The organism is Nocardia sp. FBN12 (assembly GCF_050320175.1).
In the GTDB taxonomy this organism is placed as follows: Bacteria; Actinomycetota; Actinomycetes; order Mycobacteriales; family Mycobacteriaceae; genus Nocardia.
The window spans coordinates 504077-560673 of sequence record NZ_CP190048.1 but is presented as its reverse complement, the minus strand read 5'-3'; the positions used below and the strand labels follow the sequence as shown (position 1 = coordinate 560673).

The 56597-nt window shown below is 63.2% G+C and carries 53 protein-coding genes and 2 pseudogenes (2 of these 55 running past the window's edge); 27 read left to right on the top strand and 28 right to left on the bottom strand.

Going from position 1 to position 56597, the window contains the following annotated elements; genetic code table 11:
• From ACQHI0_RS02945 to ACQHI0_RS02915, 7 genes are all read left to right on the top strand, one after another.
• Positions 1-417: the end of a sedoheptulose 7-phosphate cyclase gene (locus ACQHI0_RS02945; protein ID WP_427906391.1), read on the top strand. The gene continues 711 nt to the left of window position 1, outside the view; only the last 417 of its 1128 coding nucleotides appear in the window; its start codon lies beyond the left edge, outside the window; it ends in the stop codon at positions 415-417.
• Positions 414-1526, top strand: a complete 1113-nt coding sequence (locus ACQHI0_RS02940; RefSeq protein WP_427906390.1) for a hypothetical protein — start codon at positions 414-416, stop codon at positions 1524-1526. The genes ACQHI0_RS02945 and ACQHI0_RS02940 overlap by 4 nt, the downstream gene beginning before the upstream one ends.
• A complete protein-coding gene (locus tag ACQHI0_RS02935; protein WP_427906389.1) occupies positions 1523-2602 on the top strand; it encodes a hypothetical protein in 1080 nt (359 codons plus the stop codon). The genes ACQHI0_RS02940 and ACQHI0_RS02935 overlap by 4 nt, the downstream gene beginning before the upstream one ends.
• Positions 2599-3717, top strand: a complete 1119-nt coding sequence (locus tag ACQHI0_RS02930; protein WP_427906388.1) for a DegT/DnrJ/EryC1/StrS family aminotransferase — start codon at positions 2599-2601, stop codon at positions 3715-3717. The genes ACQHI0_RS02935 and ACQHI0_RS02930 overlap by 4 nt, the downstream gene beginning before the upstream one ends.
• Positions 3714-4397: a ribulose-phosphate 3-epimerase gene (locus ACQHI0_RS02925; protein WP_427906387.1), complete on the top strand. Its 684-nt coding sequence runs from the start codon at positions 3714-3716 to the stop codon at positions 4395-4397. Before ACQHI0_RS02930 ends, ACQHI0_RS02925 begins: the two co-directional genes overlap by 4 nt.
• Before the next feature lie 207 nt (positions 4398-4604).
• Positions 4605-5054: a GNAT family N-acetyltransferase gene (locus ACQHI0_RS02920; protein ID WP_427906386.1), complete on the top strand. Its 450-nt coding sequence runs from the start codon at positions 4605-4607 to the stop codon at positions 5052-5054.
• 51 nt (positions 5055-5105) lie between these two features.
• A complete protein-coding gene (locus tag ACQHI0_RS02915; RefSeq protein WP_427906385.1) occupies positions 5106-5750 on the top strand; it encodes an NUDIX hydrolase N-terminal domain-containing protein in 645 nt (214 codons plus the stop codon).
• 155 nt (positions 5751-5905) lie between these two features.
• On the opposite strand, the gene ACQHI0_RS02910 is transcribed toward ACQHI0_RS02915, so the two are convergent.
• Positions 5906-6379: a DUF6083 domain-containing protein gene (locus ACQHI0_RS02910; RefSeq protein ID WP_427909063.1), complete on the bottom strand. Its 474-nt coding sequence runs from the start codon at positions 6377-6379 to the stop codon at positions 5906-5908.
• Between the two features lie 350 nt (positions 6380-6729).
• Between ACQHI0_RS02910 and ACQHI0_RS02905 the strand changes: the two genes are divergently transcribed.
• Positions 6730-6954 (top strand): hypothetical protein, encoded by a 225-nt coding sequence (locus ACQHI0_RS02905; protein WP_427906384.1) that lies wholly within the window; start codon positions 6730-6732, stop codon positions 6952-6954.
• A gap of 479 nt (positions 6955-7433) precedes the next feature.
• On the opposite strand, the gene ACQHI0_RS02900 is transcribed toward ACQHI0_RS02905, so the two are convergent.
• From ACQHI0_RS02900 to ACQHI0_RS02885, 4 genes are read right to left on the bottom strand one after another with little or no spacing between them, the layout of a single operon-like run.
• Positions 7434-8399 (bottom strand): enoyl-CoA hydratase/isomerase family protein, encoded by a 966-nt coding sequence (locus tag ACQHI0_RS02900; protein WP_427906383.1) that lies wholly within the window; start codon positions 8397-8399, stop codon positions 7434-7436.
• Positions 8396-8833, bottom strand: coding sequence for a DUF6632 domain-containing protein (locus ACQHI0_RS02895; protein WP_427906382.1), 438 nt, complete (start codon positions 8831-8833; stop codon positions 8396-8398). Before ACQHI0_RS02895 ends, ACQHI0_RS02900 begins: the two co-directional genes overlap by 4 nt.
• Complete coding sequence (locus ACQHI0_RS02890; RefSeq protein WP_427906381.1) at positions 8830-10074, bottom strand: oxygenase MpaB family protein; 1245 nt, start codon at positions 10072-10074, stop codon at positions 8830-8832. Before ACQHI0_RS02890 ends, ACQHI0_RS02895 begins: the two co-directional genes overlap by 4 nt.
• Entirely contained in the window at positions 10071-11807 is a 1737-nt protein-coding gene (locus ACQHI0_RS02885) for a phytoene desaturase family protein (protein ID WP_427906380.1), read from the bottom strand. The genes ACQHI0_RS02890 and ACQHI0_RS02885 overlap by 4 nt, the downstream gene beginning before the upstream one ends.
• Positions 11808-11919: 112 nt before the next feature.
• On the opposite strand from ACQHI0_RS02885, the gene ACQHI0_RS02880 reads away from it, so the two are divergent.
• Positions 11920-12471: a TetR/AcrR family transcriptional regulator gene (locus ACQHI0_RS02880; RefSeq protein WP_427906379.1), complete on the top strand. Its 552-nt coding sequence runs from the start codon at positions 11920-11922 to the stop codon at positions 12469-12471.
• Between the two features lie 67 nt (positions 12472-12538).
• On the opposite strand, the gene ACQHI0_RS02875 is transcribed toward ACQHI0_RS02880, so the two are convergent.
• From ACQHI0_RS02875 to ACQHI0_RS02860, 4 genes and pseudogenes are all read right to left on the bottom strand, one after another.
• On the bottom strand, positions 12539-12733 hold the full coding sequence (locus tag ACQHI0_RS02875; RefSeq protein WP_427909062.1) for an aldehyde dehydrogenase family protein: 195 nt from the start codon (positions 12731-12733) through the stop codon (positions 12539-12541).
• A gap of 1 nt (position 12734) precedes the next feature.
• Positions 12735-13178, bottom strand: coding sequence for a PaaI family thioesterase (locus ACQHI0_RS02870; protein ID WP_427906378.1), 444 nt, complete (start codon positions 13176-13178; stop codon positions 12735-12737).
• A gap of 94 nt (positions 13179-13272) precedes the next feature.
• Positions 13273-14886, bottom strand: coding sequence for an MFS transporter (locus tag ACQHI0_RS02865; protein WP_427906377.1), 1614 nt, complete (start codon positions 14884-14886; stop codon positions 13273-13275).
• 226 nt (positions 14887-15112) lie between these two features.
• Positions 15113-15606, bottom strand: a pseudogene (locus tag ACQHI0_RS02860) (diiron oxygenase).
• Positions 15607-15874: 268 nt separating this feature from the next.
• Here ACQHI0_RS02860 and ACQHI0_RS02855 point away from each other — a divergent pair.
• Positions 15875-16447: a TetR/AcrR family transcriptional regulator gene (locus tag ACQHI0_RS02855; RefSeq protein ID WP_427906376.1), complete on the top strand. Its 573-nt coding sequence runs from the start codon at positions 15875-15877 to the stop codon at positions 16445-16447.
• Between the two features lie 394 nt (positions 16448-16841).
• Here ACQHI0_RS02855 and ACQHI0_RS02850 read toward each other — a convergent pair whose 3' ends face one another.
• A complete protein-coding gene (locus tag ACQHI0_RS02850; protein WP_427906375.1) occupies positions 16842-17117 on the bottom strand; it encodes a hypothetical protein in 276 nt (91 codons plus the stop codon).
• Positions 17118-17482: 365 nt separating this feature from the next.
• On the opposite strand from ACQHI0_RS02850, the gene ACQHI0_RS02845 reads away from it, so the two are divergent.
• Genes ACQHI0_RS02845 through ACQHI0_RS02835 form a run of 3 tightly spaced genes read left to right on the top strand, consistent with a single transcriptional unit; the run spans position 17483 to position 18682 of the window.
• Positions 17483-17974, top strand: coding sequence for a hypothetical protein (locus ACQHI0_RS02845; RefSeq protein WP_427906374.1), 492 nt, complete (start codon positions 17483-17485; stop codon positions 17972-17974).
• Between the two features lie 13 nt (positions 17975-17987).
• Positions 17988-18401, top strand: a complete 414-nt coding sequence (locus tag ACQHI0_RS02840) for a DUF6325 family protein (protein WP_427906373.1) — start codon at positions 17988-17990, stop codon at positions 18399-18401.
• The gene (locus tag ACQHI0_RS02835; protein WP_427906372.1) at positions 18401-18682 is read left to right on the top strand and encodes an SHOCT domain-containing protein; all 282 of its coding nucleotides are present in this window, start codon (positions 18401-18403) and stop codon (positions 18680-18682) included. The genes ACQHI0_RS02840 and ACQHI0_RS02835 overlap by 1 nt, the downstream gene beginning before the upstream one ends.
• Positions 18683-18741: 59 nt before the next feature.
• On the opposite strand, the gene ACQHI0_RS02830 is transcribed toward ACQHI0_RS02835, so the two are convergent.
• Both ACQHI0_RS02830 and nhaC read right to left on the bottom strand, forming a co-directional pair.
• Positions 18742-19071, bottom strand: a complete 330-nt coding sequence (locus tag ACQHI0_RS02830; RefSeq protein ID WP_427906371.1) for a hypothetical protein — start codon at positions 19069-19071, stop codon at positions 18742-18744.
• A 197-nt stretch (positions 19072-19268) separates the two neighbouring features.
• Positions 19269-20741, bottom strand: a complete 1473-nt coding sequence (gene nhaC, locus ACQHI0_RS02825) for a Na+/H+ antiporter NhaC (RefSeq protein ID WP_427906370.1) — start codon at positions 20739-20741, stop codon at positions 19269-19271.
• A 352-nt stretch (positions 20742-21093) separates the two neighbouring features.
• Between nhaC and ACQHI0_RS02820 the strand changes: the two genes are divergently transcribed.
• The 8 genes from ACQHI0_RS02820 (at position 21094) to ACQHI0_RS02785 (ending at position 32212) form a co-directional block, all read left to right on the top strand.
• Positions 21094-22533, top strand: a complete 1440-nt coding sequence (locus ACQHI0_RS02820; RefSeq protein WP_427906369.1) for a basic amino acid/polyamine antiporter — start codon at positions 21094-21096, stop codon at positions 22531-22533.
• Between the two features lie 34 nt (positions 22534-22567).
• On the top strand, positions 22568-23815 hold the full coding sequence (locus ACQHI0_RS02815) for an arginine deiminase (RefSeq protein WP_427906368.1): 1248 nt from the start codon (positions 22568-22570) through the stop codon (positions 23813-23815).
• A 221-nt stretch (positions 23816-24036) separates the two neighbouring features.
• Complete coding sequence (locus ACQHI0_RS02810; RefSeq protein WP_427906367.1) at positions 24037-26388, top strand: protein kinase domain-containing protein; 2352 nt, start codon at positions 24037-24039, stop codon at positions 26386-26388.
• Between the two features lie 831 nt (positions 26389-27219).
• Positions 27220-28038: an SDR family oxidoreductase gene (locus ACQHI0_RS02805; RefSeq protein WP_427906366.1), complete on the top strand. Its 819-nt coding sequence runs from the start codon at positions 27220-27222 to the stop codon at positions 28036-28038.
• A gap of 58 nt (positions 28039-28096) precedes the next feature.
• Positions 28097-28684: a hypothetical protein gene (locus ACQHI0_RS02800; RefSeq protein WP_427906365.1), complete on the top strand. Its 588-nt coding sequence runs from the start codon at positions 28097-28099 to the stop codon at positions 28682-28684.
• A gap of 19 nt (positions 28685-28703) precedes the next feature.
• Positions 28704-29813 (top strand): DUF4331 family protein, encoded by a 1110-nt coding sequence (locus ACQHI0_RS02795; protein WP_427906364.1) that lies wholly within the window; start codon positions 28704-28706, stop codon positions 29811-29813.
• Positions 29814-29852: 39 nt separating this feature from the next.
• Positions 29853-31169 (top strand): Dyp-type peroxidase, encoded by a 1317-nt coding sequence (locus ACQHI0_RS02790; RefSeq protein WP_427906363.1) that lies wholly within the window; start codon positions 29853-29855, stop codon positions 31167-31169.
• Between the two features lie 44 nt (positions 31170-31213).
• Positions 31214-32212: a tetratricopeptide repeat protein gene (locus ACQHI0_RS02785; RefSeq protein ID WP_427906362.1), complete on the top strand. Its 999-nt coding sequence runs from the start codon at positions 31214-31216 to the stop codon at positions 32210-32212.
• Between the two features lie 345 nt (positions 32213-32557).
• On the opposite strand, the gene ACQHI0_RS02780 is transcribed toward ACQHI0_RS02785, so the two are convergent.
• From ACQHI0_RS02780 to ACQHI0_RS02770, 3 genes are all read right to left on the bottom strand, one after another.
• Positions 32558-32926, bottom strand: coding sequence for a hypothetical protein (locus ACQHI0_RS02780; protein WP_427906361.1), 369 nt, complete (start codon positions 32924-32926; stop codon positions 32558-32560).
• 199 nt (positions 32927-33125) lie between these two features.
• On the bottom strand, positions 33126-33536 hold the full coding sequence (locus ACQHI0_RS02775) for a hypothetical protein (protein WP_427906360.1): 411 nt from the start codon (positions 33534-33536) through the stop codon (positions 33126-33128).
• A gap of 2147 nt (positions 33537-35683) precedes the next feature.
• Positions 35684-36619, bottom strand: coding sequence for a radical SAM protein (locus ACQHI0_RS02770; protein ID WP_427906359.1), 936 nt, complete (start codon positions 36617-36619; stop codon positions 35684-35686).
• Positions 36620-37139: 520 nt separating this feature from the next.
• On the opposite strand from ACQHI0_RS02770, the gene ACQHI0_RS02765 reads away from it, so the two are divergent.
• Positions 37140-38441: a hypothetical protein gene (locus ACQHI0_RS02765; RefSeq protein WP_427906358.1), complete on the top strand. Its 1302-nt coding sequence runs from the start codon at positions 37140-37142 to the stop codon at positions 38439-38441.
• Positions 38442-39029: 588 nt separating this feature from the next.
• On the opposite strand, the gene ACQHI0_RS02760 is transcribed toward ACQHI0_RS02765, so the two are convergent.
• The 7 genes from ACQHI0_RS02760 to ACQHI0_RS02730 form a co-directional block, all read right to left on the bottom strand.
• Positions 39030-39866: a tyrosine-type recombinase/integrase gene (locus ACQHI0_RS02760; protein WP_427906357.1), complete on the bottom strand. Its 837-nt coding sequence runs from the start codon at positions 39864-39866 to the stop codon at positions 39030-39032.
• A 197-nt stretch (positions 39867-40063) separates the two neighbouring features.
• Positions 40064-40426: a hypothetical protein gene (locus tag ACQHI0_RS02755; protein WP_427906356.1), complete on the bottom strand. Its 363-nt coding sequence runs from the start codon at positions 40424-40426 to the stop codon at positions 40064-40066.
• A 29-nt stretch (positions 40427-40455) separates the two neighbouring features.
• On the bottom strand, positions 40456-40968 hold the full coding sequence (locus ACQHI0_RS02750) for a hypothetical protein (RefSeq protein ID WP_427906355.1): 513 nt from the start codon (positions 40966-40968) through the stop codon (positions 40456-40458).
• A gap of 12 nt (positions 40969-40980) precedes the next feature.
• Positions 40981-44466 carry an RHS repeat-associated core domain-containing protein gene (locus ACQHI0_RS02745; RefSeq protein WP_427909061.1) on the bottom strand — a complete coding sequence of 1162 codons (3486 nt, stop codon included), beginning with the start codon at positions 44464-44466 and terminating at the stop codon, positions 40981-40983.
• Entirely contained in the window at positions 44439-46409 is a 1971-nt protein-coding gene (locus ACQHI0_RS02740; protein ID WP_427906354.1) for a putative T7SS-secreted protein, read from the bottom strand. The genes ACQHI0_RS02745 and ACQHI0_RS02740 overlap by 28 nt, the downstream gene beginning before the upstream one ends.
• Positions 46410-46412: 3 nt before the next feature.
• Positions 46413-47036, bottom strand: a complete 624-nt coding sequence (locus tag ACQHI0_RS02735) for a hypothetical protein (protein ID WP_427906353.1) — start codon at positions 47034-47036, stop codon at positions 46413-46415.
• Positions 47036-47437, bottom strand: a complete 402-nt coding sequence (locus tag ACQHI0_RS02730; RefSeq protein ID WP_427906352.1) for a hypothetical protein — start codon at positions 47435-47437, stop codon at positions 47036-47038. The genes ACQHI0_RS02735 and ACQHI0_RS02730 overlap by 1 nt, the downstream gene beginning before the upstream one ends.
• A gap of 270 nt (positions 47438-47707) precedes the next feature.
• On the opposite strand from ACQHI0_RS02730, the pseudogene ACQHI0_RS02725 reads away from it, so the two are divergent.
• A pseudogene (locus ACQHI0_RS02725) lies at positions 47708-47951 on the top strand (DDE-type integrase/transposase/recombinase); the annotation flags it as partial.
• A 15-nt stretch (positions 47952-47966) separates the two neighbouring features.
• Here ACQHI0_RS02725 and ACQHI0_RS02720 read toward each other — a convergent pair.
• The 3 genes from ACQHI0_RS02720 to ACQHI0_RS02710 form a co-directional block, all read right to left on the bottom strand.
• Positions 47967-48491: a hypothetical protein gene (locus tag ACQHI0_RS02720; protein WP_427909395.1), complete on the bottom strand. Its 525-nt coding sequence runs from the start codon at positions 48489-48491 to the stop codon at positions 47967-47969.
• A gap of 716 nt (positions 48492-49207) precedes the next feature.
• Positions 49208-49720 carry an AAA family ATPase gene (locus tag ACQHI0_RS02715; RefSeq protein WP_427906351.1) on the bottom strand — a complete coding sequence of 171 codons (513 nt, stop codon included), beginning with the start codon at positions 49718-49720 and terminating at the stop codon, positions 49208-49210.
• Complete coding sequence (locus tag ACQHI0_RS02710) at positions 49717-50292, bottom strand: NUDIX domain-containing protein (protein ID WP_427906350.1); 576 nt, start codon at positions 50290-50292, stop codon at positions 49717-49719. Before ACQHI0_RS02710 ends, ACQHI0_RS02715 begins: the two co-directional genes overlap by 4 nt.
• A 57-nt stretch (positions 50293-50349) precedes the next feature.
• Between ACQHI0_RS02710 and ACQHI0_RS02705 the strand changes: the two genes are divergently transcribed.
• Complete coding sequence (locus ACQHI0_RS02705) at positions 50350-50532, top strand: hypothetical protein (protein ID WP_427906349.1); 183 nt, start codon at positions 50350-50352, stop codon at positions 50530-50532.
• A gap of 592 nt (positions 50533-51124) precedes the next feature.
• Here the strand turns inward: ACQHI0_RS02705 and ACQHI0_RS02700 are convergent.
• The gene (locus ACQHI0_RS02700) at positions 51125-51562 is read right to left on the bottom strand and encodes a DUF6086 family protein (protein ID WP_427906348.1); all 438 of its coding nucleotides are present in this window, start codon (positions 51560-51562) and stop codon (positions 51125-51127) included.
• Between the two features lie 207 nt (positions 51563-51769).
• On the opposite strand from ACQHI0_RS02700, the gene ACQHI0_RS02695 reads away from it, so the two are divergent.
• On the top strand, positions 51770-52180 hold the full coding sequence (locus tag ACQHI0_RS02695; protein WP_427906347.1) for a DUF4189 domain-containing protein: 411 nt from the start codon (positions 51770-51772) through the stop codon (positions 52178-52180).
• Positions 52181-52301: 121 nt separating this feature from the next.
• Here the strand turns inward: ACQHI0_RS02695 and ACQHI0_RS02690 are convergent, their stop codons facing one another.
• The gene (locus ACQHI0_RS02690; protein ID WP_427906346.1) at positions 52302-52958 is read right to left on the bottom strand and encodes a helix-turn-helix domain-containing protein; all 657 of its coding nucleotides are present in this window, start codon (positions 52956-52958) and stop codon (positions 52302-52304) included.
• Positions 52959-53054: 96 nt separating this feature from the next.
• Positions 53055-54416, bottom strand: a complete 1362-nt coding sequence (locus ACQHI0_RS02685; RefSeq protein ID WP_427906345.1) for an ammonium transporter — start codon at positions 54414-54416, stop codon at positions 53055-53057.
• 292 nt (positions 54417-54708) lie between these two features.
• Here ACQHI0_RS02685 and ACQHI0_RS02680 point away from each other — a divergent pair, with 292 nt between their 5' ends.
• Together ACQHI0_RS02680 and glnT are read left to right on the top strand one after the other, a co-directional pair.
• Positions 54709-55899 carry an NAD(P)/FAD-dependent oxidoreductase gene (locus ACQHI0_RS02680; RefSeq protein WP_427906344.1) on the top strand — a complete coding sequence of 397 codons (1191 nt, stop codon included), beginning with the start codon at positions 54709-54711 and terminating at the stop codon, positions 55897-55899.
• A 42-nt stretch (positions 55900-55941) separates the two neighbouring features.
• On the top strand, positions 55942-56597 hold the beginning of the coding sequence (glnT, locus tag ACQHI0_RS02675; RefSeq protein ID WP_427906343.1) for a type III glutamate--ammonia ligase. 706 nt of this gene lie beyond the right edge of the window; 656 of the gene's 1362 nt are visible here — the first part of the coding sequence; it begins with the start codon at positions 55942-55944; the stop codon falls past the right edge of the window.

The window sequence follows — 56597 nt, the reverse complement described above, 5'->3', positions numbered from 1 at the left end:
CTGGAACCGAACCTGTGGGAGGACAACCTCGCCCGACTGCCCGACTTCGGCCACACCTTCAGCCCCTCGTTCGAGCTGGCAGCGAAACCGAAGCTATACCACGGTGAAGCGGTCGCCATCGACATCGCTCTGTCGTGTGTGCTCGCCCAACAGCGTGAACTGATCGACGACGAATGCCTGGGCCGAATCCTGACACTGATGGCCCGCGTCGGACTGCCGCTGAGCCACACCTGCATCACCGACGAAATGCTGCGAGCGGGCTTGTCGGACTCGATACGCCACCGCGACGGCAACCAGAACATCCCGCTGCTCACCAAAATCGGCACCGCGATCTTCGCCCAAGACATCACCTCGACCGAGCTGACCACAGCAGCCGAGACGGTGCGCCCGTTCCATACCGAACTGTGCACCGCATGAGCACCATAGACACCGCCGCCGTCAATCGAACCCTCGTCCGCAGCGGCGATGGGCTGCATCTTCAGCGCACGCCGGTGCCGGACGCGTCCGAACCGCCCACGGTCCGCCGCGTCCTGCGAGTAGGCGTGTGTGGCACAGACCTGCAGATCCAACGCGGCGCGCGGTCCGACCGCGCCACGATCCTGGGCCATGAAGGTCTCGCCGTCACCCCGGACAAACGAGGTTGCGAGATCTTCAATCCCGTCGACCCGGGCGACCAGGACGTGATCCTGGGCCACAGCTACGACGGCATCCTGCGCGACTACGTGCCCACCGCGCTCCCCTGCGGGGTTGTGCCCGCGCACGAGGGCCTCCCAGTCGATCTCGGTGCGCTGGTCGAACCCACCGCCACCGCTCTTTACGGGTGGGAGCTGATGGCCCCACATCTGCGCCCGGCCGCCACGGTCGCGGTGTTCGGCAGCGGTTCAGCGGCCCTGCTGGTGGCGATGCTGGGCGAGGACCTCGGGTACCGGATGCAGCTCGTTCACCCGCGCCGAGAGCGACTGCGCTACATCGACCAGCTCGGCGTGCTCCCCGCGAGCACCCTTACCGATCGGACACAACGGGCCAGCATCCAAGGCGCAGTCATCTGTCTGCCGCGTGAGGCGACATACACGGCCATCGGCGCGGCTACCGCCAGCCTCTGCGACAAGGGCGCGCTCGACCTGTTCGGCGGCATCCCCGCCGGACTTCGCCACCCAGCACTGCCTGGCATCGACTTGTCGGCAGTTCGACGCTCCAACATCTGCGGGCAATCCCCCAACACCCCCTACGTTCAAGTGTTCACCCCAGCTGGCAAGCGGGTGCGAGTAACCGGGCATCGCGGGACATCGCCAGCCCACCTCGACCGAGTCCAACAGCATCTCCTCGCGTCTCCCAGCCGATTCTGCAAAGTCATCAGCCACGTGATCTCGCTCGAGGAAGCCGCCCTGTATATCCCGTCGATGGCCCGGGGTGAACGCCCTCTCGGCGAACACGTCAAGGTCGTCGTCGACCTGACGATGTCGGGGCCCGCGCGCGAGGCCGACCTGTCGACCACCGTGGCCGATCACCTCGAGGTGATCCGATGACCACACCCCTCACGACGACATACCGGCGTATCGAGCACCGCGACCAAGCCGCCTTCCTCACCACCGCCACGGTGGCCGGTGCGCCCAGCGGACTTGCGACCGACCATGTGGTGCTGGCCCCCCGAGCGGTCGGTGTCTGCCGCTCGGACCTGCGCGAGATCAGTGGGGTCCGGTTCGGGCGCTGCGACTTCGGCCACGAGATCGTCGGCAGCGTCCTCGACAGCACCCCGGCCCTGGCAGACCTGCAAGGGCGCACAGTGGTATTCGATCCGCACCCCACGCTGGCTCACCGGACATCGGGATTCGGCGAACTGGTCGAACTCAGCGGTGACTCCCACCAGTTGCGTACCGCGCTGGTCCCGGTCCCGGAAGGGATTCCCGACAAGGTGGCCGTGTTCGCCGAACCGCTGGCGTGCGCGGTGCACTGCGCTACCCGGCTGCACGCCGTCACCGCCGACCTCGGCCTGGCACCAGAGACTGTGGTCGCGGTGTTCGGTGCGGGGATGGCCGGGACCTTGATCAGTGCCGTGCTCACCGCCACCGGCTACCAGTGTGTCCTGCTCAACCCCAGCTCACCGCGTCTCGGGTTCCTACGCCGCCGCCGTGCTCTGCCCTCGCGGGTCTTCGACTCCAACCGACACCGCCCACCGTTTCAGCGCATCGTCGTGGCCACCGCCGCCGCCACACCGCACGTGCTGGAGACCTGCTCGGACATGCTCGCCGACGACGGACTGCTGCTCGTCTTCGCAGGCACACAACCTGGTGACCAGCTCGCTGGCATCGACGTCGACCGACTGCGCCGGACCGAAGATGTCGGCGGATTCGCGTGGTCGAGCGGGCGGCGCTACCTCGCGGGCACCCACGAGGCCACCTCCGCCGACTTCCAGACCGCCCTGAACCTGTTGCGGCGCAGCGCCGATGCCGGGTGGTCACCCTCGTTGTGCGTCAAGCGACTCACCACACGCATCCTCGGATTCGACGCCGCTGCCGACTATCTCACCGCCAACGCGGCCCGCGGCGACCTCGGCAAAACGATCGTGCAGATCCGCCCCTTCCTTCCCTCGGAGTCGCGATGAAAATCCCCCGCTACAACCACCGCTCCCAGTTCACAGACCTGACCGCCACCACCGAGAAGATCAGGCACACGCTGGCCACCGGCGACTACATCCTCGGAGATACCGTCGCCCACTTCGAACGCCGATTCGCCGACTACCTCGGCGCTACCCACGCGATCGGTGTCAACACCGGCACCGACGCACTGACTTTCGCCTTGACCGCGCTCGGTATCGGAGCGGGCGACGAGGTCGTCACCGTCGCCAACACCTTCCACGCCACAGCCCTGGCGATCACCACTGTCGGGGCGAGGGTGGTGCTCGTCGACTGCGAACCCGATACCTATCTGATGGATCTCGACGCGCTCGACGCAGCGTGTGGGCCGCGCACCAAGGCCATCCTCGTAGTCCACCTGTTCGGTCGCAGCCTGGACATGGGCCGAGTCACCGCCATCGCCGCCCGCCACCAGATCCCCCTTGTCGAGGACTGCGCCCAAGCCGTCGGAGCCACCTGGAACAACCAGCGGGTCGGCACCTTCGGTGCTGCCGCCGCCTTCAGCTTCCATCCGAGCAAGAATCTCGCCGCGGCGGGCGACGCCGGAGCCCTCGTGACCAACAGCCCCGTAATCGCGCACACAGTCAGGACGTTGCGCGGCCTCGGACAGGACGGCCAGGACAACCACGTCACGCTCGGGGCGAACTCCAAACTCGACGCCATCCAGGCCATCGTCCTCGACGCCAAACTCGACCAGCTCGACACCTGGAACGCCGACCGCCGCACCATCGCGGCCCGCTACACCCACGCCCTCACACATCCCGACATAACAACGCCACCTCCATCGGAAGATCCCGGCGACCACGTTTACCACCTGTATCAGGTCGCGGTGCCTCATCGCGATGCCGTTCTCGCACAGCTGCGCTCGGACGGCATCGACGCCGTCGTCCGCTACCCCGTCCCCATCCACCACCAACCCGCCTTCGCGCGCCACGGGTTCGACGGGAAGTACCCACACGCCGAGAACCAGGCAACCAGAACCTTGTGCTTGCCGATCCGACCGGACTTGTCACCAGCAGAGGTCGACTTCGTCTGTGACCGCCTGACCACCGCAATCACCGACTCCGAGGAGGCCCTCGCATGAACGTGTCCATCGCCCCGGCACTGATCGGCGCCGACACACTCGCGCTGCGCGAGGCCATCGACGGTGTCACGGCCAGCACCGCCAAGTACCTGCACCTCGACATCATGGACGGTCACTACACCCCCGCGATCAGCTTCGGCCTGCGCACTGTCGCCGCCATCCGCCAGCACACAACCTTTCTCCTCGATGTCCACGTGCAGACTCTCGAACCCGAGCGCTACATCGACGACCTCATCACCATCGGAGCGGACCGGATCAGCTTCCACATCGACGCCGCCACCGACATCGGCACCACCCTCGACACACTCCACGAGGCCGGCATCCGCAAAGGGCTGGTCCTCAATCCCGACCTCGGCCTCGAACTCCTCGACCCCTACCTGGCACACCTGGACTTCGTCGTCCTCATGACCAGCCGTCCCGGCACCAGCACCTTCGATCCCACCGTTCCGAACAAGATCCGCACCCTGCGCACCACATTGCACAACCTGAAACTCGACACCGTCGAACTCGTCGCCGACGGTGGCATCACCACCATCACCGCACCACAGATCATCGACGCCGGAGCCGACACACTCGTCGCGGGCAGCGCGATCTTCAACTCCGCCGACACCGACCTGCCCACAGCGGTTCACCGACTCGCTCACCCAGTCCAGACCGCCGCCACCGTGCGGGAGCACTGACCGAATCAGGAGACAGTTGTGCAAACAAGCCGGGCGAATGAGCTCGTGTCCGCTACAGGTCCACCGCACACCACACGGGATACGCTGGTGCCGCTGCCACCGCCGCCACGTGCGGCCGATCCCGGTGGATAGGTCGAAAACTGTTCCAGCCCTTAACTTTTCGGCTGCTCAACACGTCGAATCCGTGACGCAACACAGGAGGAGCCCATGGTGTCGCAGACACCCGAGGCGGTTGTGATCGACATCGTGGACCAGGTAGACGACGAGACCCTGGCCTCGCTGACAGGACTTCTACCTCAACTATCCACCACCGCCGCGCCTTTGACCCGTGACCTCCTTGAGGCGGTCATCGATTCCCCGTCGACGCGGCTGCTCACCGCACGGGTCGACGGAGTGATCGTCGGTGCGCTGACACTGGTCATGTACACGATCCCCACCGGGCTGCGAGCACGTATCGAAGATGTCGTCGTCGACCGAGCCGCGCGCGGGCTCGGTGCCGGACGAGCCCTGACCACCGCTGCGCTCGCCATCGCGAAAGAACACGGAGCGCGCACAGTCGACCTCACGTCGACCCCGACGAAAACCGCAGCCAACCAGCTCTACCAGCGGCTCGGATTCGCCCCACGCCAGTCCACGACCTACCGCAGGACCCCCTGACCAAAGTCGAACAGCCACCGCGACAACGCCGACCAGACCGAAGGACCCCGAATGGACAACGCTCAACCGACAGCTGAGGCCCAGATCCGGCACCACGCCATCGCCCTGGCCGCCCTCGCACACAACGGCCTCGTCTTCGCCACCGACGTCTTCGACCGGCAACGCTACGAACAGGCCGAACAGATCGCCGCGGACCTGCTCGCCCTCATCAGCAGCAGCACCGTCGAGGACCTGCAGAAGAACGTGTTCCTCGAAAAGGGATACATGACACCCAAAGTCGACGTTCGAGGCGGCGTCTTCGATGACGAGGGCCGCATTCTGCTGATCCGCGACCGCAGCGACGAGAGGTGGACTTTGCCCGGCGGCTGGTGTGACGTCCTGGAACCACCCTCGCTCGCAGTCGAACGCGAAGTCGAGGAAGAATCCGGAATCACGGTGCGCGCCAGCAAGCTGGTGGCGCTGCACGATCGTGACGTGCAGGGCCACCAGCCCGCCTTCCCTTACCACGTGTACAAGCTGTTCTTCCTGTGCGAGACCATCTCCCACGGCCAACCCAGCCCCGTCGAGACCATGGAAATCGGCTGGTTCGACATCGACAACCTCCCCGAGCTGTCGACCACCCGTGTACTCGACACCCAAATCCGACTTCTCCACGAGCATTGGAACAAACCAGATCTGCCAACCATGTTCGACTGACTGCTCGTCACCATCACGAGGTCCGAGGGCACCGCTAGCCAAGTCTCGGGCTCGGGTTACTGACGACGGGGAGTTGGCAGCCGTTCCCAGCCGGTTGGGCGCTCGACGCTGCCGCCCGGCAGATACACGCACCCGCGCCCCTCACGTGTGGGTTGTCAGAGGTTCTGTCTGGCCATCCAGTCCCTGCGATTGCCTCGCCATATAGCGAGCAACAGTGCGCCGTCCTCGGGAGCTCGTTTGGCAGGGCAAACGTCGAAGTGGGTGATCCTGCATTCATCCGTGGGGTTGGCACCGCCCAAGTTGACCGCTGTGCCGTCCCCAGCGACGCGCCAGCGTTTGCCCGGTGGGATCTTCGAAGTCGGATAGCCGCCGGGCTCGAGAAGAAGCCAGCGCCCGCGAAGCGTTCGATGCCATGAGCATTCGGTCTCGCAGTATTTGCAGGTGCTTGGCGTGCCTTCTCGCATGTCGGCTGCTGGTGCGACACGGAGCTGGTCGGCTGTTAGCTCGATGTCGATCTGCTCTGGTTCGCGGTCGGGGAAATTGACCGCCTCGTCCCAACACTTATCGCAGGCAACGGTCCGGAGAGGAACAGATCGTTCCTGCGCTCCCTCGCCCGCTCCACAGACCATGCACGCCAATATGCTCACGACGGAGATACTCTCACAATTACATTGTGCGCCAACGATTTTCCGCTGTGCCGACCGGTCTACAGCCGAGCAGAAGGCCGCCTATCACGGCAGGGAGTGCCGCCCGCAAACATGTTCACGGGCGTCTCGGTCGCCTACCGGCGCGGCATCTTCGCCAGATTGAGCACAAATGCGCCCGCCGACAGACTGGCGACGATGTTTGTCGGTGCCAATGGCGATGGCGACGGCGGTAGTGCTCGCATATGTCACGGCGTCGCCGTTGTAGAACGACAGGACGATCTCGGCCTTGCGCTGGGCAAAACCCCCTGGACAGCAGGGCGGATAATCGGAAGATGCTGCGCGTCTATCTCGACCAGGCCAAGTGGGTCGATTTGTCCAAGTATCGAGCGGGCCGCCTCGACGGCGCCTGGTTTCGAGATGTGGACACCGTCGCCTCCGAAGCCGTACGGAGCGGACACGTCTCGTTCGTGCTGTCCTTCGCGCACTACTACGAAACGCACCGTCGGCGCGATACACAAAGCCGTCTCGCGCTCGTGTCGGTGCCGACTGAATACTGATCGGATTCTGCCGTGGCGGCATCACCCGATCAGCTTTGGCTCGGCATTGACAACGGCCGCACCTTGCCGAGACTGTGCAGGTCGCGCCTCGCGGACCGCGAACGGCACTTGCCAATGCAAGACAGTGTCCTGCACTATCGAAATCACCTCGGCAGCATGGGTTTGAGCGACAGAACTTGTCGGTGGGCCGTGCGACATTCATGCGTATGAGCTACCAATACTCGAGCCTGGCTGCCGCGGTCTCCGACAAGAACTGCCAGCTGCGCCGCTACTTCGACCAACGCTTCCCAACCCGAAGCCGATCCAGACCGGCTACCGAGCCAACGCCGGCACTCTGCTCATCGACGGAAGCGGCATGAGCCCGGAACCGTCGGAGCAGCATCGACATCGGCACCACCGACGGGCGCGCCATGTTCGGCATGTTCTCCGGGCTCGCGTCGCAGACCCGCGAGGGACTCGCCGCCGCCTTGCCTGCCATGTCACACTCGTTTGCCGTCGACCCAGCGTGGGTCTGCCCCGGCCAGCGGAGAATGACCGCTTTCGGTGAGGTCGTGGGTGAAGGCGGTCAACACATCCTTCATACCCGGTAGGGTTCCGGCCCTGACGAAACCGGCCATTTCGGTATCGAGTCCGGACTGCAATGACTGGTCGGCGGCAAAATAGGTGAGCTGTTTGATCGCGCGCACCGCGGTGGGCGAGCGGCGGCCGAGCCTGGCCGCGATGTGGCGCGTGTGATTCAGCAGGTCCTTCTCGGGCACGATGGCATTGACCAGTCCCAGGTCGAGTGCTTGCTGCGCGGTGATCGGCGTCCCCTCGAGCATGTGTTCGAGCGCGCGGGCGGTGCCGAGCATGCGCGGCAGACGCTGGGTGCCGCCCCCACCGGGGATGAGACCAGCGAGAATTTCGATCTGGCCGAGCCGCAGGTCGGGGGAATCAGAGACGAATCGCAGGTCGCAGGCCAATGCGATTTCGTGGCCACCGCCGGTGGTCGTCCCGTTGATCGCGGCGAGGTACACGGTGCTGGAGTTGTTCATCCGAAGGATCGTCTGCCGCCAGCGATACCCCCAGGCCAAGGCTTGAAATACCGGACTGCTGGCAGATTCGGTCAGCCGTAACACCCCCGGTAATCGCATGATCGTCCGGGTCGCGCGCCAGCCCGACCGCAAGAGTTGCGGCGGTACGGGTGGCAGTGGGGCGGTCATTGCGCCGCCGAGTTCGCCCGGGTCGGCATGAGTGAGGAAGAAGCCTTGTTCGGATCCTGTCAGCACGACCGCGCGGACCGAATCATCCGCGTCGACGGCCTGCGTGAGTTCGTCCAAGTCCTTGACGAACGCCATCGTCACGAAGTGGTGAGGTGGGCTGGAGTGGCGGGCGATGAGAACCGCACCATCCCGCTCCAGGGTGAGTGTGTCGAGTTCCAGTTCGGCCACGGCTACGGCGGTCATTGTTGCCTCCCTGCGATGACTGCGCTGCGACGGGAGAACCAGACGCATGCGAGGAAGATAAGGCCGATCACCGGCGCGGTGACGTCACCGAGCCAGTGCATGTGATGTTCGGGCTTCAGCGCCATCACGCACATCGACGCCACGTGCACAGCCTCGACGACGATGAAGATGTCGATGGCCAGCCATCGGCGGCCGGGATCACCGGCTGCCCACGCGAGGTAGAGACCGAGGGCGATGTTGATCACCGCCAACATGACGAGGTACTCCTCGCCGCCGTGCCCCCACATGACGCGGCGTCCCAGCCAGCTGTCGTGGGTGACCACGCCGGTGGTGACCAGCGGCGTGGTGAGGAAGAAGAGCGCGACCAAGACACCCCCGGAACGGAGCGTGAGGCGCAGGAACGGCGAGTCCGCCGGTGATTTTGTCGTGGTCATGCGGATTTCTTCTCGGAGGTAGTGCCCTTCGCACTGTCCGGATCGTGGCGCACCGGGGTGGGGCGGTATTGGGCGGTACGCCGTTCTAGTCCGCGGGTGACGACGTAGTCGAGAAGTCCCTGACCGTGCTTGGAAGCAGCGCGCCGTACGAGCGGGACGCGGGTGATCTGATTGAATCCCCGGAGTCCCAAGGCGGCGAGAGATAGGAGGAACTCGGCCAACGGGGCGGGGTTCACGCCTAGGCCATCAGCGAAGTCCACATCACCCATGGTTCTCGCCATCTCCGCGGTTCCGATGCGGCGCAGCACTGCTTGGTGGCCTCGCCGGGGCAGCGGGAAGGCTCGCATGGTGTTCAATCCGTCGAGCAGCGAATGTGTCAATGCCACGGAGTCGGCGTCGGGCCGGTAGAGGAATTGGTGGATGCGTCGGGAAACGGCGAATTGCTCGTCGGGCGTGGTACCGAGAAGTTCGGTGTTGGCTCCCTCGATTCGGCTGATCCACCGCCACATGAGGGCGAAGCTGTCTTCCTCCTCGCGTGTCGCGATCCCACCGAAAGAGCGAATGATCTCCACCCGGTACGGGCCGAACAGGTGTGTCGCGGCGGCGGTGGCGAGCTGGCTGATCGGCGTGCTCTCCGACAGGTCCCAGCGACCGCTGCGCAGGATGCCCAGGCGGATCATCGTGTGCAGCAGCCGGATGCGTACCCACTGTTCCCAGCGTGGGCCGCCTGGTCTCATTCCGTCCACATCGAGGGCGCCGGCGAAGCCGCTGGCGGTTTCCCAGAATCGGCGGTGGAAGTCGACACCGCCCTTCTCCAGCCTGCCGGTGCTGGCCATCACCCGTGCGGTCGCCGGGTCGGTGTAGGTGGCAGGCAGCGCCCCGTGCATGCCCATCATCATGCCGATGGGGTTGCGGCGTCCCATGTCGGCACCGGGGCGCATCGCGTCGAAGTCGACCCAGGCCGGAATATGTTCGACGTCGGCGAAGAATGCCTCGGCGGTCGGCTCGCCCTCGGCCTGCAGGCGGCGTGCGGTCGCGTAGAAGTCCCCGCTCATCAGCTTGTGGTCGCGCATGAATTCGACGAGCGCTTCGGCGAGGGGGTCACCGACGTGGTTCCACGCCTCGATGTCGACATCCGCGGGCGCGATCGGCTCCTCGAAGCCGGGGGTTGCGGCTTTGGCGCGGACGATCGCTACCCGTGTCGCCAGTTCGCCGGTGGTGGGGTTGATCGTGGAAGTCATGTCGTCACCTCTTCGGTGTTGTTGGAGCTGAGTTCGCGCTGTACTGCCAGCGGATCGACGCCGGGTTTCCAGTTGCGGATCTTCGCCCGGTCGGCCAGCACGACTCCGGAGCGGATCTCGGCGATCAGATCGCGGCCGGTGATGGCTGAGGCAGCCTGTACTCCGCTCATCATCGAGCCTTCGGTGCCGGGCCCCCATCGGGTGCTGGTGCCGACGGTGAACAAACCGTTGACCGGTGTCCGCACGCCAGGGCGTAGCGGCCCGAACTGCAGCGGGTTGGGTTCCAGACCGAAGGATGCACCGCCGGTGGTCGCGGTGAACCGTGTCTGGGTCGCGGGCGTGCCCAGCTCAGTGAGCTTGACCCGGCTCGACGCGCCGGGGTACACCTGGTCGAGACGATCGAGCATGCCCTCGATGACGAGTTCCTTCATCGCCAGGTATTCGGGGTCTTTCCGGTACTCGGTGGTCCGGGCGTCGAGGCCGTCGTATCCCCACAACTTCGGGGAACTGGGGACGATCGTCTGCACTTCGATCGCGGCGTGGCCTGCGGGGGCGCTGCGGGTGTTGCTGGGGTCACGGCGTGTGGAGCACTGCACGAACATGGGCTGGCGGGTGGCGAAGTTCTTCGCCCACTTCTGCCGGTCGCCGGCATCACGCGAACCGGAGAACAGGTTGTGCGTCATGCGGGTCAGGCTCAACAGCGAGTTTGCATCGTCCCAGGTCGGTATTGCGTAGAAGTTCGAGTTCGGCGTGGCGTGAATGTCGATCTCAACTCCGAAGCAACCATTGATCAGCGGCCGCGACATGCGCCAGTTGTCCACCCGCAGCCGCGTTGCGCGGGGCAGGTGTTCGTAACCGACGAGGTCACGATAGGTGCGGATGATGTCGGCATCGGAAACCACGGTGTCGGCTCGCACTTCTTCGCCGTCGGTGAGCCGGACTCCGCACACCCGTGACCCTTCGACCAGAATCCGATCGACCTCGGCGTTGACACGGATCTGTCCACCGTGGCTGACGACGACCTCGGCGAACGCCGCCGACAGCATCTGCCCACCACCGCGCGGGTACCACGCGCCGTGGCCCACAAACGACTGAAGGAACCCGACCATGGTTCCGACCGTGGTGCTCGTCGGCGTCGAGGCGAGGGCACCACACTGCACAGACAACGCCAGGATGGTGCGCGGCTTCAGGCCACACGCAGCCAACAACGACGCGAACGGCGCCATGGCCCAGACCCCGGCGAAGCCGGAACGCAGGAACGCGCGGCTCATTTCACTGGTCGAGGACAGGCTCACAGCGCGATCGTCGAACGCTTTGCCGAGTGCCCGCATGACACCGACATAGCGCCTCAGCCCTCGCTGGTCGTCGGGGAAGGCCGCGCACAGATTCTCCAGATAGGCATCCCAGCCATGCGGTGTGCGAAGTTCGAAGTCCGGGGCCACGATCGTGTCGAAACCTGCCGAATCCAACGGCAGCCACTCGATATGGTCGTCGAGTCCGAGACCGCGCAGAAAGCTGGGCACGGCGCCGCCGGGGCCGCAATCCCCGATGTAGTGCACCCCGCAGTCGAACTCCCATCGACCCTGCCTGCGGAACACGTGCGAGCTGCCGCCGATCACGTTATAGCGCTCCAACACCAACACCCGCTTGCCCGCGGCTGCCAGGTAGGCCGCAGCGCTGACACCTCCCAGCCCCGATCCGACGACCACCGCGTCATAGTCACGTCCACTCACCGCAATCACTCCAATCCAAAGTTACTGTTACTTGCCGTACCATAAAAATAGTAGAACAATTGGTCTAATGCAAGGGTTTGTGCCGATCGGATAACCCAGGGAGGAAGGGCACATGGCGGAGTCGGTGCGGGAACGTTTGATCGGCAGCGCCGTCGAGTTGCTGCAGCGTCGCGGCGTGGCGGGTACATCTATCGCCGACCTGCTCGAGCGCAGCGGAGTGGCACGCCGATCGATCTACATCCATTTCCCTGACGGGAAGAACGAATTGATCACCGTGTCCGTCGCGCAGGCCGGTGACCGGATCAGCACGTTCATCGAGGAGCTGGTCGCGACCCAGACGCCACCAGAGGCCTTGAGCGCCTTCGTCGGCTTCTGGAAGCACCTGCTCGCGAGCTCGGATTTCGAGGCCGGCTGCCCCATCGCCGCCGCGGCCTACGGGGGTCTGGAAGCCCCCACCGCACGCCAACGCGCGGAGCAGGTTTTCGGGCGGTGGCAGGAACTGCTGATCTTCAGTCTCGTCGCGCACGGCGTCGACGAGACCGAGGCCGCCGGCATCGCGACCACGACGATCGCCGCCATCGAAGGTGCGGTGGTGCTGTGCATCGCCGCCCGCTCCACCGCGCCACTGGACCGCGTCCATTCCCAGCTGAACAGACTGTTGTAGTCAAATACCGGCTAACCGAGCCGGTCACAGTCCGGCCGTCAGACCTGCTCCGACCCATGCCCACCCTCTAGAGGCGCGGGACGAAAGGATCGGGTATCGACGAGCCGGTCTCGATCCACACTGTCTTGGTCTTGGTGAATTCCCGGACCGCGTCGATGCCGTTCTCGCGGCCGTGTCCGCTGCGGCCGGAGCCGCCGAACGGCGCCAGGGGTGACGCGGCCCGGTAGGTGTTGACGACCTCGAACCGCGCACCGAGCGCGATGTCAGTTCGGTGCGTGGATCAGGCAGGTGGTGGTGCCGTGCGCGATGAGCCGTCCCTGTTCGTCGAGCACGCGGCCTTCGGCAGTGGCGGTGCTGCGTCCGGTGTGGATGACCGTTCCAGTGCCGGTAAGTCGGACACCATCGGTTCCGACCGAGCGGATGTAGTTCACCTTGAGTTCGAGTGTGCTGTATCCGAACCCTGGGCCCAGAATGGAGTGCACCGCACAGCCCATCACCGAATCGAGCAAGGTCGCGCAGATCCCTCCGTGCACGGTCCCCAACGGGTTCGCGAAATCCGGCCGCGAGACGAGAGTGAACGACACCTTTCCGTTCTCGATCTCGACGCCGTCCATCCCGAGCAACGACCAGATCCCTGGCAGGTCGTTGCCGGATGCGGCGAGGGAACTCAGCAACTCTGCGCCGCTGGGCAGTTCGGACGTGGTCATTGTCGATTCCTATCGTTGATGTCGATCTCCAGGTGCCGAGTCGCGGCGAGCCGCATGCGGTGCGCTCCCCGGGAACGGTCGGGCAGCATCCAATTCATGGCTTGTCTTTCCAGGCGAGGAGCACGGTTTCATCCGCGGGTTTCCACGGCAGGAAGATGGCGACCGCAACCGCGACGAACAATGACGCCGAAACCGTCACATAGGACGCGAGCTGGAACCCTTCCAAGGACGCCGACTTCATCGCGTAGATCAGATCGGCCTTCTGTTGCGCGAAGGCGGGATTGGTCGGCCGTTTGACCATTTCGAGTACGGCAATGACGCTCTCGCGAGCGAAGCTCTTCTCGTTCGCTGTCATCAGGAAGTCCGGGATGGCATCGATGCGCGGGCCGACCTTGGTCGTGTACACCGACGCCACAACCGATCCCAGCACCGCGACGCCGAGGGTGCCGCCCGCCTCACGGGTCGTGTCGTTGACCGCCGAACCGGCTCCCGCCTCATCGAGCGCCACCGACGACATGATCGATTCCGTCGCTGGGCCCTGCACGATCGCCAGTCCCAGCCCCATCAGCACCATCGAGACCAGCACCGGACCCACATACGGTGTTTCCACTTTCACCTGACCGGCGATATACATCCCGATACTCATCACGACCAGACCGAAGACGATGACCGCGGTGGTCCCGATCTTCTGGGCGATCAGTGTCGCCAGTGGGGCGCCGACCGCGATTGCCACGGCGAATGGCAATGAATGTAGACCGAACTGCAGCGGCGACAGCTCCATCACACCCTGGAAGTATTGGGTGATCATGAACAGGAACCCGAACATGGAGAAGTAGGCGACCATGATCGCCACCGCGGGCAAGGAGAACCGGCGGATTCGAAACAGGCTCATGTTCAGCACCGGCGAGGTGGTGCGCATCTCCCACCGGATGAATACCACGAAGCAGACCACCGCGAAGGCGAAGCCGACCAGGCTGACCGGGGAAAGCCAGCCGTGGTTCGGCGCTTCGATAATGGTCCACACCAGGGCGGTGATACTCAGCAGCGACAGGGCGATGCCGAAGAAGTCGAGCCTGCCCGTGTGTGCGGCCTTCGACTCCGGAACAAATATCCGGGCAAGAACCAAGATGGCCACGGCGATCGGGATATTCATCCAGAAAACCGAGTGCCAGGAGAAATGCTCGAGCAGCCAGCCGCCGGCGGTGGGTCCGATCGCGATGGCGAAGCCGGCCATCGCGGTCCAGGCGGCGATGGCGATGGCCCGTTCCTTGACGTCAGTGAAGATGTTGATGATTATCGCCAGGGTCGCGGGGAAGACAGCGGCGGCGAACACTCCCATCGCGGCGCGGGCGGCGATCACCTGGCCGAGGTCGGTCGCCAGTGCGCCGCCCACGGACATGACGGCGACGCCTGCCAGTCCGATCATCATCACCTTACGTCGGCCGTAGCGGTCGCCGAGGTGACCGAATGCCAGCAGCAGGCCCGCGAAGGTGAGCGTGTAGGCATCGACTACCCACTGCAACCCGCCGAAGCTGGCTTGCAACTGCAGACCCAGAGATGGCAATGCGACGTTGACGACGGTGTTGTCGAGGACCACGAGCAATTCCGCGGCGCAGATGACGACCAGGGCCAGCCATCTCCCCTGCCTACTCAAGACGGGGTTCTCTGGTGCTCGCGCGGCTGATTCCGCGATAGATGTTTGGGGCATGGTGGATCGGCTCCTAATCGGTGGGCTGGGGCAAGCTCGGGTGGGAATGGTTGTCGACCCGGCCGAGAACAGGGTTCAGCCGGGCCGACAACCACAGAGGTGCTGGCGGCGGCGGCTCAATTCCGCGACAGCACCGGCTTTTGCGCCGAACGCCGGTTCATGCAGCTGGGCGACGATGAGGCTCGGATCGGTAGCGCGTAGTGGGCGGCGTCGATGCCGAGTAGTTTCATGTGATCGATGGGTTTCTCGCCAGCGCGCATGCCCCATGAAGAACAGGTTCGGAAACAACGCTCCGGCGGGCGAGACCACGTATCCGAGCAGCGTTTTCAACACGGTTCATCCCGGCCACATCGATACCGATGCGGTTGACCATCTCCTGGAACATCAGGTTGTGGTTGCACTCCTCGATGATTTCGTGAGTGCAGTACCGGAACTCCGGCGAGCCTTTGTTCAGCCGGTATGTGTGCTGTATCATGCCGCTGATTAACAGCAGCTCGAACTGCAAGCCGACCTTCGCGATGTTGGCCTGTCGATACTTGCCGATCGCGATCTGAGGGTCTCGCGGCAATGCCCGATACAGGGGTGCGATCCCAGCATCTCGCCGGGCTCGGTGAGGATCCGGCGCTCAGGCGCGGCGTCGACGTCGAAATCCGGATGTTCCCAGTCGATATCGAGGAACGGGCCGAAGTGCCTGTGCACCGAGGCTTCCGACAGCAACATCAACGTGTCCGCATACGGCTGGGCTTTGTCGACGACATCGTCACCTGCCCGGATTTGGTTCAGTTCGATCGCCATTGATCTCTCCTCGAAAGTTTCTGTAACCGTGCGTAACGCTATTGCGAGGCTAGTAGAACAGCTGGTCTATTGCAAGAGCGGCGCTCCCGAGAATCCAGAGCTTTCCAGGACGGCGGCTCCGGTTAGAGGACCGATTGGTCCACTCTCTGGCTCGCCGCTAGGCTGGTGGCCTGCACCGAGGCGGGAGAGACTCATGGCTACCGACGCACGGCGACGCTTGGTCGAGAGCACGATCGAGCTGGTCCGGCGCAGAGGCGTGGCCGGCACAGGAGTGGCCGATCTACTCGAGCACAGCGGCACCGCCCGACAGTCGATCTACAAGCACTTTCCCGGCGGAAAGACGGAGTTGATCGAGGAGTCCGTCCGGACCGCGGGGGCCTGGATCGAGCAGATGATCGAGCAGATGGCCGAGACACTCTCCGCGCCGGAGATGCTGCACGCCTTCGTCGAGTATTGGAAACAGGTGCTGGTGAGCAGCGACTACCAGTCCGGATGCCCGATAGCTGCCGCGGCATACGGTGGCAGCGAAGCACCCGGCGCGCGAGAACTGGCCAGGAAGGCATTTCGCGGCTGGGAACAACGCCTTGCGGAGAAGGTCATCGCACAGGGCGTGCCTGCACGGACGGCCGAGAGCCTCGCGACCACGACAATCGCGGCAATCGAGGGCGCGGTGATGATGTCGATCGCAGATCGCAACATCGCGCCGCTCAACCGCACCTACGCCCAACTCCGCGAGCTGCTGCAGATCCATCTCGCGGCAGCCTGATCACCGGCCATCACGAGTTGGGAACCAAGCCCTCGCCCTATTGACGATCCATCCGTCGCCGCCCGAGCGCTGCGGTTCCCGATACATTTGGCGCCGAGTCCGGTCGGCTACGCCGTCAGACCAGCGCGAAATCCGCTTCGACCACCAGCTGGCCAGCGCGAAATACCCAGGTCACCCGCGTTCCCATCTTGGATGTGCCCCGCCGGGGGCACCAACCTGCGACTGCATTTCCGCAGTTCAGGGCGATTTCTGCAGAGCAAAACCAACTAGACATCACAAGAAACCCCAGGTCACGCGTCGCAGGTTCGTGCCCTAGGTGCGCACGACACACCGATCAAACTGCGATGACACGCCGATCAACCGGATCGCCTGTCTTGGCCAACACCGCCCGGATTCAGCTCACACCGTCCCCATGATCGCGGAGCCAGACCAACAGCGCGGCAATTGCCTTGGCCTGCACCGCGGCGAGGCGCTCTCCTTCCGCACCGTCGACATGGCGAATCTCGAACGACGCCGAGATGCCACCACGCGCACCAGGTAACTCGCCCAGATGACCACGACTGACATCCTGGCCTCCCGCACGTGCAGTATCTGGCAACTCCTGACTCGGCGATACCTCCAGCCCCGATACCGTCGAGTCGGCGGTATCGACCTGTTCCTCGCCAGCCATACCGACGATTGTCGGCCATCCACGCACCGAGTGTCGATGTGTGGTCTCAGGAGATGCTTGACGGTTCGTCATCAGGAGATGCTTGACTCCTCGTCGGGCTTGACGCCGGCCGCCTCGGGCGAGTCGACAGTTCGGTTCTGATTTGCCCAGCGCGCATGCTGGCGCCGTTGGATTCGACCATGAACTGAACTGGCGATCGCGACTCCGACTGCCCGGCGAATAATGCTCATAGGTGTCCCCGGCCTGTTGTTCTCTTCTGCGTGTCCGCTGATCCACGAGCAAATATGCGGTTATCCTTTCTTGTAAGCCATAGCAAGGAGAGATCTATGCGTGGATCGACGTTCGTCGGTGTCCGTATCGCGTGTGTGGCAGCGGGACTGGCTGTCCTCAGCATCCTCGCATTTCCCGCGGCGGCATTCGCGCAAACAGCTCCCCAGGTGGTCCCGGTCGAGCTCAACACGACGGTCTCGGGGGCCGAGATCGACTACGCCGTGCTCAACGTCCCCAACCGGCGCGACGTCTTTCCTGTCATCCGTGGTGAATGCACGACGGCTGCGGTCGATACCATCGCAGCCGCCCCAATTTTGGGTGCCGCCGGTTTGGATTCCCTGAGCGGGCGCCGACCGGATGCGCCTGATCTGTTGCAACGCCTGATCGCGGCTGGCGCGGTCGCCGCGGGCCCCCGTATTCAACTTGCTTCGTATGACGGGCGGATCACCGGCGAGTTCACCGACATGGCCCGTGGCGTCTACGTGGTGGTCACGCTGTGCAACATCAGCCCAATCGGGTTCGAATTCGACCCGAACCTCTTCGATTTCTCCCCCGCTGTCGTCACAGATCTCCGGTCCGGGTCTTAGGAGCCAACCAAGCATGAGCGACACCGATCATTTCGGACCTATCGACTACATCGTCGTGGAGTTTCCCGACGGGCGTATCGATCCCAACGGATTCGCCGTTCTGCTCGACCTCGTCGACCGTGGCGCCTTCCGAATACTGGACCTGGAATTCGTCGACGCCACCGGCGCCCTGCTCCCGATCGAGAATCTCGGCCCTGACCTCGTCCCGTTCGTCGGAGCGACCTCGGGGCTACTCGATCGCAGCGACTTCGCCGAGATCGCTGCCGAACTCAGCCCAGCCAGTGTCGCCGCTGTCCTTGTCTATGAGGAACTCACCATGCTGCCTGTGCTCACGGCGTGGGAGAACAGCGGCGCGAAACTCCTCACCGAAGGCCAGTTGACTCTCGACGAACTCGATACCGCGCTGACCGAGACCGAAGGACTCTGATGAGCCTGCTCAAAACTGCCGCTCGCGCAGCGGTCGCTTCCTCGGTTCACGGTCGCGTCCAACGCCGCCAGCAAGCCCGTTGGGCGACATCCCATCCGGCGCCACAACCCGTCGAACCCGCACCAGCTCCCGTCCCTGCGTCGACACCGTCGCAACCTGCCGCGCCGACCGACTTCGACGCCACACTCGCGCAATTGGAGCGTCTCGGTCAACTACGCACCGACGGAGTACTCACCGGCGCCGAGTTCGAGGTTCAGAAAGCCCGAATCCTGCGTGGCTGACCACACCGAACCCAGCGCCGATTTCGCCGATACATCCGCAGCAGCGGCCACCACATGATTCAGCTGTCTTGCTTTCTGATGTGCGCGTAGGGGTCAGGCAGGATCAGGCACGAGATTCCGCCGGTCTCGTTGGTGACACATTCGACCGGCAAACCCGGACCGGACAGACCTGGTTGCCACACCGTGCCTATGCGTTGAGTTGTGACTTGCTGCGGGTCCTTCGTCGGCACTGTCACTGTTGTTCCCTTGTCCCAGGGATGCCACGCCAGCAGGCCGCCGCCGATCCCGGCTACCAGAATCGCGGCCGCCAACAAGCTGTTGCCGGCCCGGCGCTGTGTGGTCTTCTGCGGCTGAGACGGCTGCGAAGGTCGGACACCAATCTGCGACATGTTCGACAGTCAACACCAACACCACAGTGGGCCGAAAGGTGTTCGCGCGGAATGACGTACCGTAACGGCGGCTGGAAGTTGGCCCAGGGCACTGCCAGCCCAGATCCTGGGGTGTGCGATTTCGAAACCTCACCGACTCCGACGACCACGCGATTCGCCACACCCCGGTAAGCGCTCGCGCTGAGGCAATCAGGAATTCATGATCCGGTGGTGTCTTCGGGCGATGCCGGTGACACCTTCTCGATTTTGAATCCGGTGAATCCGTACGCGACGCTCAACAGAGGGCTGGCGATGTTGAAGAAGGCGAACGGCAGGTAGAGCAGCGTCGAGACCCCGAGCGCGGCACCCATGAAGGCACCACAGGAGTTCCAGGGCACCAGTGGCGAGGTCACGGTGCCGCTGTCGGCAGCCAGGCGCGACAGGTTGGTCGGGGCCAGCCCTCGTTTGGCGAACTCGGCCCGGAAGATGCGGGAGGGCAGGACGAGTGCGATGTATTGGTCCCCAGCGACGATGTTGAGCCCGAGTCCACAACCGAAGACCGTGGCATAGAGCCGCCCAGTGGACTTGGCGCGGAACAGCAGTGGCGTGATCAGACGTGTGATGAGCCCGAATCGTTCGAGGAGGGTGCCGAAGGTAACCGCCGCGATGATCAGCCAGAGCGTGGCGAGCATGCTGTCCATGCCGCCGCGGCTGAGCAGGCTATCGATTTCGCCGATTCCGGAGTTCATCGTGAATCCGTTGGCCACGGCCAGCCAGGTCCCGCGTATGGTCGCCATGATCGGGTTGTCGTCGCCGGTGAAGTCCTTGACCACTTGTGGCTGGGTGAACACCGACAGCAGGCCGGCAAAGAGCGCGGAGGTGATCAGCGCCAGCGACGCCGGTATCTTGCGGATCGACAGGATGACCAGTAACAGTAGCGGCAGAAGGTTGAGCGGGGTGATCCAATAGATGTCGCTTAACGCGGTAAGTTCGCTGGCCGTAGCCACCATATCGTCGGCGTCGGGTCCGATCAGGCCGAGGAGGAGAAACCCGACACTGGCGATCAGGAACGCCGGGACCGACGTCCACGCTTGCCGTTTGATGTGTTCGTAGACATCGACCTCGACCATCTGGGCTGTCAAAATGGTCGTTTCCGAGAGCGGGGACAGTTTGTCGCCCAGGTAGGCACCGGAGATCACCGCCCCGGCGGTGATCGACGCCGAAACCCCGAGCATGGTGGCGATGCCGACGAGGCCGACGCCGATGGTGCCCACGGTGGTCCAGGAACTACCGATGCTCATGGCGACGATGCCGCAGATCAGCGCTGCTGCGAGGTAGTACCACCCCGGCGAAAGGACCTGCAGGCCGTAGTAGACCAAGGTCGGGATCGTGCCGGACATGTTCCAGGTGCCGATCAACGCGCCGACTGCGAGCAGGATGAACATCGCCGAGGTGATCGACGACATGGCGGCCTGACCTGCCTCCTGCACGGCTACCCAGGTGTGCCCGTTCTTCAGCGCGATCAGCGCCGCGACCATCGCGCACAACACCATCGCAGCTTGCAGGGGTCCGTCGAGTGCATCGAGGCCGAACAGCAGCAGCGAACCGCCGATCAGGACGGTCAGCGCGAGCAGCGGAACGATAGCGTCCTGCAGTGAAGGATCACGGATCTCGCGGTTGCCGGTAAGCATCATCCCTACCTCGGACAATTTCAGAGCCCCGCCGACTCCGATGTGTTTCGCACTGTAGACGAAATCGCGCACGCCAGACCCGAATTGGGACCGCTACACGCCGGATGAGGATCGGATCGCCCATCGAGCATGGAAACTAAATCGCCCGGCCAAGCATGGTAACTAAACGACCCGATACCGCTGCATTGGCCCGAGAACACCCTTCGCCGTGCCACTGAAATCACCGGGGCTGTCACGATCCGGTGACGGATACTTACTATTCCTACCTACTTCTCGCGGCTCCCCGATCTCCGCGTTAACATTCGGCTTGCTCCATCCCGTCACGTCCACCAGGTTGGCCCGGGAGTTGCGGATGACGAAAACCGAAGTAGATTCGACCAAAACGATGCCGCTGCTGACCCTGTCGGCAATGGTTGTCGGCTCGATGGTAGGAGCGGGAGTCTTCTCGCTCCCCCGGAATTTCGGGCAGGCAACCGGCGGTTTCGGTGCTCTGATCGCGTGGACGATCGCGGGAACCGGCATGCTGATGCTGGCCTTCGTATTTCAGACACTGGCCGTTCGCAAACCTGAACTGGACGCTGGCGTCTACGCCTACGCCAAGGCCGGATTCGGCGAATACCTAGGCTTCTTCTCAGCGTTCGGCTATTGGGCCAGCGCGTGTGTCGGCAACGTCTCCTACTGGGTGCTCATCAAATCGACTCTCGGACAAGTTCTTCCGATCTTCGGCGAGGGGAACACCGTTCCCGCGGTCCTGCTGTCCACGGTATTCATCTGGGCATTCCACTTCATGGTGCTGCGTGGGGTTCAGGAGGCGGCGGCGATCAACAAGGCCGTCACGATCGCCAAAGTCGTGCCGATCCTGGTCTTCATCATCGTGTTGCTGTTCTATTTCGACGCAGGTATTTTCGTCGACAACTTCTGGGGCGGGGACGCCTATTCGGAGTCACTGTTCGATCAAGTCCGCTCGACGATGCTGGTGACCGTCTTCGTCTTCCTCGGTATCGAGGGCGCGAGTGTCTACTCCCGGTACGCGCGACGACGCGCCGACGTCGGTCGCGCCACCGTACTCGGGTTCCTCAGTGTCCTGGCGATCTTCGCGACGGTGACCATGGTGTCGTTCGGCATCATGCCGCGCGAACAACTGGCCACCATCCAGCAGCCCTCCATGTCACCGGTGTTCGAGTCCGCCGTCGGCAGTTGGGGTGCCTGGTTCATCAGCATCGGCCTGATCATCTCGGTCCTTGGCGCATACCTGGCATGGACGCTGATGGCCGCTGAGGTCCTCTACGTCGCCGCTGCCGATGACGACATGCCCTCGTTCCTGGGTCGGGTGAACAACCATAAGGTTCCCGTCGTCGCGATGATCTTCACCTCGGTCCTGATCCAGCTGGTCTTGCTCACCACTCTGTTCTCCGACGACGCGTTTACGTTCACGCTCAAGCTGTGCAGCTCCTTGGCGCTGGTGCCCTACCTACTGGCCGCTGCGTATGCCTTGAAGCTGGCCATCACCCGCGAGACCTACACCGATCTACGCCCGCAGGACCGGCGCAGAGAACTCGTCATCGCGGCGGTTGCCACGTTCTACACAACGTTCATGATCTTGGCCGCCGGTCTGGAATTCCTGCTGCTGTCGTTCATCATCTACGCCCCCGGGACGATTTTGTTCGTGCTGGCACGCCGCGAGCGCGGCAAGAAGTACTTCCAGGGCTGGGAGGTGGTCCTGCTGGTGGTGTCGATCGTCGCCGCCATCGCCGGGATCATCGGGCTGGCCACCGGTTCGATCTCGATCTAGTCAGCTCGATCACCACCCTCAGGAGGGACCAACGATGACCGGAACCCAGCCCCCGCCCGTCTACGGTGTGCATTCCGAGGTCGGAACCCTGCGCAAGGTCCTCGTGTGCGCGCCCGGGCTGGCCCATGAACGCCTCACCCCCACCAACTGCGACGATCTACTCTTCGACGACGTGCTGTGGGTGCAAAACGCCAAACGCGATCACTTCGACTTCATCACCAAGCTTCGCGACCGCGAGGTCGAGGTCGTCGAGCTGCACAACCTGCTCGCCGAAACCCTCGCCATCCCCGGGGCCACGGCCTGGATCCTGGACCGCACCGTGATTTCCAACCAGGTCGGCCTCGGGCTCATCGATCACACCCGCGGCTACCTCGAATCGCTCGACGAACGAACGCTGGCTACCTATCTCATCGGAGGGCTCGCCGTGGCCGACGTACCCGACTGCGGCCGTGACTATCGCGCACTGACACGTGAACAGGGTGGAGTGCGCGAGTACCTCCTGCCGCCACTACCCAACACCCTCTATACCCGCGACACCACCTGCTGGATCTACGGCGGAGTGACCCTCAACCCACTGTTCTGGCCGGCGCGTCACGATGAAACCCTGCTGATGAAAGCGATCTACACCTTCCACCCTTCTTTCACCGGATCGCAGATCTGGTGGGGTGACCCCGAACTGGACTGGGGCCTGGCCACATTCGAGGGCGGCGACGTGATGCCGGTCGGAAACGGCGTCGTCCTCATCGGAATGAGCGAACGCACATCCCGACAGGCCATCAGCCAGGTCGCTGAGGCCTTGTTCGATCGCGGCGTGGCCGAACACGTCATCGTCGCCGGTATGCCGAAACTCCGCGCCGCGATGCACCTCGACACCGTGTTCACCTTCGCTGACCGAGACCTGGTGACCGTATTTCCCGACATCGTCTACGGCATCCACGCGTTCTCGCTCCGACCCGGCGACAAGGAACCGGTCGAGGTGGTCGACGAATCCGATCCATTCCTGACCGTCGTCGCCAAAGCACTCGGCCTCGACGCCCTGCGTGTCGTGGAGACCGGCGGCGGCTACTACGCCAACGAACGCCAGCAATGGGACAGTGGAAACAACCTCGTGGCAGTAGAACCCGGTGTCGTGTTCGCCTACGACCGCAACATCCACACCAACACCGAACTCCGCAAACAAGGCGTCGAGGTCATCACGATCGTCGGCTCCGAGCTCGGCCGCGGGCGCGGCGGCGGACACTGCATGACCTGTCCGATCCTGCGCGATCCAGTCGAGTTCTGACACTCTGACGCGATACCACCGATGCGATACTTCTTACCCAGATCGGTGAAAGTCTTTGCCGTGTACTGCTGACATTGCGAAGTGGGTTGCAGCACAACACTCCTGACAGCGGCGATCCAGCACAAGAACGCAACTCCCCAGCTCCTCGGGCGACGCAGTTGCCTACGAGCCATGAGTACGGTGTGATCTTCTCACTATCGTGTATCGGAGAGGATCGAACGTTGGGGGCATTGGGTCCGGGGTCGGTGTTCGCCGGCTACACCATCGAACGCTTACTCGGGGTCGGTGGCATGGGCGAGGTCTACACCGCCCGACATCCACGACTACCCCGCTTCGACGCGGTGAAGGTGCTTGCCGCGCAGTTCACCCGCGACGACTCGTACCGGCGCCGCTTCGAACGCGAGGCCGACCTCGCCGCGTCCCTCTCACATCCCGGCATCGTCAGCGTCCACGACCGTGGGGAAGCTGACGGGCGGTTGTGGATCGCGTTGGAGCTGATCGACGGCGTCGATCTATCAGCGTTTCGCACCAGCTCGCCGGGCGGGTTACCCGGTACCGAGGTGGCACGCGCGATCGCGGAAATCGCCGATGCGCTCGACTACGCCGGGGCTCGCGGGTTGGTCCATCGCGACGTGAAACCTGCCAACATCCTGCTTGCCAGGACCGGCCACTACCTGCTGACCGACTTCGGAATCGCACGGTCGGTCCCGGAGAACTCCGACCTCACCGGGACCGGCCTGACCATCGGCACCATCGCCTATGCCTCGCCCGAGCAGATGCAGGGACTGGCGGTCGAGCCGCGATCGGACCAGTATGCACTGGCCGCCACCGCCTTCGATCTCCTGACCGGTATGCAGCCGTTCACCGGCACCAACCCCGTAGCGGTGATCATGGCGCACGCCCAGCAGCCGGTCCCGAGTGTGCGAGTGCGTCGGCCCGATCTCGCGCCACAAGTCGATGCGGTGCTCGCACGAGCGATGGCGAAGAGCCCGACGGATCGTTTTCCCACCAGCAGAGACTTCGCGACCGCGCTCGGTCAAGCGCTCGCCCTGCCCGCGCAGCGACGGCGATCATCAGGTGCGACGGCCGACCGCTACGCAGCCACCGTCGCCAACCCGGTGCCTGGCGGCCACGGACCACATCGTCCGGCCCCGCCGATGCGGCCGGGGCGTGCGGGGTCACCAACGACTAGGCGCCGTCGGATACCGCTGCTCATCGGAGCACCGGCAGCCGCAATATTGGCGATCGTCGCCGTGATCGGTGTCCGCGCGTTGATGCCCGACGCCGGTGCCGAGGAAGCCGCGCGACTGCCCCGTCAGCCCGTGACGCCGATGCTGCCCTCGCTCGACAAGCGGCCCGACACCCCGGTCTGGACACTGCCGGAAATTCCTGGCCCTCCCGGCTCCAAGCCGGATGGTGTATCAGCACTCGGCGGCGATTCCGACATCGTTCTCTTCAGCCGCAAAGTCCGCCTGGCCGACGCCAACACCATCGAGTTCCTCGACATCATCGATGCGAACACCGGTCAGCTGCGAGCAGACACCGAGCCCATCGCGATGGACACGAAACCACGAACCCTCGGACGCTGTGTCGTCAGCGCGAATCATGGGGCAGCTGCCTGCCATCTCGACGGGGCCTCCGACGCGGTGGTGGTCATCGACCTCGCGGCAAGCCGGGTCATCGAAACCTTTGCCGCTGTAGACGAGATCGACAGCCTGACCGCCGCGGGTGGGCGTTTCGTCTTCGTGGACAGGCCGGGTCATCGCCTGGCACCGTCGCTTCGATCGATCGGCGAGGACGGCCGGGAACTTCCAGCGATCAGCTGGCCAGATGCCGATCCGGATCCATCGTCGCAGGATCCGCCGTATTCGATCGAGGTCTTCGGCTTGGTCCGCCTGGCCATGGTCACCTCCGCTCCGGATCCATCGCAACCGTTGTCGAAGGGGGTATTCCGGGTGATCCGGCTCGAAGACGGTAAGGAGGTGTTCCGCCGCGACACCGTCGAGATGATCCGTAGCACCGACTGGAACGTCTTCATCGACGGATTCGTCGTCTCCGACGGCGAATCACCGACCGGGATCTACAACCGTGACGGTGCTAGGACCGCGGACCTACCGAAAGGCTGGCGGCCGAGCCTGCACTCGACAAACGTATCCAAGCCGGGGCCGGTGGAGACTTCGGTGCCGACCGCCATCCAGACCGACGGCAACAAAACAACATACGCGGGGATCAGCCCGCGCAACGGGACCGTCCTGTGGGAGCGGCAGTCATTCGGTGCCGATGACCAACCCGAGCTACTCCTGTTACGCGGTATCGGAACCCTGATCATGACCTCCGACTCGGGCCGTGTGGTAGATGCCTACACAGGCGAGTACGTGATCCCCGGCGTCGTCGCGAAAGGCACCGAGCTCGGCACCGATGGCAGTCGGATCGCCGTCGCCAACGACGTGTCCACTTCGAACAAGCAACTCGAAGTGTGGAGCAGCGACGGCGAAGTCTGGGAGATCAAGAGCAACTACTTGGCTGTGTCGGTCGGCGGCAAGGTCTTCCTCGGAAACGTGCGGCTCATCTGATCACATGTGGGTGTACCCCAACGCAACACTCGACTGCGGTCCCCGCCAGGGTTTCACGGTTGCGCGTTGCCGAAACCGCAAGCACCATAACCCAACATTTCAAGCCTCTACATTTTGCAGATCATTGCGGCTACCCAGCGGAAGGGCATTCACTACGCAGGAGGCCTACAATCTGAAAAGATAATCGATTCAGCATGCGCAAGATGTTATTCATGAATCACACCGCACAGCCACCGTAATCAGCAGTGGCACGGGTGACACCGAGATTTCCTCGGCGATGGCGACCGCGATCGGGACGACGATCAGGGCTGTCGCTGTGTTGCTGATGAGCTGGCCCAATATGACATCGAACTGACCGCCACCGGCGGCGAAGTCGGCAACGGGTTCGCCGCACCGGTCAACGGGCTCTACGGGACCCAGGACCTTGCAACAGGATTCGTCGACCCCCGACAACGTCGGTCGGCTCTTCGGCTCGATTCGACCACCGGTCAACCGCTGAACATCGACGGCAATCATGGATGCCATATAGTTGCCGAACGCTGAACCAGTCGAACGATAGCCATTCAGACGGGCTCAACCACCTTGAATCCAGACGGTATCACTCACATGGTGAACCCTCTGGCTCATTCACACGACAACGCCCGCCTAACACGCCTCTGTGCAGGCAGTCGTGTCGGTTACCATCACTGAGCAGGGCACGCCGCGTGTACCTGATCCGACCCGGAGCGACCACCGGCTCCGCTAGAATCTCGATCGAGAGTCGCTCGAATCGCACGTTGATACTGATTGCCATCGGATCGCTGTGAAGGTCGACTGAAGGGTTGATGGTGCGTGAAGCCGCGAACAGTTTTGATCACGGGAGCCGGTTCTGGATTCGGGCGTGGTGCGGCGTTGATCCTGGCAGCGCGCGGCCACGATGTGATCGCGTCAGTGCGCAACGACGCTCAGCGGCAAGACCTCGAGACCCAAGCACAAGCCGAAGGTCTGTCGCTACGCGTTCCGGTCCTGGAATTGACTTCGGAGTCTGATCGCGATGCCGCGCTCGGCTGGAATATCGACGTTTTGGTCAACAATGCCGCGATAGGCGCGGGCGGCCCGATCTCCGAGATTCCATTACAGCGGGTCCGGGAGGTGTTCGAGGTCAATGTGTTTGCCACGCTGGCGCTGACCCAGCCGATCGCCGCTCAAATGGTGGAGCGCGGCCGCGGTCGAATTGTGTTCGTGTCCTCGATCGCCGGCCTCACCGCGGGCGCGTACCTCGGCGCGTACGCCTCGTCCAAACACGCGCTCGAAGCGATCGCGGAGTCGATGGCCGATGAGCTCGCCCCGCACGGAATTCAGGTCGCTACCCTCAATCCCGGCCCGTTCGCGACCGGGTTCAACGACGCGATGATTGCGAGTATCGACGAGTGGTTCTCCACTGAGCAGAACTTCACCCGCCCCGAAGACCTGGCCTCGCTGAAGGAACGATTCGCGAACCAGTTTCCTCCCGACTCGTTGATCGAAGAGATGGTCGGGTTGGTCGAAGCCGACTCCGGCCCTTACCGCACGATCGACCCCGCGCAATCGGCGGAGCTGGTGCGCTCACGTCAGGAACGGGCATGGACGCGACAACAATCACCCGCGGTGTTCGGTGAGGGGCCCGCCTGACTTCACCGATTCGATGTCCACAACCTTCTAGCTCTTCGATCGATCGAGAGGACACATCATGGCTGACCAATCGACGTCCGAGCAGGCAACCGAAGCACCCCGGCCGGGTCGGCGCCAAGGTGCCACCGGCGAACTGACAACCTTCTGGCACGTCAAGCCCGGCCACGAGAAGCAGATCCGCTCAGCCCTGGAAACCCTCGACACATGGCCGATCGAGGAGAAGACCTTTGCTGGTGAACTGATCGGCACACTGCACGACCGCCGTTGGGTGCTCTTCGACGACGACACCCGAATGATGTTCTCCACCAACTACGACGGCGAGTGGGTGCCCTATATCGAGGCGTTCGCCGAGCACAACGCCGCAGCGTTCGAGATGATCTTCAACCATATCGAGGGGTGGCCAGAGCTCGGTCTCCAAGACCCGGGCGTGTTCGAGTTCATCCTCGCCCATCAGGCCACCGCGATCGAGTACATGCGTTTCTACGACGGCACGGTCCAGGAAATCCGCAAGGCACTGTCCGTGCACCACGCCTTCGACCGGTTGATCGATTCGCCGGCCTTCCAGGCCGCGATACGCGATCCGAAGTACGCGGACATGATCACGACCTCCGAGTTCCAAGCCCTGCTCGACCACGCGGCCGACTGAGCTCGAAACCGGAGATTCCATGTCTGATCATCTGTCTTCTCCGCGTGCAGTAGCCGACCCGGCCTCCGACATCTGCGACCTCTACGCGTTCCCGAGCCCTCGCCAGGCCGGTCGCCTGGTCCTGGTGATGACGGTCTTTCCTCGAGCCAGTGCGACGGCGGCGTTTTCCGACGCGATGATCTGCCGATTCCGGTTGCGCCCAGTGCAGATCGCCGCGACGGGGATCGATGCTCGATTCGATGTCGGCCCCGCCGATACCGAGGTCGTCTTCGACTGCACGTTCGACAGCACTGACGACACCGGCACCCAACACAGCACGTGCACAACACCGGACGGAATCGGCCTGCACGTGACTGTCGACGACCGAGCCGGCGTCACCGACGCCGGAGTCAGCTACTTCGCTGGACCGGCCTCGGACCCGTTCATCTTCCAGATCGAATCCATCATGGAAACCATCACCACTGGCCAGATGGCTTTCGGCAAATACACCACCAACACGATGCAGGACGCCGACGTGCTCGCGGTGGTCGTCGAGATCGACTGCCAACGGTGGCTACCGGGACACCAACTGTGGGCGCTGGTGGGTGAAACGCTCGCCGCCGGGCCGCGGCCGGTTCGCCTCGAACGTGTCGGCCGACCCGAGATCAAGAACATCGGCTTGCAGTGGAACGGCAACGACCCGGTCAACCGCGACATCGATGTGCGCGACGTCTACAACGACGAAGACGCCTTCGCACTCCGCGAGACCTACCGCAACGCATTTCGCGAACGGCTCAGCGCGAATCTCCGATTCTACGATCGGCTCGACCACGACATCGCCTGGCCCGCAGACGAACACGGCGTCCACCCGCTGACCGATCTGCTGTTGGACGACTATCTCGTCGTCGATGTCAGCAAACCGTTCGCCGAGGACAGTTGGTCGGAGATCGAACAATCCATGCTGGCGGGGCGGCCCTACACCAGTTGCGGTGGGCGGGCACTCAACGACGACTTCCTCGACACCTACTACACATGGTTCATCAACGGCGGCAACGGACCTCGTATCAGCGACGGGGTCGACCAGGCGACCGTCCCTGCCGGCACCGAATTCCCTTACCTCGCCCCACCGAACAGCCGGCGAACCGCGTAGGACACACACCGAGCACACCACGGCACCGAAGGATCTCGCATGAGCGGTCTGGAACTGCACGACATCCAGGGCGGCGTTCTCCACCCGCTGCCCATCCCCTACGCCGGAACTGTCGACCTGTTCAGAATCGACGACCCGCAGGCAGGCCGGGCGTGGCTGCGACGATTGATCCCGTTGTTACGTAACGCGCTCGACCCCACCGACGCCGACGCCGACGTCTGGCTCAGTGTGTCGTTCACCGTGGGAGGGTTACGCGCGCTCGGAGTGCCGAGCACGTCGATCGACAGCTTCGCACCCGAGTTCCGGGAAGGGATGCGCGCGCGGTCGGCGATCTTGCACGATACCGGCGAAAGCGCTCCGGAGAACTGGGAGGAGCCGCTGGGCAGCAGCGATATTCACGTGGCGCTCAGCGCGATGGCACCCGATACTCGTCGACGCGACGAATTGGTTGCCCGCGAGGAGCGGATCACCGCAGACACCCCGGGCGTCACGCTGGTCTACCGGCAGGACTCACGTTCCTCCAACGGCCGTGAAGCATTCGGGTACGCCGACAACATCAGTCAGCCGCCCGTCGAGGGCAGTGGACTCCCGAACACCAATCCGGCCGAGAAGCCGCTCGCAGCAGGTGAATTCATCCTCGGCTACCCCACCGAGTCCGGTCGGCTCGAGCCGGTGCCCCAGCCGGAGGAACTCGGCCGCAACGGCACCTATCTGGTCCTGCGGAAGCTCCAGCAACGCGTACCTCAGTTCCGTCGATACCTGCACGACAATACCACCGATGCCGCTGACGAAGAACTTCTCGCCGCCAAGATCATGGGCCGCTGGCGCAGCGGCGCTCCCCTCGAGCTGGCGCCAGACCTCGATGATCCCGTCCTCGGAGCCGACCCGACCCGCAACAACGCCTTCGGCTATCGCGCCGAAGACGCTCGGGGTTTCGACTGTCCCCTCGGCTCGCACATCCGGCGGATGAACCCGCGTGACGGACAGATTTTCGGAGATCCGCGCAGCCACCGGATCATTCGCCGCGAAGCCAGCTACGGACCGCCCCTGCCCGAGGGGCTCGTCGACGACGGTGCCGACCGCGGCATGATGTTCGGCTGTATCGGGTCCTCGTTGCGGCGCCAGTTCGAGTTCGTGCAAGAAGAATGGATCAACAGCGGAATCTTCATCGGCCACAACGGTGAACGGGATCCGCTGTTGGGCGCCAACGCCGGGCACGGCACGTTCACCATCCCCGAACGACCTATTCGACGCCGACTCTCCGATATCCCGACTTTCGTCGTCACCCGAGGTGGCGACTACTTCTTCATGCCCAGCCTCACCGCGCTGCGCTGGATCACCGAGTTGGCGATTTGATGTCACCGGCCGCACCCCTCGTCACTACCGCCGGACACCTTGCGGTGCGCAACCTTTCCGCCCAGATCCAGGGGCGACGACGAGCCCGACCCGCCACCGATGTCGACCGAGCCGCATTGATCGAGTTCCTCGTGCTGCGGGGGCACACGCTGGGACTGATCGCCGACACCCAATCCGCAGCCGCCGAGGCTGACTCATTCGTCATCGACCAGCCGAATTCCGCCCACGCCCATGTGGCTCGGGCACACACGCTGGCGACGTTTCACCGATTCAGCGACGCAAACGAGCATTTCGAGCGGGCGCTGAGCCTCGGCGCCGACACCGACAGCGTCCATTCCGAGCAAGCAGCGTTGCTCGAGGCGATCGGCGACTACGACCGCGCGGAGCCGCTGCGCCGCGCCGCGTTCACCAAGAACAACGGCTTCGCCGCCACCGCCGGACTTGCCGCCCACCATGCCGCTCGAGGCGATCTCGAGACTGCGGAATCGCACTACGACCGTGCCCGAGAACTCTTCCGAGGCCTGTCCCCTTTTCCGTTGGCCACCTTGGATTTCCATCGTGGCCACCTTTGGCTCTCCGCCGGTGAACACGAACGAGCAGCAGAATGGTTCACCCGATCGGTGCGCCGACTGCCCGAATACCTACCCGCACAAGGCCATCTGGCAGCCGCTGAAGTCTGCCTCGGCAACACCGATTCCGCGATCACGCGCCTTCGCCACGCCGTCACCGTCAGCGACGACCCGGAATACGCCGGCCAACTCGCCCAGTTGCTGATCCACTCCGACAGCGAGGAAGCAAGAATGCTGCGCGAGGGGGCCGACGCCCGCTACGAACAGCTACTGCGTAGCCATCCAGAAGCCTTCGCCGACCATGCCGCCGCCCTGTGGTTGTCGGACAATTCCGACCCAGAACGTGTCCTCCAGTTGGCCAGGCTCAACTACCGGATTCGCCCCACCCAACGAGCGGCCGACCTGTTGAGGCAAGCAATCGACGCGGTCTGTCCACGGGCTGCATCCGAGCGTGTCGAGCGGCACGCATATTGACAACAAGAAACTAAACGGTTGGGGCATACAGCGTGCGCGGCGCATGGAAGTAGCCACGAACCCGGTCGTCCAAATGACGAATCTCACCGACGTCACCGTCCGCCTACAGCCGAAAATCGGCTTCAATCACCAATTGCCCGTCCGATAACCGCAGGTCGTCTGCGTTCCCATGTTCGATGTGCCCCGCCGAGGAAACGAACCTGCGACAGTCAGTTCGGCAGGATCGCCGGATGCACATCCGTTGGCCCCGACCGGCCCTACCAACGCACGCGGTGTCTTCACGCGAAGAAGCCAGACCGCTACGGCAGCAACCGATTTGACCCATTCCAAAGTTACACCAAAAATTCACAGCGATTGTCGATGATCGTCCGAGACCGAACGTGCATCACACCTTGGAATCGCCGCAGGTATCTGCATCGGGTGCACTCCTACTACCGCGGCGAGGTCGCGAAGTTGAAGGTCGGCGACCTCGCCGTAGGAGTCGTACTGGGCCTGCAGCATCACCAGCTGCACCTCGACCGGAATCTGTTCACCGACCTGCGAACCGTAAGGCGGGGGCTCCTGCCCTTTCCACGGTGACCACCGCGAGTGGATGTCGTACTCGGTCATCTCCGAAAGTCGTTGCAGTAGATCGCGGCAGGCGACGGGCGAGGCGGACACGGTGTCGAAACACCGGTGGTAATCAGGGGGTTCCATCTGGATGTGGTCGCTCATGGCTCACCGCTTCCGGGACTCCGCCCGAGAGCGAAGGGAACGAGCCTACTCTCGCAGCCGACTGAGGCAGTCTGCTTCGGCATCCCCAGTTTTCGGGGGATCCGGACCGACAAGACACCCGACGAGGTCGGTCTGCCCGGTGCGAGCGAAGTTCGGTAGACAGTCGTTTCCCGAACGCCACGAACGTAGCCCTACGTGGTCAGCGAGTAGGCTCCCACACCTGCCCGGTGAAGCTCCCGGCGCTGAACCTGTCCGAGGAGACAGTCAACGAGCCGATCGTGATCTGGCCAACTCGAGTCTTGTTGGAATTCTTCGGATCCTTCACGCGCAAGCACAACTCGCTGCCCGCCTTCAGCTCCGTCCACTTGATCTGAGTTCGGGAATACGACTGGCTCCTACAGGTCTGATAGGTCGCGCTCACACCGTCTGCGAGCAACACCATCTGGATACCGCCGAGGTGATCGTTGTTCACCGACAGGTAATTGATGTCAAACGGCCACGACTCACCGACCCAGGGGTTCTTATCGAGATTCAACATCCTGCTAATCGTTTGAGAATCACTGAAGGTTCCCGTGGAGAAGGGAAGAGGTGAGTCCGGCTCAGACTGCACACTCTCCACTGTGGTTGACGGCGATACCGAGGTGTCGCTCTGACCCGTTGACGTCGGCAATGGAGCGGTACTGGTGGGCTCCGAAGAAGACGCTGCGTTGCCGCTGGCTTCCTTGTTGTCAGATCCGAATGGCCCGAAGAGCGCAACTACCGCGACAAGAACACCGACGAGAGTGCCAACACTACCGATAATTGTTGCCCGCTCTACGAACGTTGCGCCGCTCCAGCCTCCAGACCCTCCACTGCTACCAGCACCGGTTCCAGATCCGCTTGGATTTCCGCCCCCGAGCGGTCCGCCTGCTGACGACATCGTGTGCCCCCCTGCCTGTTTCATGCGACTCGAGCGCTCGTATGGCGCCGACGACCAATCTAGCTCGAAGTTCCCGACCGCAGGCAACTCTCCGGAGGGCTACGTCTTCGCAGTGGGCACGACATGACTTCGCCTGGAAACAGCGAGGTCCTCAGCTTGCCTCCACCCGAGACCGTCTAAGGGCGACGGCCGTCGGAGGTTCAGATCCTCGACGAGAGCGGCAGCGGCCTTACACGCTTCCATCAAGCGCCTACTACTACGCGCCTGCGACGCAAAGGAACTCTGCGACCGCAGACGACTGCAGGTAGCCAAGCAACTCGTGCCGGATAACCCGAACAACGCTCGCGCCAAGGCCCGAGTGAAAGTTCGCAATGTCTACGAACTGATCAACGACGCGACACTGCCAGAGTCGGCCACCGATGACACGGACGCCGAGTATCCGAGCGCCGCCGACAAGCAAGAGCCGTGCCGAAACCCCGCACACTACGACGACGTAGACCGGGATCTTCACGCTCCAAGCAGGACTGAGAAGACATAGCTCGCCGCCGAGTAGCCAATGAGGCGTTGCGGCCACCACAGGTCAGGAGGCGGCGCGGCGTGACCCCGTGGAGCCTGCCGGGGCCACCAGCGGCACGATCAGCTGTCCCTGCCGAGTCCCTTCTGCAAAACCGCCGACGAGTCAGGAGCCAGTTCCGCCGACGCGATGTAATGCCGCTCCGCAATCGCCTCCCGGGACTGCCCAGTTGCTTGGCCGCAGTCTTCGCATCCGCCCCCTCGGCGATCAGGGTGGCGACCGTTCTCCGGAACGTGTACTGAGTGACGTCCTTGTACGGAGTGCCGCGAGCGTCGCGCCAGGTGCGGTTGAACCAGGTGCGGTTGAAGTTGTGTGGATCGCGTAGCACACGGACGGGGTTCTCGGGCAGAGCGCCGTACCGAACTGCAAGCCCCATGATTCCGGTGAGGATCGTCTTGTGGCGGCGGGCCTTCGGTATCAGCCCTGCTGCTGCGACGGCCTGGATGTGTTCGTCGAGTCGGCCTGCGTCTGCCTCCCATACCCGGAGATTTCCCAGGGCGGGGCGAAGCTGCGCTAATGGACCCGCACGACCAGTACTCGCGGCGAACGACAGAGGGTTCCGCTGACCCTATGACGCCCCTGGGGGTGGGGCGTGGCCGCAGCACGATCGAATCACCATGGCGGGCAACATGATCGCGATCAGATCGCTGTACATCGGGCTCCTCTGGGGAGGTATCCGCCGCGGGTGGGCGTGGGCCCGCACGGCGCTGCTGCTATCCGGACTAACACCGGTCCAAGGTCGGGCAAAAGAACCGATCTGGGGACACCTTCTTCAACGACCCGACCGAAGTGAGTGGTGTGAGTCCGCGGGCACCTCACACCATCACGTACCTCTATCCGTTCCGCTGTGGGTTAGGGGCGCCCCGGCTTGTTGCATGACAACCAGTAGTTGTTTGTTGCGTTAGTTGTGTACCAACGAGTCGTCGTGTCAGTGTTCGGGTGGTAGTCGCTATGACTGTAGGTGGCAAAGATGCTCGGCATTGCGAATGGATTGTTGATGTCCTCTATAGAGCGCCAGCTGTAGTTGCGCGCCTCACAGTCAGAGTTTGAGGGAGGACCTTCCGCGTGTGCGGCTCCCGCAGTTCCGAGCAGCGCCGCGCACGCAAACAGCAGGCCCAAACCCATCCTGGTGGGGGTTCGACCGATACGACCGATCATTGTTGACACTGAGTTCTCCTTCGTTCGTGCCATTTCCAGATTTCGCAACGAACCGGGAGTCTTAAGACCCGGATTCGGAGTGTTCATGCTGTTCCGTCGCAATTTCTCAGTACTGACCACCGCGCGGCCTACAGACGAACTGGCCAGGAACACAGCGCGGATCGCAGCCGGGGTGACAGACCGGACTACAATTCGGCCCGCAACTCCCGTCCCGGTGGCTGTGGTTCTCCATGGTCGCGTTCCCGATGGCGGTCCTGGCGGTAGCCAGTTGTGGGCTGTCGATGACCTGTCGCAAGCTGGACTTCAGCACATCACCCACCTGGAGGGACCTGGTAAAGACGCACGGGCGCACCGCGCCATCCGGATACACAGCAAGGACATCGCCGGCGCATTGGCCGCAGAGTTCTTCGAGAGGCGTGTCCGCCTCCGTATTTGCCCGACCAGCCCGTCGGACGTGATCGACATCGATGTACTGGACTCCCAGATCGGTCAGGAGTTGACGGGCTTCGTCGATCCGCTGGTCCTCGAGTACCGACACCATGCCGACCCGAACGGGAATGCCGAGCGCAATTGCCTTGCTGATGTTGTCGGTGGTTCGTTTGTGCGCCAAGGCATTTCCGGTGATCAGCGTATGCTGCTCCGGTTGATCGGTGTAGTAACTGGTCGCCAGACGGACCCTGTACTCGACTAGGGTGTCCCAGATGTCGGCGCGTATGCGAACCAGATTCGAGTAGACTTCTGTAGCGATCCCACGAGAGGACGCGTGACGGATGAGTTCCGGGAGCGCTGGATAAAGGGTCGGTTCGCCGCCGATGAACTGAATGTCGCGGACACCCATGTCGGCTGCGTCATCGATGACCGACAGCCAGTCACTCGTCGTCATCGTACCGTGCGATTTGGTGGGTCCGCTGTCGGCGTAGCAGTGCGTGCAATTGAGCTGGCAGCGCCCCGTCAGCTCCAGCCAGAGAAATGTGATGCCACGCTTCGGCGCGGGTTTCTCTGCTGGCAATGGATGAATATCGAATCCAGTGCGAATTGTCATCGCTTCTCCGTAAGAGTTTGATTGACTTCTTGGATCGGTTCTAGGGCAGTGAGAATCGAGTGAGTGGACCATACGTTTGACTCGATGTCGACATCGAAAGCTCCCGCATGTGGATCTACGTCGTGGATCATTTGCTACGCAAATGATTCCGATACGTCGGTGCCGCTATGACCGAGAGGCTGTTGTCGCTGCAGGCCGCCGTCACCTCCGTGCGGCGCTTTCGTACCGCCAGCCGTGTGTGGCTCGGATGTTCGCGAGCGACCGGGGGGCAGCCAGCTCACCTGACACACCGCCGGTGGGGACCTCTCGGTACGCAGACTCGGGCGAGATCACTGGTCATTGTCCATTCAGCGACTAGGACGGTCATGGGTGCCTCCGGTGTAGCTTCAGCAGCCTCGGTCGAAGCGGCGCCACTTCAGGACAGCTGAGCAACTGGGCCCCTGGCAACGCGTCCGCGCTATAGCGAGTTCGATCCCGTTTCGGCATCGCTGTTCGGTTCGATCGCGGGTATCGTCTCGATATGGCGGGTCGAGAATGGTGGGACACCGACCACTACCAGTGGGCGATACGGCACAGCCCGGGCCGGGCGGTCGCGGCGCTTCGCGATGCCGCGAAAGTTTCTCAGCACCAGCTCGCTGCGAGAATGAGCCGGGCGCAGTCGTGGATTGCGAAAGGCGAGAACGGCGATTCCGGGGCGTTCTTCGACATCCGCAAGTTGATCGCGGTGACAGACACTCTCGGCGTGCCCCCAGCGGCGCTGTTTCCGCTGCTACTGAACCTATCTACACACAACGAGGCAACGTCGGGCAAGAGGTCGGAGGGCCACGTCTCAGGAGGTGAAAGCGTGGACCGCAGAGATTTCGGGAAACTCGCTGTTTTCGGGGTGGCGGCGTCAATAATGTCGGTACCCGTATCCGGGGCCGTAGTCGGCATCGACGGTGTCGCGTTCTTCCGCAACGCGGTCGACGCGTTGAACACCGCCGACCAGCAGCACGGCTCAGGTCATGTCGGTGACTCAGCGATTGCGCAGTACCGCAGCGCCCGCGCACTTCTCGACAATGGCAGCTTCACCAATTCCACGGGGCTGCAGCTGGCCAGGGTGACCGGGGAGCTGGCAGAATGCGCGGGCTGGCTGGCGTATGACAACGGTGATCATGAGTTCGCACGCCGTTGCTACACCGAAGCGCTCACCCTCGCCGCGGAATCGGGTGACGACACCCTGATGATCCGGGTACTGCAATCAATGACGCGTCAATCGTGTCACTTGGGGCGTGCCCAGGAAGCGGTGCGGTTCAGTGGCCGCGCCGCCGATCTCACGCGCCGCGCGGAATCACCCCGGCTACACGCACTCGTCGCGGCTCGCGTTGCGATCTCGCACGCCGCAGCCCAGGACGCGCACGGGTTCGACCGTGCGATCGGGCAAGCATGGCGAGAAGTCGACCACGGCCTGGATAATAGTGACGACGTGTGGCTGCAGTTCGTCACCGTATCGGAAGTCCGCGCACACGAGGCGAAGGGCCGACGCTACCTGGGCCACCATGCATCTGCCGCGGACCTGTACCGAGCGATCGCCGACGGCAGCGACTCCTCACCGCGCGACCGGGTTACCTACCGCGCCTGCCTGGCCGCCTCCCTGGCTGGCCTGGGTGACAGATCCGCCGCCCTCGAAGAAGGCCTGACGACAGTAGACGTCCTGGAACAGCAAGTGCAGTCACGCCGCATCGTGCGCGAAATGCAACCCCTGCGAGCTCTCTGCGACATCGCGAAAGACGACGCGAGCATAGAGTTCCGCGAACGGTACGACACGCTCATCGCGAGTTGATTCACTACAATGCGGAGTTCTCCTCGCGCAACTTCTACGACGGGCGCTGGTACTTGCGCGATCCGGCCAGCGCAACCAAGTGGGAACCCCTGCCCGCCAGCTGTCTTCGACAAGCCCATACAGGACAACTCGATGCGTCTCGCCGCGGATTTCTGCGTGACGAACGGTTCGTCCCCAGCTCGTCCTCCGGCGCCGCAGTACCCCCTGCGCTCACGTTATTTGTCGAGACCGTCGTGGTTCGGGACCTGACAATTCAGCCAACGGAGGGAAACGGAATATGAGCTCAGCCGGGGATCGAACGAGTGGCGCTGTGCGGCAGATTTGACCCATCCCAAAAATATCCCAAGATTTCGGAATGACTGCGCGTGATCGACAGTGGACGCCAATGTATTATGTTTCGCTATATCCGCAGGTAGGTCGCGCGTGGTGACTGCCAGTGACCAGCTGTGACCACAGGAACAACCCGAACGAACAACGGCAGGTTTCTGGTTCGAGTCCAGATGGGGGAGCATCTACCAGGGCAAACGTCATCGTTTGACCCTGGTTTTCTGCTTTTCGGGGTCATCATGACACGGAAACGTCACACTTTCATCGTTTCAGCCGCTCCAAAGTCTCCGTGAAATCGGGAGCCTGAGTCGGTTGATCGATGTAGTGGCGGCGGGTCACCGCGTCGCCTGAGTGGCCGAGTTGGCGGGCTGCGTCCTCGGGGCTGTGCGCGGTCGCGATCATTGTGGCAACGGTCTTGCGGAAGGTCTTGGCCGTGATCCAGGCGAACTTCTCGCCCCGGGCCTGCTTCCACAAGCGGTTGAAGTTGTGCGGGTCCCAGATGCCTCCGTCGCGGTTGGGGAACACCAAGTCGAGATCGTTGGGAACCGCTTCGGATCGAACACGGCGCAGGGTCTCGACGACGAATGGCGGGATCAGTACTGTCCGATAGCCCGAATCGGTCTTGGTTCGTGGTTGGCGAATCAGACCCTTGCCTTTGAGACGAACGATTGTGCCCGCGAAGGTGATTCGCGGGGGCTGTGATTCGAGGTCGACTTCGGACCAGCGGAGTGCCAGGGTTTCGACCGGGCGTGGACCGGTACCGAGTTCGACGTCGACGACATCGAGGACTCGCTTGTTGCGCTTGGGACCGTACGTATAGCCCGCCGATCCGTCGAGTGGAGCGCCATTGACCCAATCGGTGAGCTGAGCCCGCAATTGGGCAAGGGTCGCCATGTCGGCGGAACGGGGCTTGGTGTGTTTGCGCGGGAGGTCGGCGACCTCACGGACGGGGTTGCGGTCGATCGCGTCATGCCGGACGGCCATCCCCATCATCTCTGACAGGATGACTCGCTGACGGCGCGCCTTCTCGCGGTGGCCGTTGAGCGCGATGCGCTTGATATGGGCATCCAGCCGCGAGGTCGAGGGGGAGTTGACCACATGAAACCGCCTGACAACTATGAGACCGCCATTTCATTTCGGGAAAGGTACACGTACGACTTCCAGTCGGATCTACGCGCCTGTACGTGTTTACCGACTTGAATCCGCGGATGTCCGAAGCGACCGCTCGGCGCTACCTCTATGCTCGGTATGGTGGTGTGCCGATTCTAAACGGAGCTGAGCTTCGCCACCTGTAACTATTCGGCGCCGGTTGCCGGGCTCCGCTCACCGAACATTCGCATCCAGTGCAGGACTTTGGAGGTTTCACGACTAGCGAGCAGGAAGGCATGACAGTCATCATGATCAGCTACGTCTATCATCAGCAGCTCATCGTTCGGATAGTCGGCAAGGAAATCTACCAACTCTTCTGTTGACTCCAAGAGAACAGGGTTTCCGCGTGCATGCTTCAACCTTCTCTTATAGATACGAAAAAGAATTGACCTCGACACAGGCAGCATACTTATTTCGTTTGCGTTGCGCACTTTGCTGAACAGGCTCGGCGCTACGGTACCTCGGGAAATCGCCTCCGCGACTAGACCTTCCAAGGCCTTCTTATCCATTGGGACGGCCCCTTGAGACCTTGAGACTGTCAGGTTTCCTCTACCCAAACGGCGGCATCTTCCATGCACAGGGGATCTACCCGTTCGGCGCCGGAGACATATAACGCCCACAGCAGTTCCTCATGCGGAATGTGTGCCTCACCAAGAGTGTCAACCCATACAGCCACGCCATCGGCTCGCACTGTAACGTCCCACCAAGTCCACGCACGCAGGTCCGGGTCGAAAGTGTAGATCCACTCTTCCGGATCCCAGATATCACCCAGGCCTGTATCGACGTAGTTCCGAGCGCCCTCGCTGCTCGCTACGTCCGCTGTCGTTCGAAACCATTCAGGCAACGAGTCGAGAGCAATGTCCGAATCCTCGTCAAAATTCACACTCTGAGCGATGCCGACGGCGGCAGAAATCAGTGTTCGCAATCGTTCAATATACAACTCAGGACTCACAGCTGGATGTACCAAGAACACCGCCAAGATCGCAGTAGGCTTGGTCAACGGATGCGAAGAAATCCTAGCAAGCTCATCCGAATTGCCACGTTCACCCATTGTCGACTCCTGTCACAGAATTCTGCCACTACCAGGTATTATCGCGTCCATTAGACCTGAAATGTAGCCGCCAGGCAACCCGTACAGACCGGGGGCATCGGAACGATCCGGCGCCGACTTCCTCGCTAGATTCCATTCCCGTCGCGTGCCTGGCCAATCGGATGGCATTCGCTGCGGCAGTGAGTCGGCGGCGATTCCATCTACGTAGGATCGCGGAACATCAAAAGCTACGATTTGATTGCCTTTAAAACCGAGACTATGCGAAGGATCTCCAGTCATGTTCAAATAGAGTTGACCGGAGCCCGAATGCGTTACCCCGCCAGCGGCATCCACGTCGAGCCGAAGAGTTTGAGGCACATTCGTATCTTGCGTCCGATATACCGTGACCTTTTCGCACTCATCCGGCATTAGCCCGAGCGGGTCAGCCCACCGGGTTGGGTTGGAGACGTAATTGCTCGGGTTGTCGGCTGCCGACAACCCGAGCGGATCAGAAGTCAGATATCTTCCGGTGGTCGGATCGTACATTCGGAATACGTTGTAGTGCAGTCCCGTTTCGTCATCGAATATCTGACCTGGATAGCGCAGTGGAGTCGCCCCCTGCCCGCGCCACTCCGTTTCGCCCCACAGTTCAGTGTGGGCACTCGCTTGTATACGGCCAGTGTGAACGTCGACGAGCTCGGTCGGTAAGCCGACACGATCGCTGAGGATCGCCAAGACTGCAGAGTCTGCAGTCTGGACAATTGGCGTAGTCGAACTCGGCAAGTACTGCCATCGAAGCGTTGCCTTCTCATTCGATTCCTCAATAAGCGAGGCATCATCCCAGATGTGATCGATTCGCTTGATTGCAGATTCGTCAACAATCAGCTGCTTGCTAGTGCGGCGCCCAAATGCGTCATACGTGTATTTCCACCATTCGCAGTTCGGCGTATAAACGTCACAGAGTTGATCGAAGGCGTTGTAACGGTAATGCCAAACAGCCGGTTTGCGGGAAATTCTCGTGGTGACTTTACGGATGAGACGACCCGCAGGGTCGTAGTAGTAGTGGTTCCGGCCGTCTTTGACTAGGAGGTTGCTAAGATATTCGCGGCCTTCCCGTCGGACGGCTGTGGTCGGAGGTTTCGTGGACCCATCCGACGTAGGGAGGCTGGTAGTGATGTTGGAGAGAGAGTCGTATTCATATGCTTCAGTGAGCATGTCGTTCCGCGTGATGGTGTTGACGCGGCCGATGGGGTCGAGGGTGTATATGGAATGAGAGACATCGGTCTCGGGGCGAATCGTGGTGTGGTGGGTGAGAAAGCCGTCGGGTCGGTAGGCATACTCGTCGCGGCGGATAGCGAACGGGTCGGGGCGGGCAGTTGGGGTATCGCCGAAGTCAAGGGAGAAGGTAGCGGCGGGGAAGCCGGTGACGTCTTGGGTCGCGAGATAGCCGTTGGGGGCGAAGGCTCGGTCAATTTGCACTTCGCCGACCCGCCAGCCAGTGAGCCGACCAGCGCGGTTGTGGCTGAACGAGATCCCGATGTCGTCGACGTCCATCGCCGTGACTTGACCGAGTGCATTGTGGCGCCAGGTAGTGACCGAACTGGTCGGGCTAGTGCGCCGGATTCGCCGCCCGCGGTGGTCGTAGTCGTTGACCATTGGCGGTTGTTCGTCGAGTTTCTGTGTCGCGACGTGACCGGTTGGTGTGTAGGTGAATTCGAGGGTGTGGGTGGGGGTCTCGTCGGTGCCATTGGTGGCTGTGAGGACTCGGCCCGCGAGGTCGTGAGTGTAGGCGAGGTACTCACCGGAGTCTGCCGTGATGGACGTGAGATTGCCGAGGATGTCGTGGCGGTGATGGCGGGTGATTCCGGTCGCTGGTGTGACGGTCGCGACGCGACCGGTGACCGTGTGGGTATATGTGGTTGTGGCGCCGGTGTAATCAGTCTCTGACACCAAGCGCCCGGCGAGGTTGTAATCGTAGGTCCAGCGTTGGCCCAGTGGGTTGATGACGGAAGTCAGCTGGCGTTCCGTGTTGTACAGGTATCGAGTGGTCGAACCGTCAGGGTCGGTTCGGGCGGTGACCGTGTCGAAGCCACCGTATGTGTAGGTGGTGACGCCGCCGTTGCGATTGGTGTGAGTGAGGAGGTTGTTTTCGCCGTCGTAAGTCCAGGACTCTGCGAATCCGTCGGGATCGACACGACGAGCGGTTCGTCCTTCAGGCGTCCACTCGTAACGGGTGGCATGTCCGAGGGGATCGGTCACCTCCGCAGTGCGGCCGAAAGGGTCTCGACGGATTGCCGTAGTTGCACCGTATGGGTCTGTCACCGCGATGGGGAGACCTGCGCCATCGACCTCGATACGGGTGATCGCCCCATCCGGGTCACGGATCTCGGTGATCGCGCCACACGCGCTATGGATGTACTCGGTTCGGGCGCCCGCGGGGTCAGTGACAGCAACGAGATTGCCTGCTTTGTTCCATTCCCGAATTGCGGTTGTGCCATCTGGGTTGGTGACGGTGGCGGGGCGGTTTGTGTAGGCGTAGTCGATGCGGATTTCAGTGCCGTCAGGGCGGGTGATCGTCGCCACGTTGCCGTTGTCGGTGTAGGCGTAGCGGGTGACCGCGCCGTCGGGTTCGGTCACAGCCAGTGGTTTGCGGGCAGCGTTGTAGTCGATGTGGCGGCGGCCGCCGTCGGCATCGCGCAAGTCGCGCAGGCGGAGGTCATTGTCGAACCCGAATCCCGTGACCCCACCGCGGGAATCGGTGAGACGGGTGAGGCGGCCGGTTTCGTTACCTAGTTCGAGGTATTCGAAGTCCGCGTTCATAACACCGTCGAGGCCGCGTTGCGCGATGACGCGGGAGGATTCGTCGTAGGTGTTAGCGACCCAGCTGCCGTTGGAATCGGTCCACGACAGCATTCGATTCTCAGCGTCGTAGGCGAAGCGGGTGGTACCCCCGACGCCATTGACCACGGTGGTCAGCTCGCCGTGTTCGTAGCCGAATTCGCGGACACGGGTGAGAGTCTCGCAACCGTTCACCTCACCAGCGACCGAGATTGCTGTCACGCGTCCGTCCGCGGTGCCGAGCACGACGCGGTAGCCACCGGAGTGGGTGACTTCGGTCGGGTCACCGTTGGTGTTGTAGTGGAACCTGATTCGGTTGTGGTGTCGGTCGGTGATCGCGGAGATCGCGAAATTGCCGAGGAGAGTATCCAGTCCGTCGAGGGCTGGTTCGGGAGCGAAGTGCCAGACCAGCTCTCGGTCGGGATCCCAGAGTCGGTAGCCGCCGACGTCGGTGCGGGTCAGTTTCCAGCGCTGGCCGCCGGTAATCGGTTCGACTCCCACGCCGACTTCCGCGTGCGGGTATGGCAGCAACATTCCATCTTCGAAAACAACAGTGACACAGTTCTGTTCGACGACCACGCGCATGTCGAGCGTGGCCGACCAGGATGGTCCGAACCAGCGCCCGAACCGGTAGTTGGAATGGTGGGCCCGCTTCAGTGCCAGGTGGAGGATGCCCGGCAGGTCGAGATCTGTGAACGGGAGCAGGAATTCACCGGTGGCGGCGTTGACTGGGTCACGGCATTCGGTGGTCTGATCTCGGGTGGAGTCGGTCTCGGGTGGATTCTTCTGGGCCGTATCGCCGACGCCTTCTTGCCCGTTTCCGCCAGCATCGGTCTGGGCGCGGGTTCGGGTCCGTTGCCGTTCTGATCGGGAGTGCTGGCATCCCCGTTGTGGCTGCCCGGGTTGGTCCCGTCGTCGCCGTCGCCGTCGAGATTTCCGCTGTTGTCGGGCGCGGGTTTGCCGGACTCGGTGTCGGAGGGTCCGTTGTCACCGTCTTGGTGGGTCGGGGAGTCGTCGTTCTGATTCGGGTTCGGGGAGGAATCGTTTCCGTCGGGCGAGCGTGTGGCAGGGGTTTCCGGGCTCGGCTCGGTCTTATCGGTATCGGCAGTCGGCTTGTCCGATGATGGTTCATCGGTGCCGTTCGGTGGCGGTGTGTTCTCGGGAGACTCGGGCGCGTTGTTGTTCGGGACCACAGAATCGTTGTCCGGATTTCGCGGGGTCTCAGGGGCCGATTCAGGGTTCGGATTAGGAGATTCCGACGGAGTACCGGCTGTATTGGTCGGCGCGGCCTCTCCCCCTTGCCCGCTCGGGTTCGCCGTCGGCGCATCGGGTGTGGTGGAAGGTGGATTCGGCGCGGGCGAATCACCGGCGTTCCCTGCGGGATTCGTGGCCGGCGACGAGGGACTGTCCGGCACGCTCGCCGGCTGGGTCGGGGCGCTGGGCGGCTCAGGCGCATTTCTGCCTGCGGAACCGGCAGCGTTGTCGAGAACGTTGCGCCCAGTATTGGCTGCTCCGATGACATCGTCAGCCCGATTCGCCACCGTAGCAGCAGCTTTCGCCGCGCCACCAGCACCACCGGTCGCCAGCGTGGTCAACGCGTCACCGGTCAGCGCACCCAACGCCTCAGACGGATTGGTTTTGAACCCCGCGAGCATCGCCGACGCAGTCGCTTTCGGATCCGCCGCCGCGAGCACCATCCCAGTGCTCATATCCGACATCTTCGACAAATAGTCGGCCGGATGGGTCATGTTGTAGATATCGAACGGGTTGATCGCCCGCACGAACTGCACCATCCCGGTCAACGAAGTCAACAACCCGGACGAGAAATTCAACCTCGCGTGATCCAACGCGGCACTCAAGTCTTCGAAATTGCTTCCCCACCGCGACAGGAACGGTGGCTCGGTCGGTGCGGTCTCGGTCGCGGCGGTGATCGCGGCGACCGCGGTGTTGGCCGCGTTATCGCGTTGGGTACGAGCACCATTGAGAATCGCACGAGCCTCGTTGCGGATGTCAGTCCAGGTGTCGGTGAGGTTCTTACCCTTACGCTGCTCGTCGGTTTGAGCATTCCACGCGTTCTTACGGTCCCGCTCCTCGCGATCGGCGGCTTCCCATTTCGCGATCGCGTCTGCGGCCTTGGCTTGGGCTGCGGTGACCTCGTGGAACCAGGCATCCAGCGCGCGCTTGGCGTTGCCCATCGCGTCGGCGCCGTCCCACCACAGCTTCGGCTGTTTGGCGAACTCCTCGTGAAACGCCGAGGACGCATCACCGGACCAATCGGCGACATCGATCTTGCGGAGCGCGTCACCGGTTTGGTCGATCGCGGTCCCGATCTTGCCCAGGTGCTCGCTGACCTCAGAGATCTTGGCCGGCTCGCCCCGGATCAGTTCCTTGGGATCAGTGGTTTCGCCGAGTTGCTTCTCCGGCACCGCGCCACCGGTCGCGTCGACGACCTTGTCGCCGAGATCATCGAGCCAGCTCGACAACCCGTCAGCGCCAACAGCTTTCGCGACCTTGGACTCGGCATCGAGGACGGTGTTGTAAGCCTGACCGACCTTCTCGGTCGCGGTTTCCAGCCCGTCTTCGATCTTGTCGCCGACACTGTTGATGAAGTCCCCGAGACCCACGAACTATTTCCCCCCACGAGCCGCGAGTTGTGCTTGTTGAATCTCGGCTGCCTTCGCCGCTGCCCCGGTATCGGCCAGGAACATGTCCCCGAGGCCAGATTGTTCGGGCACGTCATCAGAGGCCAGATACTGCCCGACCTGGCCCAACATCGACACGTTGTCACCCATATGCGAGAACGCCTTACCGAATGATTCCGCGCTGTACTCGGGTTGTCTGGCGGTATTGAAGTTGCTGTTGTCCCAAACCTGGCCCCAGTCCATCGCCTCGATGTCGGCCTTTCCCAGGTGAGGGTTGCCCGCCAGGTGGGTGAACATCTGCTTGAAGGTGTTTGAGATCTGCTCATCCATCTCGTTGTAGCGGCCCGCCGACAAATCAAGCACTTTGGCGATCTCGTTACCCGACTGCACCAGAGCGCGCACGCCCCACGACCAGCGTTCAGTGAAGGTTTCGAAGCACGTTTGGACGTTGCCGGTCCCTGCCTCCATCGCCGACATCGTCAACTGCGCGAACCCGCGCCCGACCGCGCCGGTCTCGCCGACACCCAGCTCCGAAAGCTCGCTGATGATGGCGTTGATGCCGGTCGCGGCTTGCGTCAGCAGGGCCGGGTCGACATTGAGATCGGCCATCAGCCGTGTTCGCCATCCGTCGATGGTTCGTCCGCGATCTCCGGTGGGAACGCCATCGGCGCCGCACCGAGCATGTCGACAGCGACACCGGTCGGCTCCGGTAGATCCGCGGCGAACTCCCGCAACCGCCGCCCCAGAAAGGTATGAAACCGGTAGGTCTGATCGGCACCGACACCCCGCGCGGTCATGAACCGTGCGTATTCCTGCACTCCGGTGAACGCGCACAACCACGCCAGCCCCCCGGACTCGATCGTGAACACCCGGTCCTCGGGCCCGATCAACGGCACCAACAGCGCTGACGACTCGAACGCCGCCGACAGCTCACTCGGCACCCCGAACCCGGCATAGAACGCGGCGATCTCCGACTTCAACCGCGCAGAATCGACATCGACAACCGACATGTCCGCTGACACCCTCCCCTCGGACACCATTCCGTAAGCCACAATAACGAACGTGCCGAAGGTGGTCCAAGACCGAGAATCCAACGTCACATCCCCGCGGAGGCTAGCCAGCGAGGCACCAACGGACCCATACGCGCACGTCGAGGGGATAATCAAGAGCCGACCTACGACGGGAGCCGAACCCAGATGAGCGAGCTTGACGAATGGGTAGGACACCGCTCCACCACGCTGCCAGGGACGGCGACCAAAGCCGCCAATAGACGCAGCGTAAAGGCCGGATACGTCTACTTGCTCTGCGGTCGACGGCTACTCCCGACTCGCCTACACCGCAGCCCTCAGTGATGAAAAAGCCTCGACGGCAGCAGGGTTCATAGATCGCGTACGAGCGTTCTTCCATGTACACGGGACCGTCTACCTGAAGCGGATCGTCACCGACAACCACGCTTGCTATCGAGCTGCCGAATTCGCCACGGTCTTATTGGGCGCACGCCACCAGCGGATCAGGCCCTACTCCAGCGCGGAACCGCGATCACTTCGGCAGGACCGAATCAACGTACGCACCCGCGTACGCACCCGCGGCGCCGCCGGCCGCCGCGCCCAATGCGACGCCCGCCGCTGCCGCGGGGAGCAGGAACAATGCCCCGCCAGCCGCCATGCCGACGCCAAGACCGATCGCACCGCCGACCAAGCAGCCCGGGCCGGGGGCGACGGTGCAGCCGATCGCGCCGCCGATGAGACCGCCGGCGATCGAGGTCGCCATGAATGGAACGCCACCGATCACGGCACCCGCGCCCCCACCGAGCCCACCACCGAGCAAGGCACCCTCGACCGCTCCGAAAGTCACGGCATCGCTGGTCGGACGGCCGTCTACGAACGGGTCAGGGATCCCAGGAACAGGCGGCAGAACTAGGGCGGGCTGGCCGACCGCAGCGGCCGAGGCCTGCACCGGCGCCGATTCCAAGGGTGCTGCCGAGGCGATCCCCACAGCGGCCGTCCCGACGGCAATCGGAAGCGCGAGCACCATTGCCCGCCGGCCCCAGGTCGAAATGATCACAAGAATTCCTTCCAGCGGCCACCCGCGCGCTCGGCGAGCAGGCCTGTCAATGAGTCGACTCCCTTCGCCCCGTGGACACTCCAGCACATTGGCAGCAATCCACACAATTTTCCCTACCAGCACCTATCTATGCAGGTAAGGACTGTATATGGTGCCGGCCCGGCGGCGAGCGGGCGATCTGCAACCCACTCACGGCGAATACCACGTCATCGATGTGTCCAGCGTCACCGCATCAGTAGACCGGCGACGACGAGCTCCCCGACCTCTAGACAGACAACCCCTCATCGGAAGGAATCGGATGACTCAACCCGCGTACCGATGCCACAATCATCGTCATGCGCGACCACATCCACTACGGCGCCCCGAGCACCGCGGTGGCATCGACCAAGACCTGCGCGGCCAGATCTTCGCGGGCAGGCACGTTCGATTAGTGCCGCGCCTGCGGAGAGACGATGCTGTCCAGGCCCAGCGAAGACTCTTTCCCCACGGAGCCTCTGCTCGAACTCGCCTGCGCCGGAGTCATCAGCACCCTCGGCGGTCTCCCTCGCGACCTCGTCGATATCGCCGCCGTCCGCAGCACGTGCCACTTAATTCGTATTGCCGTCACGGAGTCGAGTACGAATGAACGACAGCGGACACGCTGACCCGATTTCCGTGACCGCACGCCAGGCACCGATGCCGACCGTTGCATTGTCGGCCGCCCCCACAGTCACCGATCAGCTGATCCCGTTCCGGCAAAGTCCGATATCACGATAGATCCGATCCGTCACGGCATCGAGAGTCCAGTTCGCGTCGATACGAACCTCTTCGACGAACGGCAGCGGCTGCCAACCGTGGTACCACGCAGCCATCTGTTCGGGCGCAACGATCGCCGACAGCGGGCGCCCCGAATGACGAGCCAGGGTCTGGTCGAAGGTGAGATCGAAACCGTAGAACAGGGATCTATCCACCGAATCCGCGAGCCTGCCGAGCATCGCCCCATACCGCTGGGCGTCGAGGATCCCCTCGACGATCACCACCATCCCCCGATCCAAACACCACCGAGCGATCTGCTCGATCAACTCGATGTTGAATCCGTCCGGCTCGTCTGGCTCCCGGATCATGTTCCGCCGCACCACATCCTGCGACACCACCGCGCACCGTCCGCGTTCGAATCGGCCCTGAACGGCTGCGGCGGTCGTGGACTTTCCCGAAGCGGAATTGCCGCGGATCACCACCAGAGGACTCATCGCATGATCCTCGACTGCAGGACCGTATCGAGTTTGCGAATGAACCGACCAAGGTGGGGGTCCGACTCCGGTAGACCATGCGGGTCGAGATCCCACCAACGGCCACCGACGAACTCGTCCGGATCAAGGTCATACTGGTCGGCACGATCGCCACGTGCGACGAACCACAGCGAAACATCAACGTGCCCAGCAGTTTTGCCGACCGTGGGCGTGACAGCCAGAAACAGCGGCCCGTCACCGACGACATCGAATCCGAGGTCGACGCCGAGTTCCTCGCGGCCTTCCCGTTGCGCCGCGGCGAGCGGCTGCTCGAACGGCTCCACATGCCCGCCCATCGGAAGGTGAAGACCGGACTTGCGGTGCAGCCCGAGATAGATTCCACGCTCATCGGGGTCGACCAGCACCACGTAGGACACCAAATGTGGTGACGGCGTCGCAGGCGGAATACGCCGGTAGATGTCCGCCGTTCCAGCGAGCCAGTGCAGGGCCTGCTCGATGTGTCGCTGCTCCAGGTCATCGAACGATTCCATCGCGGTGATCAGTCCGGCGTTGTGTGCGGAAGAAGGATCCATGGCGCGCGAGAGTAGCCGGGCCCTCCGACACCAGCGTGGCTCCAACATCCGAAGGGCATGGCGGAGATGAACAATCTGTCGGCGGTCACCGTCGGCGAACTCCGTGACGGTATCGCGGCGATGCTGATAAGGCGACGCCACGACGAGTACACGGACTGGTTGGAGAATCACATCCTGCCGGCATCCGCCCGTCGCGTTCTGGCCTACGACATCGAAGCCACCGCGCACTACGCCACCTGATGTCGGCCGCTCACGCCGCCGGGCCGACAATCGGCACCGCCGACAGCATGATCACCGCTACCGCGGCCGCGGCGCGGTTTGCCGTAACTACTCGCGATATCTCGCCGGTCGAAGCCGCCACGGTATACACCATCGGCCCGTGGCAATGTAGGGCTGACATCCCGACCTGAGGCGACCCGGGACTGAGCTCCCAGAGCCGTAACAGCCTCGCCGCCACAACGCGAGACTCGAACCACAACACGGAATCAACGGGGTGTATCGGGATGTGCTGGGCAGCAATGGGAACGCCTTGAACAACAAATACCCAGGTGATAGGCCGTGTTGAGAATCAATGAAAAATGTTGGGACACAACGTATTTCGAGCTGCAGGTTTTGGTTCGAGTCCAGATGGGGGAGCAATAAATAGCCTCTGAACAGCGGGTACTCTCCGTCGGTCAGGGGCTTTTTGTGTCGGGCCACCAGGCCGCCACCGCCGTCATCGGCCACGCGCCACCGCCGCCTGGTTCTGCTCCCGAATCTCGGCACCGCTCGATTGGTGATCGCGAATTGGACAGCACCCCACGTCATGCCGACTATTGTGCGGCCGGTCGCGTTATCGTGCCATGAAGCTGTCGAGCTGACGCGCGTGCTCACGAACAGTGGCGCTCCATTCGTACTCGCCGCCGCGGCCGGATGATGGACTTGAACGAACCTGAACGCCATCTGTCCCACCCGTTCCACAGCCGACCAGAGCAGCCCAAGACATCGTGATGCCCGCCCGCTCAGCGATGACCAACAATGTGGCGAGAAACCCGTCGGACAGCGCCTGTACAACAGCGTGACCAGTACGGCCACGCCAGGCTAGAACCGTCGCCAAAAACCCTTCCAGCACAACAGGAGTGACCTCACACGCGTCCGATTCCATCGGACCGATCCCTGAGGGAACACCGAGTTCCTCCTCGAAGAATCCCAACTGGTTCAAGAACAGCCGTGAAGCGCCGTTCGAGGGATTCCACAGCGTGGTCCCGTCCAGCTCGTAGTACTGACTCATCCGACCGCCTGCCTGCCGCTGAACAACTCATGGTCTATCCAATGCGAAGCCGCTCGCGACAACAACTGCAGATCCGTCACGAACGCCGCAGTTCGTGACGGTCTTTGCCGTGACCCCAAGACTTTTGGGGCGACCCCGCGTCCATGTACTGCGGTATCTTCCATGCGATCGCCGCACTGGTCGGCGCGCAGAGGAAGCACACACCACATGTTCAGCAAGTCCTTTGCGGCTGCCGCGCTCTCGGTGAGCGCCGCTGCCGTCCTCGCGGCACCGCCCGCCGCCGCCGACCCGGTCAACTGGGGCGCCGCTTCCCTCAGCGTGTGGGGCAATGTCTACGCGTTTTCGGTCAACCACCCGACGGAAGCCGACGCCATTCAAGCCGCCGACCGAGCGTGCAAGGGTCAAGGCATCATCGACTGCCGGATGACGGTGACGTTCGCGAACGGCTGCGGCGCAGTCGTGACGAGTCCGCTCGCGATCGTCGCAGGGTTCCCGATCCTGGCCTTCGGTAAAGGGGCGAACCCCGATCAGGCATACGCAGACGCCACCCGCAACCTCCCCACCGGCACCGGAAGCGCCGGCTCGTTCAATCGCGACTACGCCTGCACCCGGCCTTGATCTAGTTCCCGCACGGTCCTCGGTAACACGTCGGGCTCACACCCCTCCTTAGCTCAGTGGTAGAGCACTCGCCCTGTAGCGAAGGTCGAACCGCCCTGTCGTACGCCACGGCGGGACAGTGTCACGACTCGTGGTTGTCGGGATAGGCCGTGACCGCGAGAAACTTGATCGGCAACCGAACGAGATCGTTCGGGCCATGGATGCCCTCGCCGTCGAGCAGGAGCGAATCACCGGGCCGCAACGTGTATTCGGCGTCCCCGTGGCCGTAGACCATCACGCCTTCGAGCATGTACAGCAGTTCGGTGCCCGCGTGCTGGAAGCGGGGGAAGACCTCGCTGGCATTGGTGAGCGTGACGAGAACCGGCTCGAGTCGCTTGTGCTGACCGCGCAGCGCACCGAGCAGTTCGTAGTGGTGACCGACCCTGGTGCCGCGGCCGACGATCACCGCCCCGTGACCGGATTCGACATACACAGCTTCCCGTTCGGTATCCGCGCCGCGGAACAGCGAGGTGACCGGAACGTCGAGGCCGGCGGCCAAGCGCGCGAGCGTCGATAGGCTGCACGAGGTTTGGGCGTTCTCGATCTTCGACAGCATCGCCTTGGAGATGCCGACCTTGTCGGCCATGTCGCCCACTGACAGTCCGGCGGCCTTACGCAGCGATCGCACCTGTCGAGCAATCGCCTCCTCGAGGTCGTTTCCGGTCGGTGCGGTCCCGATGACCTCACGCTGAACGGGAGCGGGGTCACCGGTGTCGCGCACGGTCGGTCGGTCTGCCATAGGTCGATCATAACGGGCCGAAGTTTCCTCTGAGGAAACCATACGTACAGCGAATACCCCCTGCCGCGGTCGGCCGACAGGGGGCACGTGGGCGTGTCAGCGGCCTGCGACCGGAGCTTCTGCCGCCGCGTCGGTGATGATCTCCTCGGCGGCTCCGACTGCGTCGGATTCCTCGGCCGGGACGGATGCGAGGGTGATCGTCTCCATCGTGTAGGCCGATTCGCCGTGGACCGAGACGTCGAGCCCTTCGGCCTCCTTCTCGTGCGGCACGCGCAGGCCCATCGTCTTGTCGAGCGCCTTGGCGATCAACCAGGTGACGATGAAGCTGTACGCGACAACCGCGGCAACCGCGACGGTCTGACGCCAGAGCAGATCCAGTCCGCCGCCGTAGAGCAGGCCGGTGACCCCGTTGGGCGCCTTCGGATCGGCGATGAAACCGATGAGCAGTGTGCCGAGAATGCCACCGACCATGTGGATTCCGACCACGTCGAGGGAGTCGTCGTAGCCGAGGCGGAACTTGATCGAGACAGCGAGGCAGCACAGCGCCCCCGCTGCCGCGCCGATGACCAATGCGCCCATCGGTGACACGGCGCCGCAGGCGGGGGTGATGCCGACCAATGCCGCGATCAGGCCGGAACTGGCGCCCAATGAGGTGGCGTGCCCCTCACGCACCTTCTCGACCAGTAGCCACGCGCAAATGCCCGCGCAGGCAGCGGCCAGCGTGTTCAGCACGACGACCGAGGCACTGTTGCCCGCTGAAAGCGCGGACCCGCCGTTGAAGCCGAACCAGCCGAACAGCAGGATGCCCGCGCCGAGCATGGTCAGCGGAAGGCTGTGCGGGCGAGGCGGAGCCGGGAACGTCCTACGCTTGCCGAGGACAAGCACCAGTGCCAACGCCGCGACACCGGCGTTGATATGGACCGCGGTGCCGCCGGCGAAGTCGATCGCACCGAGCGTGTTGGCGATCCAGCCGCCGATGATCGTGCCGTCCGCGGAGTCGAACGCGAAAACCCAGTGTGCGACAGGGAAATAGACCAGCGTGGCCCAGATGCCCGCGAAGACCATCCAGGCGCCGAACTTCATCCGGTCGGCGACGGCACCGGAGATCAGCGCGACGGTGATGGCAGCGAACAGGAGCTGGAACCCGGCAACCAGCGCGGGCGGGAGCGCGGGTACGGCGGGTGCCGTCAGCATCGACGCGAGGCCGAGTGCTTCCAGTGGATCGCCGAGCAGGCCAAACCCGCCGAGCGAATTGCCCAGCACGGCCGAATAGCCGAACAGCACCCACAGGATGCCGACGACGGCGAACGCGCCGAACGTCATCATCGCCATGTTCAGGGTGTTCTTCACGCTCACCATGCCGCCGTAGAACATGGCGAGACCGGGCACCATCAAACTCACCGCGGCGAAGGCGGCGAGCAGCCAAGCGGTATTCGCCGCGGCTATTGCTTCTTGCATTGTGTCTACCTCAGAGGGTCATTCGGCAGTGGTCTGCCATAGAGAATCATCGTCCACCAGCAGTGGACCACGGCGAGATTTCAGCAGTTCGCCTTGCGGTGACGTTCTCGTTAAGCGCCACGATGAAACATAGACCATCTACAGGAAACCGACAGCCGTACCGACTCAAGGGCGAATCCCAAGCCCTCCGCCCTAGACACACGTGATTGACCGGCGCGTAACACAACGGTAATGCAACAACTGTTTCCTAGTAGACAACACTGATTCCTATTATGAAACCCAGCGGGGCAACGTGAAGCAAACAGCCAAGTACGTCATCGTTGGCGGCGGCCTGGAAGGCCTCGCTATCGCCTGGTCGCTCGCCCACCGCGGCGAGACCGATGTTCTCGTGCTCGAGCGCGACACCCTCTGCTCCGGCATGACCGGCAAGTCCAGCGGCGTCGTCCGCTGTCACTACGGAAACCCGTCGCTGGCGGCGATGGCGTGGTACGGCGTCGACATCTTCACCCGTGCCACGGAGCTCTTCGGCGACGACATGGCTTTTCGGCAGTGCGGCTACGTCGTCGGGGTCGCCGAGAACAATCTCGCGCCACTGCGGGCCAACGTCGCGATGATGCGCGGCCTCGGCATCGACGTCGACTTCATCGGCCATGACACGATGGCGGAGTTGTGGCCGGGCATGCGCCTGGACGACTTCGCCGCCTTCGCCTACGAACCGCTCGGTGGCCGCGGCGAGGCCTACATGACAGGCATGGCCTTCGCCGCATCGGCGCGCTCACTCGGCGTCAGGATCCGTCAATCCATCACGGTCACCGGCCTTCTCACCCACAACGCCGGCGAGGTCTACGGCGTTCAGCTCGCTGACGGCACCCAGGTCCACGCCGAGACGGTGATTCTGGCCGCGGGCCCGTGGGCACCCGCACTGGCCGCCGGTGCCGGGATCGATCTCGACGTCAAAGCTCAACGCGCCCAACTCGTTCTGGTCGACCAAGGCGAACCGACACCCGAGGTACCGGTGCTGTCGGACCTGGCTGGTTTGCAATACATCTGCCGCGAACCCAACGGCGAACTCCTGGTGGGCAATTCGGACCACCAGGCACCGCAATACATCGACCCCGACAACTTCGTCAACCGCGCGGACGAAGACACCATCGAGAAGACCATCCTGAAACTCGACAAGCGTCTGCCCGACATGCCCGACCCACGTATCACCAGTTCCTACGTGGGCGCCTACGACGTCACGCCCGACTACAACCCGGTCATCGGCGCTGCGCCGGTCGCCGGGCTGTTCCTCGCGACCGGATTCTCCGGCCACGGATTCAAGATCTCCCCAGCGGTCGGCGAACTGGTCGCCGACCTGCTCACCACCGGAACCACGACGCTGCCCAATGTCGATCCCCTCGATTTCCGGTACAGCCGATTCGCCGAGAACGATCTGCTGCTCAGCCCGCACCCCTACGAGGGCGCAGGCGAAATGCGCTGAATCGGCCCATCACCTTTCGACCATTCCGAGTAGGAGCCTGACATGGCCATCGACACCGCCGAGGCACTCGCCGCCACACCCCCGAACCTGGATCCGCGACCGACCCTGACCGAGTTGGTTCACAACACCGGAACCACTTTCATCCTCGCGCTGTTCGTCACTCTGAGTGGCAAACCGTGCGCCAAACTCGTTCCCGCGCAGGCTATCGGGCAACTCGAGAACGACGGTGTCGGCTTCGCCGGCTATGCCGCGGGCGGTATGGGCCAACAGCCAGGGGATCCCGATCTCGTCGCGATGCCCGACGCGTCGTCGTTCATCCCGATACCGTTCGTTCGCCCCGGCCTGGCGTTGGTCCACTGCGACCCACACGTGGCGGGTAAGCCCTGGGCGTACTCGCCGCGGGTCATCCTCCGGGAGACACTGCGACGGGCCGCCGCTCTCGGGTTCACGGTCAACGTCGGTGCCGAGATCGAGTACTTCCTGGTCAATCGCGGTTCCGCGGGTGAACTCGTCACAGCCGACGCGTCCGATCTGAGCAGCAGGCCCTGCTACGACGCCCGTGACGTGACCCGAATGTATGACCACCTCACCGAGATCTCCACCGCGATGAACACGCTGGGCTGGGGCAACTACGCCAACGATCACGAGGACGCGAACGGGCAGTTCGAGCAGAACTTCGACTACGCCGACGCCATGAT

What these genes read in the sequence shown, in the direction of transcription:
- ACQHI0_RS02770 (WP_427906359.1), bottom strand. Translation starts at nt 36,619, where the DNA reads ATGACAATTCGCACTGGATTCGATATTCATCCATTGCCAGCAGAGAAA.
- ACQHI0_RS02880 (WP_427906379.1), top strand. Translation starts at nt 11,920, where the DNA reads ATGGCGGAGTCGGTGCGGGAACGTTTGATCGGCAGCGCCGTCGAGTTG.
- ACQHI0_RS02710 (WP_427906350.1), bottom strand. Translation starts at nt 50,292, where the DNA reads ATGGATCCTTCTTCCGCACACAACGCCGGACTGATCACCGCGATGGAA.
- ACQHI0_RS02920 (WP_427906386.1), top strand. Translation starts at nt 4,605, where the DNA reads ATGGTGTCGCAGACACCCGAGGCGGTTGTGATCGACATCGTGGACCAG.
- ACQHI0_RS02790 (WP_427906363.1), top strand. Translation starts at nt 29,853, where the DNA reads ATGAGCGGTCTGGAACTGCACGACATCCAGGGCGGCGTTCTCCACCCG.
- ACQHI0_RS02705 (WP_427906349.1), top strand. Translation starts at nt 50,350, where the DNA reads ATGGCGGAGATGAACAATCTGTCGGCGGTCACCGTCGGCGAACTCCGT.
- ACQHI0_RS02910 (WP_427909063.1), bottom strand. Translation starts at nt 6,379, where the DNA reads ATGGTCTGTGGAGCGGGCGAGGGAGCGCAGGAACGATCTGTTCCTCTC.
- ACQHI0_RS02730 (WP_427906352.1), bottom strand. Translation starts at nt 47,437, where the DNA reads ATGTCGGTTGTCGATGTCGATTCTGCGCGGTTGAAGTCGGAGATCGCC.
- ACQHI0_RS02690 (WP_427906346.1), bottom strand. Translation starts at nt 52,958, where the DNA reads ATGGCAGACCGACCGACCGTGCGCGACACCGGTGACCCCGCTCCCGTT.
- ACQHI0_RS02765 (WP_427906358.1), top strand. Translation starts at nt 37,140, where the DNA reads ATGGCGGGTCGAGAATGGTGGGACACCGACCACTACCAGTGGGCGATA.
- ACQHI0_RS02735 (WP_427906353.1), bottom strand. Translation starts at nt 47,036, where the DNA reads ATGGCCGATCTCAATGTCGACCCGGCCCTGCTGACGCAAGCCGCGACC.
- ACQHI0_RS02795 (WP_427906364.1), top strand. Translation starts at nt 28,704, where the DNA reads ATGTCTGATCATCTGTCTTCTCCGCGTGCAGTAGCCGACCCGGCCTCC.
- ACQHI0_RS02750 (WP_427906355.1), bottom strand. Translation starts at nt 40,968, where the DNA reads ATGGGTGAACGTGGCAATTCGGATGAGCTTGCTAGGATTTCTTCGCAT.
- ACQHI0_RS02835 (WP_427906372.1), top strand. Translation starts at nt 18,401, where the DNA reads ATGAGCCTGCTCAAAACTGCCGCTCGCGCAGCGGTCGCTTCCTCGGTT.
- nhaC (WP_427906370.1), bottom strand. Translation starts at nt 20,741, where the DNA reads ATGCTTACCGGCAACCGCGAGATCCGTGATCCTTCACTGCAGGACGCT.
- ACQHI0_RS02815 (WP_427906368.1), top strand. Translation starts at nt 22,568, where the DNA reads ATGACCGGAACCCAGCCCCCGCCCGTCTACGGTGTGCATTCCGAGGTC.
- ACQHI0_RS02840 (WP_427906373.1), top strand. Translation starts at nt 17,988, where the DNA reads ATGAGCGACACCGATCATTTCGGACCTATCGACTACATCGTCGTGGAG.
- ACQHI0_RS02755 (WP_427906356.1), bottom strand. Translation starts at nt 40,426, where the DNA reads ATGGATAAGAAGGCCTTGGAAGGTCTAGTCGCGGAGGCGATTTCCCGA.
- ACQHI0_RS02695 (WP_427906347.1), top strand. Translation starts at nt 51,770, where the DNA reads ATGTTCAGCAAGTCCTTTGCGGCTGCCGCGCTCTCGGTGAGCGCCGCT.
- ACQHI0_RS02935 (WP_427906389.1), top strand. Translation starts at nt 1,523, where the DNA reads ATGACCACACCCCTCACGACGACATACCGGCGTATCGAGCACCGCGAC.
- ACQHI0_RS02940 (WP_427906390.1), top strand. Translation starts at nt 414, where the DNA reads ATGAGCACCATAGACACCGCCGCCGTCAATCGAACCCTCGTCCGCAGC.
- ACQHI0_RS02890 (WP_427906381.1), bottom strand. Translation starts at nt 10,074, where the DNA reads ATGACTTCCACGATCAACCCCACCACCGGCGAACTGGCGACACGGGTA.
- ACQHI0_RS02900 (WP_427906383.1), bottom strand. Translation starts at nt 8,399, where the DNA reads ATGACCGCCGTAGCCGTGGCCGAACTGGAACTCGACACACTCACCCTG.
- ACQHI0_RS02820 (WP_427906369.1), top strand. Translation starts at nt 21,094, where the DNA reads ATGACGAAAACCGAAGTAGATTCGACCAAAACGATGCCGCTGCTGACC.
- ACQHI0_RS02855 (WP_427906376.1), top strand. Translation starts at nt 15,875, where the DNA reads ATGGCTACCGACGCACGGCGACGCTTGGTCGAGAGCACGATCGAGCTG.
- ACQHI0_RS02870 (WP_427906378.1), bottom strand. Translation starts at nt 13,178, where the DNA reads ATGACCACGTCCGAACTGCCCAGCGGCGCAGAGTTGCTGAGTTCCCTC.
- ACQHI0_RS02925 (WP_427906387.1), top strand. Translation starts at nt 3,714, where the DNA reads ATGAACGTGTCCATCGCCCCGGCACTGATCGGCGCCGACACACTCGCG.
- ACQHI0_RS02905 (WP_427906384.1), top strand. Translation starts at nt 6,730, where the DNA reads ATGCTGCGCGTCTATCTCGACCAGGCCAAGTGGGTCGATTTGTCCAAG.
- ACQHI0_RS02915 (WP_427906385.1), top strand. Translation starts at nt 5,106, where the DNA reads ATGGACAACGCTCAACCGACAGCTGAGGCCCAGATCCGGCACCACGCC.
- ACQHI0_RS02895 (WP_427906382.1), bottom strand. Translation starts at nt 8,833, where the DNA reads ATGACCACGACAAAATCACCGGCGGACTCGCCGTTCCTGCGCCTCACG.
- ACQHI0_RS02865 (WP_427906377.1), bottom strand. Translation starts at nt 14,886, where the DNA reads ATGCCCCAAACATCTATCGCGGAATCAGCCGCGCGAGCACCAGAGAAC.
- ACQHI0_RS02850 (WP_427906375.1), bottom strand. Translation starts at nt 17,117, where the DNA reads ATGGCTGGCGAGGAACAGGTCGATACCGCCGACTCGACGGTATCGGGG.
- ACQHI0_RS02930 (WP_427906388.1), top strand. Translation starts at nt 2,599, where the DNA reads ATGAAAATCCCCCGCTACAACCACCGCTCCCAGTTCACAGACCTGACC.
- ACQHI0_RS02715 (WP_427906351.1), bottom strand. Translation starts at nt 49,720, where the DNA reads ATGAGTCCTCTGGTGGTGATCCGCGGCAATTCCGCTTCGGGAAAGTCC.
- ACQHI0_RS02700 (WP_427906348.1), bottom strand. Translation starts at nt 51,562, where the DNA reads ATGAGTCAGTACTACGAGCTGGACGGGACCACGCTGTGGAATCCCTCG.
- ACQHI0_RS02685 (WP_427906345.1), bottom strand. Translation starts at nt 54,416, where the DNA reads ATGCAAGAAGCAATAGCCGCGGCGAATACCGCTTGGCTGCTCGCCGCC.
- ACQHI0_RS02830 (WP_427906371.1), bottom strand. Translation starts at nt 19,071, where the DNA reads ATGTCGCAGATTGGTGTCCGACCTTCGCAGCCGTCTCAGCCGCAGAAG.
- ACQHI0_RS02780 (WP_427906361.1), bottom strand. Translation starts at nt 32,926, where the DNA reads ATGAGCGACCACATCCAGATGGAACCCCCTGATTACCACCGGTGTTTC.
- ACQHI0_RS02800 (WP_427906365.1), top strand. Translation starts at nt 28,097, where the DNA reads ATGGCTGACCAATCGACGTCCGAGCAGGCAACCGAAGCACCCCGGCCG.